Origin of the sequence: Psychrobacter sp. ANT_H3, from assembly GCF_027919975.1 — a bacterium.
Classification (GTDB): Bacteria; Pseudomonadota; Gammaproteobacteria; order Pseudomonadales; family Moraxellaceae; genus Psychrobacter; species Psychrobacter maritimus.
In genome coordinates this window covers 1-57671 of sequence record NZ_JAQISM010000019.1, presented here as the reverse complement: position 1 = coordinate 57671, position 57671 = coordinate 1, and the positions used below count along the sequence as shown (strand labels likewise).

Annotated in this window: 46 protein-coding genes and 1 tRNA gene; 20 read left to right on the top strand and 27 right to left on the bottom strand. The window is 43.9% G+C overall.

All coding sequences use genetic code 11. The annotated features are described in order from the left end of the window. Positions 1-76: 76 nt before the first annotated feature. The gene (gene trpB, locus PG901_RS10235) at positions 77-1351 is read right to left on the bottom strand and encodes a tryptophan synthase subunit beta (protein ID WP_227671025.1); all 1275 of its coding nucleotides are present in this window, start codon (positions 1349-1351) and stop codon (positions 77-79) included. 137 nt (positions 1352-1488) lie between these two features. Next, positions 1489-2160: a phosphoribosylanthranilate isomerase gene (locus PG901_RS10230; protein WP_271134359.1), complete on the bottom strand. Its 672-nt coding sequence runs from the start codon at positions 2158-2160 to the stop codon at positions 1489-1491. Positions 2161-2398: 238 nt separating this feature from the next. Between PG901_RS10230 and PG901_RS10225 the strand changes: the two genes are divergently transcribed. Continuing rightward, positions 2399-4036, top strand: coding sequence for a cryptochrome/photolyase family protein (locus PG901_RS10225; protein ID WP_271134358.1), 1638 nt, complete (start codon positions 2399-2401; stop codon positions 4034-4036). 105 nt (positions 4037-4141) lie between these two features. Here the strand turns inward: PG901_RS10225 and PG901_RS10220 are convergent, their stop codons facing one another. Both PG901_RS10220 and PG901_RS10215 read right to left on the bottom strand, forming a co-directional pair. Next, positions 4142-4360, bottom strand: a complete 219-nt coding sequence (locus tag PG901_RS10220) for a hypothetical protein (RefSeq protein ID WP_201562705.1) — start codon at positions 4358-4360, stop codon at positions 4142-4144. Between the two features lie 222 nt (positions 4361-4582). Beyond that, the gene (locus PG901_RS10215) at positions 4583-5332 is read right to left on the bottom strand and encodes a DUF4230 domain-containing protein (protein WP_271134357.1); all 750 of its coding nucleotides are present in this window, start codon (positions 5330-5332) and stop codon (positions 4583-4585) included. A 588-nt stretch (positions 5333-5920) separates the two neighbouring features. On the opposite strand from PG901_RS10215, the gene PG901_RS10210 reads away from it, so the two are divergent. Continuing rightward, a complete protein-coding gene (locus PG901_RS10210) occupies positions 5921-7639 on the top strand; it encodes a proline--tRNA ligase (protein WP_271134356.1) in 1719 nt (572 codons plus the stop codon). 111 nt (positions 7640-7750) lie between these two features. Here PG901_RS10210 and queF read toward each other — a convergent pair whose 3' ends face one another. The 4 genes from queF to PG901_RS10190 form a co-directional block, all read right to left on the bottom strand. Beyond that, entirely contained in the window at positions 7751-8629 is an 879-nt protein-coding gene (queF, locus tag PG901_RS10205) for an NADPH-dependent 7-cyano-7-deazaguanine reductase QueF (protein ID WP_271134355.1), read from the bottom strand. 99 nt (positions 8630-8728) lie between these two features. Further along, a complete protein-coding gene (locus PG901_RS10200; protein ID WP_201562788.1) occupies positions 8729-9541 on the bottom strand; it encodes an ABC transporter permease in 813 nt (270 codons plus the stop codon). A gap of 17 nt (positions 9542-9558) precedes the next feature. Further along, entirely contained in the window at positions 9559-10521 is a 963-nt protein-coding gene (locus tag PG901_RS10195; protein ID WP_201562712.1) for an ABC transporter ATP-binding protein, read from the bottom strand. A gap of 345 nt (positions 10522-10866) precedes the next feature. Then, positions 10867-11514 (bottom strand): c-type cytochrome, encoded by a 648-nt coding sequence (locus tag PG901_RS10190; RefSeq protein ID WP_271134354.1) that lies wholly within the window; start codon positions 11512-11514, stop codon positions 10867-10869. 372 nt (positions 11515-11886) lie between these two features. Between PG901_RS10190 and PG901_RS10185 the strand changes: the two genes are divergently transcribed. Continuing rightward, a tRNA-Arg gene (locus tag PG901_RS10185) sits at positions 11887-11963 on the top strand. Positions 11964-12126: 163 nt separating this feature from the next. Here PG901_RS10185 and PG901_RS10180 read toward each other — a convergent pair. Next, complete coding sequence (locus tag PG901_RS10180; RefSeq protein WP_271134353.1) at positions 12127-12492, bottom strand: hypothetical protein; 366 nt, start codon at positions 12490-12492, stop codon at positions 12127-12129. Positions 12493-12527: 35 nt separating this feature from the next. On the opposite strand from PG901_RS10180, the gene PG901_RS10175 reads away from it, so the two are divergent. After that, positions 12528-13328 (top strand): NAD-dependent deacylase, encoded by an 801-nt coding sequence (locus tag PG901_RS10175; protein ID WP_271134352.1) that lies wholly within the window; start codon positions 12528-12530, stop codon positions 13326-13328. A 131-nt stretch (positions 13329-13459) separates the two neighbouring features. Here PG901_RS10175 and PG901_RS10170 read toward each other — a convergent pair whose 3' ends face one another. The 4 genes from PG901_RS10170 to PG901_RS10155 form a co-directional block, all read right to left on the bottom strand. Beyond that, the gene (locus tag PG901_RS10170) at positions 13460-14458 is read right to left on the bottom strand and encodes an adenosine deaminase (RefSeq protein ID WP_201620379.1); all 999 of its coding nucleotides are present in this window, start codon (positions 14456-14458) and stop codon (positions 13460-13462) included. A 219-nt stretch (positions 14459-14677) separates the two neighbouring features. Further along, positions 14678-15202, bottom strand: a complete 525-nt coding sequence (locus PG901_RS10165) for a TPM domain-containing protein (RefSeq protein WP_201562721.1) — start codon at positions 15200-15202, stop codon at positions 14678-14680. 77 nt (positions 15203-15279) lie between these two features. Beyond that, positions 15280-16500, bottom strand: a complete 1221-nt coding sequence (locus PG901_RS10160; RefSeq protein ID WP_271134351.1) for a TPM domain-containing protein — start codon at positions 16498-16500, stop codon at positions 15280-15282. A 148-nt stretch (positions 16501-16648) separates the two neighbouring features. Continuing rightward, positions 16649-17281, bottom strand: coding sequence for a LemA family protein (locus tag PG901_RS10155; RefSeq protein WP_201562725.1), 633 nt, complete (start codon positions 17279-17281; stop codon positions 16649-16651). A gap of 1005 nt (positions 17282-18286) precedes the next feature. Here PG901_RS10155 and PG901_RS10150 point away from each other — a divergent pair. After that, positions 18287-19837: an alanine/glycine:cation symporter family protein gene (locus PG901_RS10150; RefSeq protein ID WP_201620377.1), complete on the top strand. Its 1551-nt coding sequence runs from the start codon at positions 18287-18289 to the stop codon at positions 19835-19837. Between the two features lie 288 nt (positions 19838-20125). Here PG901_RS10150 and PG901_RS10145 read toward each other — a convergent pair whose 3' ends face one another. Both PG901_RS10145 and PG901_RS10140 read right to left on the bottom strand, forming a co-directional pair. Continuing rightward, positions 20126-20734 (bottom strand): fasciclin domain-containing protein, encoded by a 609-nt coding sequence (locus PG901_RS10145; RefSeq protein WP_201562728.1) that lies wholly within the window; start codon positions 20732-20734, stop codon positions 20126-20128. A gap of 560 nt (positions 20735-21294) precedes the next feature. Beyond that, complete coding sequence (locus tag PG901_RS10140) at positions 21295-21849, bottom strand: fasciclin domain-containing protein (RefSeq protein ID WP_271134350.1); 555 nt, start codon at positions 21847-21849, stop codon at positions 21295-21297. 759 nt (positions 21850-22608) lie between these two features. On the opposite strand from PG901_RS10140, the gene metH reads away from it, so the two are divergent. Then, the gene (metH, locus tag PG901_RS10135) at positions 22609-26442 is read left to right on the top strand and encodes a methionine synthase (protein WP_271134349.1); all 3834 of its coding nucleotides are present in this window, start codon (positions 22609-22611) and stop codon (positions 26440-26442) included. Between the two features lie 99 nt (positions 26443-26541). On the opposite strand, the gene PG901_RS10130 is transcribed toward metH, so the two are convergent. The 7 genes from PG901_RS10130 to PG901_RS10100 all read right to left on the bottom strand — a co-directional run bounded on the left by PG901_RS10130 (position 26542) and on the right by PG901_RS10100 (position 31875). Then, positions 26542-27042: a hypothetical protein gene (locus tag PG901_RS10130; protein WP_271134348.1), complete on the bottom strand. Its 501-nt coding sequence runs from the start codon at positions 27040-27042 to the stop codon at positions 26542-26544. Between the two features lie 26 nt (positions 27043-27068). Further along, positions 27069-27209, bottom strand: coding sequence for a DUF2256 domain-containing protein (locus tag PG901_RS10125; RefSeq protein WP_271134347.1), 141 nt, complete (start codon positions 27207-27209; stop codon positions 27069-27071). A 45-nt stretch (positions 27210-27254) separates the two neighbouring features. After that, positions 27255-27425 (bottom strand): DUF2256 domain-containing protein, encoded by a 171-nt coding sequence (locus tag PG901_RS10120; protein WP_021813321.1) that lies wholly within the window; start codon positions 27423-27425, stop codon positions 27255-27257. A 30-nt stretch (positions 27426-27455) separates the two neighbouring features. Beyond that, a complete protein-coding gene (locus PG901_RS10115; protein WP_271134346.1) occupies positions 27456-28451 on the bottom strand; it encodes a Xaa-Pro aminopeptidase in 996 nt (331 codons plus the stop codon). A gap of 254 nt (positions 28452-28705) precedes the next feature. Continuing rightward, entirely contained in the window at positions 28706-29200 is a 495-nt protein-coding gene (locus tag PG901_RS10110) for an META domain-containing protein (RefSeq protein ID WP_201629486.1), read from the bottom strand. A gap of 287 nt (positions 29201-29487) precedes the next feature. Beyond that, positions 29488-30618, bottom strand: coding sequence for a lipase secretion chaperone (locus tag PG901_RS10105; protein WP_271134345.1), 1131 nt, complete (start codon positions 30616-30618; stop codon positions 29488-29490). Positions 30619-30777: 159 nt separating this feature from the next. Continuing rightward, positions 30778-31875 carry an esterase/lipase family protein gene (locus tag PG901_RS10100; protein ID WP_271134344.1) on the bottom strand — a complete coding sequence of 366 codons (1098 nt, stop codon included), beginning with the start codon at positions 31873-31875 and terminating at the stop codon, positions 30778-30780. A gap of 380 nt (positions 31876-32255) precedes the next feature. Here PG901_RS10100 and map point away from each other — a divergent pair, with 380 nt between their 5' ends. Together map and glnD are read left to right on the top strand one after the other, a co-directional pair. Beyond that, on the top strand, positions 32256-33047 hold the full coding sequence (map, locus tag PG901_RS10095) for a type I methionyl aminopeptidase (protein WP_372830273.1): 792 nt from the start codon (positions 32256-32258) through the stop codon (positions 33045-33047). Between the two features lie 219 nt (positions 33048-33266). Next, positions 33267-36026: a [protein-PII] uridylyltransferase gene (glnD, locus tag PG901_RS10090; protein ID WP_271134343.1), complete on the top strand. Its 2760-nt coding sequence runs from the start codon at positions 33267-33269 to the stop codon at positions 36024-36026. Positions 36027-36370: 344 nt separating this feature from the next. Here glnD and PG901_RS10085 read toward each other — a convergent pair whose 3' ends face one another. Further along, positions 36371-37039 carry a hypothetical protein gene (locus PG901_RS10085; protein ID WP_271134342.1) on the bottom strand — a complete coding sequence of 223 codons (669 nt, stop codon included), beginning with the start codon at positions 37037-37039 and terminating at the stop codon, positions 36371-36373. 333 nt (positions 37040-37372) lie between these two features. On the opposite strand from PG901_RS10085, the gene dapC reads away from it, so the two are divergent. The 6 genes from dapC to PG901_RS10055 all read left to right on the top strand — a co-directional run bounded on the left by dapC (position 37373) and on the right by PG901_RS10055 (position 45381). Beyond that, complete coding sequence (gene dapC, locus PG901_RS10080; protein ID WP_271134341.1) at positions 37373-38629, top strand: succinyldiaminopimelate transaminase; 1257 nt, start codon at positions 37373-37375, stop codon at positions 38627-38629. Between the two features lie 263 nt (positions 38630-38892). Then, positions 38893-40977 (top strand): DUF294 nucleotidyltransferase-like domain-containing protein, encoded by a 2085-nt coding sequence (locus PG901_RS10075; protein ID WP_271134340.1) that lies wholly within the window; start codon positions 38893-38895, stop codon positions 40975-40977. A gap of 95 nt (positions 40978-41072) precedes the next feature. Then, the gene (locus tag PG901_RS10070) at positions 41073-41678 is read left to right on the top strand and encodes a 3'-5' exonuclease (RefSeq protein ID WP_201629493.1); all 606 of its coding nucleotides are present in this window, start codon (positions 41073-41075) and stop codon (positions 41676-41678) included. A 218-nt stretch (positions 41679-41896) separates the two neighbouring features. Continuing rightward, complete coding sequence (locus tag PG901_RS10065; RefSeq protein WP_271134339.1) at positions 41897-44047, top strand: D-alanyl-D-alanine carboxypeptidase/D-alanyl-D-alanine-endopeptidase; 2151 nt, start codon at positions 41897-41899, stop codon at positions 44045-44047. Between the two features lie 79 nt (positions 44048-44126). Next, complete coding sequence (locus PG901_RS10060) at positions 44127-44657, top strand: ABZJ_00895 family protein (protein ID WP_271134338.1); 531 nt, start codon at positions 44127-44129, stop codon at positions 44655-44657. Between the two features lie 175 nt (positions 44658-44832). After that, positions 44833-45381 (top strand): DUF421 domain-containing protein, encoded by a 549-nt coding sequence (locus tag PG901_RS10055; protein ID WP_201562124.1) that lies wholly within the window; start codon positions 44833-44835, stop codon positions 45379-45381. A gap of 143 nt (positions 45382-45524) precedes the next feature. Here the strand turns inward: PG901_RS10055 and PG901_RS10050 are convergent, their stop codons facing one another. Then, the gene (locus PG901_RS10050) at positions 45525-45971 is read right to left on the bottom strand and encodes a DUF2147 domain-containing protein (protein WP_271134337.1); all 447 of its coding nucleotides are present in this window, start codon (positions 45969-45971) and stop codon (positions 45525-45527) included. Positions 45972-46295: 324 nt separating this feature from the next. Between PG901_RS10050 and rlmH the strand changes: the two genes are divergently transcribed. Continuing rightward, positions 46296-46784 carry a 23S rRNA (pseudouridine(1915)-N(3))-methyltransferase RlmH gene (gene rlmH / locus PG901_RS10045; RefSeq protein WP_201624147.1) on the top strand — a complete coding sequence of 163 codons (489 nt, stop codon included), beginning with the start codon at positions 46296-46298 and terminating at the stop codon, positions 46782-46784. Positions 46785-46915: 131 nt separating this feature from the next. Continuing rightward, positions 46916-47836: a DODA-type extradiol aromatic ring-opening family dioxygenase gene (locus tag PG901_RS10040; protein ID WP_271134336.1), complete on the top strand. Its 921-nt coding sequence runs from the start codon at positions 46916-46918 to the stop codon at positions 47834-47836. Positions 47837-47900: 64 nt separating this feature from the next. Here PG901_RS10040 and PG901_RS10035 read toward each other — a convergent pair whose 3' ends face one another. Together PG901_RS10035 and PG901_RS10030 are read right to left on the bottom strand one after the other, a co-directional pair. Next, positions 47901-49394 carry an amidase gene (locus tag PG901_RS10035; protein WP_271134335.1) on the bottom strand — a complete coding sequence of 498 codons (1494 nt, stop codon included), beginning with the start codon at positions 49392-49394 and terminating at the stop codon, positions 47901-47903. A gap of 417 nt (positions 49395-49811) precedes the next feature. Next, on the bottom strand, positions 49812-53174 hold the full coding sequence (locus PG901_RS10030) for a DNA translocase FtsK (protein WP_271134334.1): 3363 nt from the start codon (positions 53172-53174) through the stop codon (positions 49812-49814). Positions 53175-53828: 654 nt separating this feature from the next. Between PG901_RS10030 and trxB the strand changes: the two genes are divergently transcribed. From trxB to PG901_RS10015, 3 genes are all read left to right on the top strand, one after another. Then, positions 53829-54851, top strand: a complete 1023-nt coding sequence (trxB, locus tag PG901_RS10025; RefSeq protein ID WP_271134333.1) for a thioredoxin-disulfide reductase — start codon at positions 53829-53831, stop codon at positions 54849-54851. Next, positions 54852-55694 (top strand): leucyl/phenylalanyl-tRNA--protein transferase, encoded by an 843-nt coding sequence (gene aat, locus PG901_RS10020; protein ID WP_271134332.1) that lies wholly within the window; start codon positions 54852-54854, stop codon positions 55692-55694. 163 nt (positions 55695-55857) lie between these two features. After that, positions 55858-56295, top strand: coding sequence for a MerR family transcriptional regulator (locus PG901_RS10015; RefSeq protein WP_201562140.1), 438 nt, complete (start codon positions 55858-55860; stop codon positions 56293-56295). 64 nt (positions 56296-56359) lie between these two features. On the opposite strand, the gene rimI is transcribed toward PG901_RS10015, so the two are convergent. Continuing rightward, complete coding sequence (rimI, locus tag PG901_RS10010) at positions 56360-56848, bottom strand: ribosomal protein S18-alanine N-acetyltransferase (RefSeq protein WP_271134331.1); 489 nt, start codon at positions 56846-56848, stop codon at positions 56360-56362. Positions 56849-56963: 115 nt separating this feature from the next. On the opposite strand from rimI, the gene PG901_RS13705 reads away from it, so the two are divergent. Continuing rightward, positions 56964-57671 (top strand): IS256 family transposase, variant Zn-binding type (locus PG901_RS13705; protein ID WP_442966890.1); only part of this gene is annotated, 708 nt, incomplete at its 3' end.

Genomic DNA, 57671 nt, shown 5'->3' with positions numbered 1-57671 from the left:
CCCTCTACGATTTGATGAGAGAGCCAATCAATTTATTTTATAAAAGCGGATTTATAGTGCGCAATAAAATACGCGACTATAACTCAATCCCTTCTGCCTTCATTACCGAATGCAAATCTTTATCACCGCGACCTGACATATTAACGATAATGGTTTGCTCAGGGGTCATGGTTTTAGCCAGCTTAAGCGCATAGGCAACCGCATGGGCAGATTCGAGCGCAGGGATAATACCTTCTTTACGTGTCGCTTCATGAAAGGCTGCCAACGACTCTTTATCCGTACAGCCAACATATTCAACGCGCTTCATATCTTTTAAGAAGCTATGCTCAGGACCGACGCCAGGATAATCAAGTCCCGCTGAGATAGAATGCGTTTCTTGAATTTGACCCTCATCGTCTGCCATCAGATAAGTACGGTTGCCATGTAGCACGCCGATACGACCAGCAGCCAAAGGCGCTGAATGGCGACCGGTTTCAATGCCGTCACCTGTCGCTTCAACGCCATACATTTTGACTTCAGTATCGTTTAGGAAATCAAAAAATAGACCAATAGCATTTGAGCCACCGCCAACACAAGCAACCAATGCATCTGGTAATTTACCTGTTTTTTCTAAATGTTGGATACGCGCCTCTTTACCGATAATCGCTTGGAAATCACGCACCAATAGCGGATAAGGATGTGGGCCGGCAACCGTACCGATAATATAATACGTGCTGTCCACATTGGTTACCCAATCACGCATCGCTTCGTTCATCGCGTCCTTAAGCGTGCGCGAACCTGAAGTCACTGGCACAACGGTCGCCCCTAGCAAACGCATACGATAAACGTTCATCTTTTGGCGCTCGACATCATCAGCACCCATATAAACGATACATTCTAGACCTAGGCGCGCGGCAATCGTTGCCGTTGCCACACCATGTTGACCTGCGCCGGTTTCCGCAATAATACGTTTTTTACCACACATCTTGGCAAGCAGTGCCTGCCCAATGGTGTTGTTCACTTTATGTGCGCCAGTATGGTTCAAATCCTCACGCTTAAAGTAAATTTGCGCGCCACCAATCTCATCGCTTAAACGCTTAGCATGATACAGCGGCGTTGGACGACCGACATAATTGACCAAGTCATTATGATACTCTTCCCAAAATGCCGGGTCAGCTTTTACTTTGGTATATAACGCTTCTAACTCTTCTAATGCCGCCATCAGGGTTTCAGAGACAAAACGACCACCATGAACGCCGAAATGTCCGCGTGCGTCAGGGTATTGGTTAAAGTCTTGTACGTCTGTTGGATTGGTAAAGGTGTTGATAGATTGTGCAGTAGCAGATGGTGCTTTGTTCGTGGCATGACTCATGATAATTCCTACGATAAGTGGTATCTTTTAGTATAAGGATTGGTCGTATAAATATTAGGATAAAGAAAAATTAGATTTAATCAGGAAGTCGGAATAACGCTTAAATAAGAGTAAATAGCACAAATATAGCAGTTATCTTAGAGAGCGTCAGTGACCGTCTCGTTTTGCCATCGGTCACGCTTTACTGCTTTCATAAAGGCACGCATCTTATCAGCGTCTTTTTTGCCTTTATCAATCTCAATCCCACCGCTAACGTCGACGCCATAAATAGGCAAATCAAGAGTCGCAGCGACATTGTCGGCATCCAGTCCACCCGCTAAGATAATCGGCAGTGAGCTATTATCTGGAATCAGGCTCCAATCAAAGCGCGCACCCGTACCGCCATATTTATACTGATGATAAGCATCAAGCAAAATACTGCTCGCCCCTGCGGCGGCAAAACTATCAATCCGTGCGCTTACATTTTCCACAGTATCTTGCTCAGCATTAATACGCAGCGCTTTCATCCAGCGTTTATTGACGGCATTTGCCAGATACTGGCACTGTTCAGGCGTTTCATCACCGTGGAATTGAATGATATCAAAAGGGACATTATTTGCCAGTTCAATCAGCTCATTTTCAGGCATATTGACCACTAATGCCACGACACTGACAAAAGCAGGCAAGGCAGCGCTTAATATCTGCGCCTGCGCTAGCGTCACCGCACGAGGACTGGGGGGATAAAATACCAAGCCGACCGCATCAACACCCAACTGCACAGCGGTATTGACATCATCAAGCTGGGTAAAGCCGCAAAACTTAACGTGCATTATATGACCTTTTTTTTATAAGCTTGCTAAAATTTCGGTAAAGGCAGTAAATAATAGGCTAAAAATAAAAGCTTCTATAAATCCCACCAACAGCGATATTACGCCAAATGCTCATCATAAGGAATGATGCTGATTTGTTAAGCGCATAGCAAATCAATTGCATCCAAAAACTTATCCTAGCATACTTTTATTCGTAGTTTTGTTTATGATTGCGATTGACTAAAATAGGAATAATTGAATGTCTAACACGGCGTCAGCTAAGGGCGAAAATCATGATAATAAGAATGTCAGTATGCCGCATTACTTGATGTGGTTTCGTCGTGATTTGCGGCTGCATGATAATACAGCATTGGCGGCACTTTGTGAGCGGGCGAACGCAGACAAGGCGCAAGTCAGTGCTATGTTTTTCCTTACGCCTGAACAGTGGCAAGCGCACGATATGTCACTCACACAGCTCGACCACATCGCCCGCACCTTGCCAATCTTAGCAACATCTTTGCATAAACAATTGAATATCACATTGACCGTACAGGCTTGTCCAAGCTTTTCTGATTGTGTCGAGGCGCTAAGCACATTATGTGAGGCTAATAACATCAGCTGTGTGATGGCAAATCATGAGTACGAAGGCAATGAGATTGACCGCGATGAACAATTAACCAAACAACTGGCAAAAAACGATATCGAGTTTATTCGCTGGCATGACCAATGTATCTTGCCGCCGCACAGCATTACCACCAACGATGGCGACAGCATGTATAAAGTATTCACCCCATTTTATAAAAAATGGCGGCATACCTTAGATGTTAGCACCATGCAAATGCATGAAGCAGCAGCTATAAATAACAACAACAACGCCAAGCTAAAAATCTCGAAAGCTAGCGCTACGACTATCAAAGATATCGAAAAATTAAGTAAAGGAACTGTTGATGACTGTCAAAAGACATTACAAGATGGCTGTTCAGAAGGTATTGATTCATTAAAGCATATTGATATGGACGCACAGCTTGATTACGCTCGTGCAGCTTACCCTGCTGGTGAAGCTGCTGCTTGCCAGCGTTTAGAGGAGTTTATCGCCGAAGATATTGATAACTATGATATCAGCCGCGATGTGCCAAGCTTGCACGCGACTAGTCATTTATCAGCTTACCTGACTATTGGCTCAATCAGTCCGAGACTTTGCTATTTGCAAGCGAGCAAAGCCCAAGAAAAACTGCATAGTAATGATAGCGACACCTTTAATGACTCTGACAACAATGATATTAATCGCTGGATAAGCGAGCTTGCTTGGCGAGATTTTTATCGTCATGTAATCGTTGATAAGCCAACGCTCATCCGCCACAAGGCGTATAAAGAAGAGACAGACAGCAAGATTCATTGGTCATATAACGAGGATGATTTTGAGGCATGGTATACAGGCAAGACTGGCGTGCCCTTAGTCGATGCCGCGATGAGATGTCTGAATGCGACGGGCTTTATGCACAATCGCTTACGGATGGTCACCGCGATGTTTTTGACCAAGGACTTACTGATTGATTGGCGCTTAGGTGAGCGCTACTTTATGCAGCAGCTGATAGACGGTGATTTTGCTTCAAATAACGGCGGCTGGCAGTGGAGTGCATCAACAGGTACGGATGCTGCGCCCTACTTCCGTATTATGAACCCCTTTAGCCAAGCCAAAACTCATGATACTGATGGCGAATTTATCAAGACTTGGCTACCGGAATTAAAAGATATTCCTGCCAGCATTTTGCATAGCGAAGATAAAATGCGTAAAGAACTGGCCAAGGGTGGTAAGTTTGCTAATATTAACTATCCAATACCAATAGTTGAACACAAAGCTGCTCGGCAATTAGCGATTGCAGAATTTAAAAGATAAGACTGAGTGTAAACAGCTCTAAATTTAAAAACAGTTATGCACTAAAAATAGCCATGAACTAAAACTCAGTTATGAGTTAAAAAAACAGTCATGATTTTAAAAGCCTTAGCTGTCTATTTGCACCAAACTACTTTGTGGCGCACTCGCTCTATCAGTATCTGACTCTAATATCCGCGTCTTAATGGTGTAAATGGCATAAGCGAATAAGGTAAAACTAAGAATTAACAGTACCCAAGTCGCAAACGATAGCGACCCTTTTGCTTTAGGATGTTTGGTTAATTTGCGCTTCTCATGGGCAGACGGCTGATTATTAGAAGTTGTCATAGATGCCACCTCTTACATTATATGAGATATAGGCCTATTTGAACGACAGCATTTATAAGTCTGTCGTTAATCACAAATAAGTCCTGCTATATAATATAATAACCCTATTACTCATCATTTCAAGCAACAACTGTTAACTGGCGAAGATATTTATCAGAACACCGAAATCTCTCTCCTCGTCCTAACCCCTTACAATGCCAAAATCCAATCCATTTAAACCATTTAAGCATTAGTCACTGGCATCTGACATGCCCCTGCGCCCTGCGTCGTTACCGTTACTACTGCGCCAGTTAATGAAAATAACTGCTGCAACTGGGTTTGCGCATTTTCTAATGCCATATTCATCACATCACCGCGGCAAGCGCGTTCAAGCACTTCCTTTTTTGCCATACTTTGCGCTTGTTGCAAAATCTTTGGATCAACCTGCATCATGCCAAAAGCGCCCGTTTGCCAATCATAAATTTCGATATCGTCTAAATAAACCGAAAATATCTCTGATGGCGGTAAAGTAATATGAATTTGCGGCATGATAGAGACGGGATTATTGGCATCCACGCTTTCAGCATTTTTAATAGCAGCCTCAGCAGGCGCTATCACTTGTACCATCTCAGGCGTTAAAGCGCTCAAATCAATCCCCGCTTCTACGCGCCCACGAGCGATAAACAAGCCCTTTTGCTCATCTTGCCACAGCTTCATCCAACTGCCTGCTTTTTGACTGGTAATGATAGTATCAACACTAAACGCCACCGTCTCCAAGAGATTCAATTTCTGAATCTGCATCACCACCCCTTCACGGGTAATGGTCTCTATAGGCGCTTCTTTGCTACTTTTTTGCAGACTATAAATCGCAAAAATGAGCGCGGCAAGACCAATCATCAATACCAGCCACGACATCATAGCGATGGGTTTTTTCGCAGGCGGCTGATTGGCATTATTATTACTGATAGAAGAATGGTTCTCAGGATTGGTCATGTAAGCTACCTCAAAGTTTTTTTGTTTTTATAAGCGAGTTAAAAAGCTAAATATTTAGTATCGAAATCTAAGATATAAATGCTAGTTGCGCGCGTTAACTTCAAGTAATAACTACCAATACTCTACATAATTCTCAATAGTGCTATGGCGAGGTAGTCAGCTCATTATTTGCTATAAACATGCTTAAAACCGCTAAATAATCGAATTAATACCAACATATTTGGCTCTTTAAGTAATGTTGTGGCTGAAAAAACAAAAAGTCATTGCGTCTTAGGCGAACTTTACCTAACATAGTCAGATTGTATAAGCAAAATGTTGGCGTACACCTATTTTTCTGGCTTATATGTCTAAAATATGACGTTGCCAATATGGACGTTTAATACAAAATGAAAAGTTCCAGCCTTTTTGCAAGGCGTTTTATGAACGCACTTTCTACTGATGTACTGTTTGTCGCAGTACTTTTTAGCTAGGCATGTCCTAGACTATTACCAAGTGATAAAAGGTAAGCTTGCGTCGGCCATCAAAGCACACGCTCAATATCCTACTATTTCTTATTTATTTTATCGTTGATAAGGTTATGCTTTATTTATGAAAGCCAGTCAATTTTTGTTTGCCACGCTAAAAGAAACTCCCAGCGATGCTGATATCGCCTCAAGCCAATTAATGGTAAGAGCAGGTCTTATTCGTAAAATCGCTTCTGGATTATATATCTGGTTGCCGATGGGTTTGCGCGTGTTGCAAAAAGTCGAACGCATCGTTCGCGAAGAGATGCAAAACGTCGGCGCTCAAGAAGTGCTGATGCCAATGACCCAACCTGCCGAGCTTTGGCAGATGACCGGTCGATTTGACGATTATGGTCCTGAGCTATTACGCTTCAAAGACCGTCATGACCGCGATTTTGTCTTGGGCCCGACGCACGAAGAAGTCATCACTAACCTTGCCCAAGGCGAGCTGCGCAGTTATAAGCAGTTGCCGATTACCTTTTTCCAAATCCAAGGTAAGTTCCGTGATGAGATTCGTCCGCGTTTTGGCGTAATGCGTGCGCGTGAATTTACCATGAAAGACGCCTACTCGTTCCACGTTGACCAAGCGTCACTCGCTAAGACTTACCATGATATGTATGACGCTTATACGCGCATCTTTACCCGTTTGGGTTTGGATTTCCGTGCGGTACAAGCGGATACGGGTTCTATCGGCGGTTTTGCTTCGCATGAGTTCCATGTGTTGGCAGACAGCGGCGAAGACGATATCGCCTTCTCTGATTCTTCTGATTATGCGGCCAACGTCGAGCTTGCTGAATCGGTAAGCACCGCTGAGCGTCAGCCGCCGAAGATGGAGCGCGAAGACGTCTTAACGGAAAACATGACCAGCTGTAAAGTGGTTGCTGAACATTTGGGCGTACCGCTAGAGACGACGGTGAAAACCTTAATCGTTCATGGTCATACTGAAGATGGTGAACCGCAATTAATCGCTATCGTTTTACGTGGTGATCATCAGCTCAATACCATCAAAGCTGAAAAAATCGAAGAGGCCAATGTGCCGCTTATGATGGCCTCTGATGAAGAGCTCATAGCAGCGGGTCTGCATAAAGGCTTTATCGGTGTTGATTTGGATATGCCAGTATTTGTTGATCGCTCAGCCGCCACCTTGTCAGATTTTGTCACGGGCGCGAATGAAGTCAATAAACATACCATTGGTATGAACTGGGTACGTGATGCAAGTATTACTCGTATTGTTGATGTGCGCAACGTACAAGAAGGCGACCCTTCTCCTGATGGTAAAGGCACGCTAAAAATCAAACGTGGTATCGAAGTCGGTCATATCTTCCAGTTGGGTGATAAGTACTCGCAAGCGCTGAATGCTACCGTATCTGGTGAAGATGGCAAGCCTGTTACCCTAATGATGGGTTGTTATGGTATTGGCGTTAGCCGTATCATCGCTGCTGCTATCGAGCAAAACAACGACGAAAACGGCATCATGTGGCCAAAAACGCCAACCGTTGATGACTCGATTGCGCCTTTTGAAGTGGCTATCATTCCGATGAAGTCAAAAGAAGAGACCGTCATAGAGACGGCGACCGCTTTGTATGAAGAGCTAAAAGCGCAAGGCATCAATGTACTACTTGATGACCGTAATGAGCGTCCAGGCGTTAAGTTTGCCGATCTTGAATTGATTGGTATTCCACATCGTATCGTGGTTTCAGACCGTAACTTGGCTGAAGGCAAATACGAATACGTCAATCGCCGTGAGGCAGAAAAGCAAATGCTCAGCCGTGAAGAAGTCATGGCGAAAGTAAGCAGCAAATAGTTTTATTAATAAAACTTATGCCATAAAAAGCGCCTATCTTAGTGAATAAGATAGGCGCTTTTTTATGTCTACACTAATTGCTCAGTAACTGATGAAAAGCCAACCTTTTACCTACTGACGTATTAAACGGCTTGGTTTAGGTAATAAGCTCATATCACTGACACGGCAAGGGTTGATATCGATACCGCCGCGGCGAGTGTACCATGCGCGAACCATCAGTTCACTTGGCTGATAGTATTGACTCAAATCAGCAAATATCTGCTCAATACATTGCTCATGAAAACCATTATGCTGACGAAAGCTTAAGATATAACGCAGCATATTGGCGGTATTAACTGGCTTTTCACTGCTTATCGAAACGGCCAATGTGCCCCAATCTGGCTGATTGGTCACCGGACAATTACTACGCAGCAAGTTAGAATAAAAGCTGAAATTTTTGCCAACTTCTTTTTCAGAGTCTCTCAAATCGCTTTCATTTTTAGCTAATAATGACGCATCAGGATGTTCCGTTAGCGCTACTTTCTCGCTGCTATTTGCAAGCGCCTCATCGATGCAAACACCTTCAGGTTGTGCAATCAATAAGCCTGTTGCTTTATCGTTCAGGTCATCATTTAAATCAAATAGCTCAACGGTTACTTCTGCTTGTACGCAGGCTGATAAGTCTTTGGCTATCAGCGCTTGCACATCGTCCCAGCCAGAAAACTCAGTAAAGTTAATACTGTTTAAATATAGCTTAAGCGACTTTGACTCAACGATAAATGGCGAGCTTGCCGGAATACCAAAGCGAGCGATAGCCACTTGTGAAATACCTTGGGAATTTAACCAAGACATCTCAAACGCCTGCCACCAATCAACGCCCACTTTTAGTTTATCATCATGCCAACCAATCGCATCACGTCCCATACTACGAGCAATCGGATATAGCGTCTCTGGACTATACTCAGTCGGATAGTCGGTGGTTTGCTCACCCAAGATACCGTGAATACTCATTTATCTTCCTAATATTAAAGCGTTAAAATTTAACAAAATTAGTGACTTAACAATAAGCTCAAGCAGACAGTAAAAGCACGACCTGCTAAACTGCAAATACTACAAGCGTACGCGTGAACCATTACTGAGCAAGCGATAGGCGATGGTATAAAATATCGCACAGAATACAAAAATAGCCGCCATCGAATACCAAACATTGACGTCAGAATACCCTAAGATGCCATAACGGAACGAATTCACCATATAGACAATCGGGTTTAGTAACGAAACGTTTTGCCAAAATGGTGACAGATTTTCCATCGAGTAAAACACCCCGCCAAGATAGGTCAGTGGCGTTAGTACAAAGCTTGGAATGATGGAGATATCATCAAATGAGCGGGCAAATACTGCGTTAATAAAGCCGCCCAATGAAAACAAGATAGAGGTGCCAAGCACCGTAAATACCGTCACAAATAAATGCTCGATACCAAGGTCAGTAAAGAATAGCGCCACTATCGAGACGATGATACCAATCGCCAGTCCGCGAAAGATACCACCACTGATATAACCCATCAAAATCGCATGCTTAGACACCGGCGAGACCAAAAGCTCTTCGATACTGGCGGTAAATTTAGCACTAAAGAAGCTCGAGACCACGTTAGAGTAACTGTTGGTGATAATCGACATCATGATTAGACCGGGCACGATAAACTGCATATATGGCACGCCGCCCATTTCACCAACACGTGAGCCAATCATCTTACCAAAGATGACAAAGTATAAGCTCATGGTAATGACTGGCGGCAATAAAGTCTGCGGCCAAATACGTAAAATCCGGCGCACTTCTTTGACTAAGATAGTACGAAATGCAATCCACTTTTGGGCGATGGTTAAGCCGTCATGAGGGCGAGATACCTGTGCTGCTTTATTCATATCACTCATGTCCTGACTCATAGTCCTGCCTCCTTCATACTGTCTGCACTATCGATATTTTTGTCTACCAAGCGCATAAATAACTCTTCTAAGCGGTTGGCCTTGTTACGCATACTCGCCACAGTAATGCCTTGCTCTGATAATTGGTTAAAGACACCATTTAACGACTCGCCTTCTGTTAAAGTCACTTCCAGCGTCTGCTCATCTGGCTGCGACAATCCCGTTATCCCAGTCAAATCTAATTGACGCGTAAGCGGCGTCTCTAAATCAAAAACAAAAGTCTCAACCGACAATTGAGCAAGTAAATCTTTCATTTCTGTATTAATACGAATCTCACCATGATCCAAAATCGCGATACGCTTACACAGCTGCTCTGCTTCTTCTAGGTAGTGCGTGGTCAAGATAATAGTGGTGTTTTCTTCGATATTAATCTGCTGCATAAACTCCCACATAGAGCGGCGCAGCTCGATATCAACACCAGCCGTTGGCTCATCAAGAATCAACAGTTTTGGCTTATGAATCAATGCGCGAGCAATCATCAAGCGGCGTTTCATACCGCCTGATAATTCGCGTGATTTGCTATCACGCTTATCCCATAGGCCAAGTGCGGTCAGTAGGCGTTTTGCCCGTGGACGTGCTTCTTTGGCAGAAATACCAAAGTAACCCGCCTGAGTAATCAAGATGTCTTCCACTTTTTCGAACTGATTAAAGTTAAACTCCTGCGGTACAACCCCAAGGTATTGCTTAGCCACCGAAGGATTTTCTAATAAATCCGTGCCAAAAATCTTTACGCTACCGGCCGTCGGCTTAAACAGTGAGCTAATAATGCCAATCATCGTTGACTTACCAGCACCATTTGGCCCAAGCAGCGCAAAAAAACCACCCTGCGGGACGGTTAAACTGACATCTTTGAGTGCCGAAAACCCATTGCTATAGGTTTTGGATAAATTCTGAATAGCAAGTGCTGGTACTTCAGACATGAATACCTCTTTATTGTTTATAAATTTGTATGGACAGCGATTTTTAGCATACTGGTATTTTTTAGCATACTAATATCTAGAAGAGACGATGTAATGTCATAAAGTGAGGCTACTAGCAATGAATTTCAACTGTGCCCTATAAGAAGTATCATATTGATAATACTCATCATTAAAAAAGCGCCTACCTCATTAAATGAAATAGACGCTTTATCAATACAGGCGTTAAAAGGCTGAATAGACTTATTAGCAATAAATCATGCTTACACAGTTAAATCATCAGCCTAAAAACCATTTGGCTAAATGTAGCTTATTATCTAGCAACTAATAACTAGCAACTAATAAAAACTAGCTGGCTTCACCAATCATATAATCAACCGCGCTTTGTACTTCTTCATCAGGAATATCCGCGCCGCCTTTGGCAGGCATGGCGTTGAAGCCATTGATAGCATGGGTATACAAAGTCTCTGTACCTTTTGCGATACGAGGTCCCCAAGCACCAGCGTCACCTAACATAGGTGAGCCAAGTAAGCCTGACGCATGACAAGTTTGGCAGACAGCGTTATACACATCTTTACCATCACGAGGACCATCGCCTGCAGCTGGACCAGCAGAACGTGCGGTCACGTCACAGACTTCGTCGTCTTCAAAGCATACTTTAGCAACAGGTTGAATACGAGCAATCAAGTTAGGATACAAAGCAATCAGCTTTTGTACTTGCGGCGTGTCCTCTGGAATTGGCTCTTCAGCAGCAGGTGCTGCAGCGGCAGTTGCTTCAGCTGGCGCAGCGGCATCAGCAGGTGCAGCCCCATCGGTGGTATCTGCAGCCGCTTGGGTATCATCACCCAGTTTTTGCGGCGCATTTTCGACAACGTCTTGCCCTTCTGCAACATCAGAGATGGTTACAGGAGTGTCTACAACACTTTCAGCTTGGCTCACAGCGATACTAGCGATTCCTAGAATGGCAGCTGCCGATAACATAACTACTTTTCTCATTCGTCACGTTCTCTTATTGCGTATACAAGGGCCGACACGGCTTGGACATTCTGTCTGTCCTCCTTTGACAACCAAACCAGTTATCAATAGCAGACAGCCATCCCGCATGCAGGCGCGCTTGTAATCGGTGATTATAAATATGGATTCTCCCTGACATTATAAGGGAAAAGACAGGTAGATTGCCATGCCTGTTTGCTGACTATGGTGTTTTTTCTTAAAAAACCTCAATAGCGACCTTCATTCATTGGCTTTATGGCTTTTATTTGTTAGACTAAGCGGTCTTAATTTTTAGACGTCTCGCAGTATTAACGACAGCTAATCATCATCGTTTATACAGGGCGTTAATTAGTACGTTTTTAGTCAATAAATTATGCGCTCGTAGCTCAGTTGGATAGAGTATCGGTCTCCGAAGCCGAGGGTCGTGGGTTCGATTCCCGCCGAGCGCACCAATCACCATAATCAGTAGTATTTTACCTTTTCCTAGTCTCACCTATCATCTCTATAACCCTTTGACAGCAAGGCTTGGCGTTCTTAACTGCTGCCTATAACTGTGCGCTAACATCGATAAAATGTTGTACATAGAGTTGTTAAACCTATTCAATTTATATAAAACTACTCTGTATCTTGTAAATTTGCGGTTAATTGAGCGCGGCTGGGTACACGGTGATAATTAATCACGGGTACGTCACCTAAACGGCGCTGACCGGCGGCAATCTTTTTATCAATCGTAATCATGGCAATTTTTTTATCTTGCTTACTGATAAGCAAATGATTGGCTTTGCGGTTGACACGATAGTCAGGAAAATGCTGCTTTACCAACTCTGAGGTTTTTTGCAGCGCATCATTTATCGGTGTTTTCATACCTGTCGACTTTGGACTGTGCTTATCAGCGACTTTCGGTGCGCGTGATTTTGCCAAAAACCATAATCCAACGACGACCGCCAGCAATATGACAAGCCACCACATTCCATCTATCATAGAAGTCTATATCCATTGTTAATAAGGGTTAGGTCATGTTAGCAGAATTATCAGCAGCGTTAATAGCAGAAGTCGACCATGCGGCCAAACTACTTGGCGCAAAACAGCGCATTTGTATTTTAACAGGCGCAGGGATTTCAGCAGAAAGCGGTATTCCCACTTTTCGAGATAAGCAAACCGGCCTCTGGGAAAATTATGGCGCTGAAGATTTGGCGACGCCAGAGGCTTTTGCACGTGACCCAAAGCTAGTCTGGTCATGGTATCAGTGGCGCAGACAAGTGGTCGCCGATAAAAAACCAAATCCCGCCCATGACGCCTTAGCGCAGTGGCAGTATCATAGTCAATCATCTGGCCAGCACATAACGCTTATTACTCAAAATGTCGATGACTTGCATGAACAGGCTGGCAGTACAGTCACTCATCTGCATGGACATCTATGGCGTAATCGCTGTAGCCAATGTAAGACACCTTATCAGAAGCAATCTAGAGGCTCATACAGCAGCGCCGACACTATGGATTATAGTGAGGTACTGATTAACTGTCCGCATTGTGATGGTTATATTAGACCAGATATCGTTTGGTTTGGTGAAGCGTTGCCCGTACAAGCATGGGAGACGGCTGAACAAGCGGCGGCTGATTGTGAAGCTTTTATCAGTATTGGTACGTCAAGTCTCGTCTACCCTGCCGCTGGGCTGGCACAACTAGCAAAAGATAATGGTGCCAAAATCATCGAGATAAACCCAAATCCGACACCCAATGCCATCGTGGATATTACCTTAGCGGAAAAAGCAGGAATGGTGATGCCGTTATTAATCCAAAAAATCACTGCGTTATAATCGCTTGACCCTAAAATAATAGCAAATGACAAAACAAAAGGCTTAACGATTGATATCAACCGTTAAGCCTTTTTTATTAAAGATATATACAATCAATGCTTTATTCAGTCAGTGCCTTACTACATCAATGCTTATTGCAGCGCAAGATCAACTCTCGCTAGGTACGCTTCTTTTAATTCATCATCTATGAATGATGATCTAAAAGAATTTTTTACCAAAGTAATGATATCGTTTTCCGTTAGCGGCAGATTTTCACATAGATTGATAAAGTTTTGATTGATATAGCCTTTGAAATAAGCAGGATCGTCGGAGTTGACACTGACATTAAGACCATAATCTAACAGCGCCTTGATATTATGCGCTTGATAGCTATCAAAAACTTTAAGTTCGATATTAGAGTTTGGGCAAACCGTCAGCGGCATTTGCTCCTCTTTTAGGCGTTGCATCAATGCGGCACTTTTTATCGATTGCACCCCGTGGTCGATTCTACTGATACCCAGTAAATCTAACGCTTCATAAATATACGAAAAATCGGCTTCTTCGCCAGCATGAGCGACCAATGTAAAGCCTGCTTCTTTTGCCTTTTTAAAGACCTCTTTAAACTTGGCAGGAGGGTTACCCAGCTCCGAAGAGTCAAGACCGACACCGATAATATCGTCCTTAAACGCCATCGCTTCTTCTAAGGTCTCAAATGCCTCTTCTTGCGATAAATGGCGCAAAAAACACATGATGATACAAGAAGTGATGCCGTATTTTTCTTTAGCATCATCGAGTGCCTCTTTGATACCCGTAATAACGGCTGCAAAAGGCACGCCTCTTGCGGTATGGGTTTGCGGATCAAAAAATATCTCAGTATGAATGACATTGTCTTCCACACACTTAAGAATGTATTCCCACGTTAAATCGTAGAAATCGTCTTTGGTCATTAGGACGTTGGCGCCCGCATAATAGATATCTAAAAAGGTTTGTAGATTGGTAAAATTATAGGCGCGGCGTACATCTTCGATGTCATTATAAGGGATGTCTATATTATTTTTTTTCGCCAATCTGAACATCAGCTCCGGTTCTAATGAGCCTTCAATATGCAAATGCAGTTCTGCTTTGGGTAATTTCTTTATTAATTCAATCATAGTGTTCCAGTAGTGGCTTTTATTAAGCGCTGCGTTTGTCAGCGGGGTATATTTATAAAGGCTATTATATTTCAATTGGCCATAAAACCCCATAGACAAACAGCAAACCTTTGCATTCAGCTATAAACACGACTTTATAAGGATGACTTTATAATAAGGGTTGCTTCATAATAAGGGCTAATGCATAAAAGCCATTTCAAAAATACAGCATTAAAAACACTATTTTAAAAATACCACGGTATCAGACAGCTCATTACCGGCGGGATCATCGCCTAGATGATAATACTGACGCAATAACTGACCTACCTCATCTAATAGCTCCGCTAAGCTTTCTTCAGTTTTTTGATTGGCAATACCTGAGACCGCTTTTTCACACATGGCGCGCCACACAGTCGGGCTCACATGCGTGCTAATACCGCGATCCGCGACGATTTCAAGCTTATGCTCGCAGATATTGACGTAGATTAAAACACCCGTATTTTCTTCAGTATCCCAAACGCGATATTCACTAAACAAATCAATCGCCCGATCACGACAATCAAGACGATAGGCATCTTGGACAGGTAAGTGATTTTCTATAATTAAAAACACCTCACCGCGATGCCCACGCTCAGCCAACGTCACCTGCTCTGTCAGCCGCGCTTTAGCCGCTGGCGTTAGCCATTTGCTATGCAGCATAGGGACAAACAGTACTTGACGCCACCAACGAGCAAAACTTGCCTGCGACGAATTGCTTTTTACCATTATATTATTTCCTCAAGTACGCCATTGCTGGCAATCATCTAATGTCTGAACCTAACATGCCTTTATCAAAACCGCCTTTACCAAGAGCCGCCTGCCCCGCCGCCGCCAAAGCCGCCGCCACCTCCTCCGAAGCCGCCGCCGCCAAAACCACCACCGCCGAAGCCGCCGCCACTACTGCCGCCCATACCCGGTAAGAACACCATACCGCCGCCGCGTCCTCCACGACCACCGCGCCCGCCACCTGAGCCGCGCGAAATTAAAAACAGCCATAAAAATATCGCCATAATTAAGGTCATAAAGAAACCACCGCCCAAGGCAAGCGAGCCTACAAAGAAACCGCCAGCGGTCAGGATAGAACCAAAGATGCGCCCAAAGATACTGGTAATAAAGCTACCAAATATCATCGCCATCACGAATAAAAACACCGGTGATGGATTTTCACCAATATCACTTTGACTTTGGCTGCGTTCAGCAGCTTGCGCATCGGCACGCGCCAACACTTCAGGGTCAGCGGTCAGACGCGTTTGCAGGGCACCAACGCCGGCCAATATCCCAGCGCCATAGTTATTTTGCTTAAATAGCGGCGTAATATCTTCACGAATAATACGGTTGACCGCAGAATCGGGCAACACACCCTCTAACCCATAACCGGTTAAAATGTACATATCGCGGTCATTGACGGCAACGACCATCAGCAAGCCATCATCAATGTCTTTATTACCGAGCTGCCATTTTTCGGCAACCTGTAACGCATAGTCGAAGATTGGCATACCATTGGTCGTCGGTACAATGATAACCGCAGCTTGCGCCAAACCTTGCTGATAAATACCTCTTAGCTGCGCCTCTAAACGTTGTTTTTCTTGCGGGTTTAAGATATTGGCTTGATCAATAACGGGTGAATTCAGGATGAGCTTATCAGCATCGACACTTTCAGCACTCGACTGCACAGCTGGTTTAGTGGCTGTCGACGCGCCTGTCCCTTTTTCGCCCCTACCATTATTAGCGTTTGCCGCATTGGGATTAATAGCATCATTGCCAATGATGGCCTCATTAATCGCTTCGTTACCTAAGACGGCATCATTAAGGGCTTCATTAGATTCTGCGGCTTTGGCAATTGCTACCAAATCCTCGACACTACGATTTTGCATATCTGAGGCGCTATCGCTAGCGACAGCAATATTATCGTTAACACTGCCGTTGGTATTAGCATCGGTATTGGGCGCAGCATGCAGCACCGAGCCACTAGCGATGCTTAGGGTGAATAATAATGCGGATAAAAGTGCTTTTGAATTATTCATCTAATCTATACCACCTCAAATAACATCTGAACTAAATTAATGGCTGCAAAACCAAGCTAACGGCAAGGCGACGGATATAAAAGCGCTCAATAGAACAATTCACTATAAACACTTATTTTTATCCGCCACGATTTTACTTTACTGCACTTTATTGAGCGGTCTTCGTATCGTCATCACCAAAGTCTACACTGGGTGCAGTCGATATCTCTTTTTCATTGGCGACGCTAAAGTTTGGCTTTGGATCCATACCAAATACTTTGGCGGTAATATTGGTTGGGAACTGGCGCACTGTGGTGTTATAGCCTTGAACTTCTTGGATATAACGATTACGCGCCACAGCGATACGATTTTCCGTGCCTTCAAGCTGAGCTTGCAAGTCTTGGAACAGCGCATCTGACTTTAGATCAGGATAACGCTCAGAAACCGCCATTAAACGTGATAGCGCCCCAGTCATCTGGTCTTGGGCAGCGGCATAACGCTCCATCGCTTCAGGGTCATTGAGCAGCTCTGGGGTGATGGTGATACCACCAGCTTGTGAGCGCGCCGCAGCAACTTGGGTAAATACCTCTTGTTCTTGCTCAGCATATTGCTGCACAACTTTAACTAAGTTTGGCACCAAATCCGAGCGGCGCTGGTATTGGTTGACCACCTCCGACCACGACGCAGTGACTTGCTCATCTTGCGCTTGCAGATTGTTATAACCACAACCTGTTAAGCCAACGGTAGAAGTGGCCAATACGGCTGCTAGCAACATAGGTTTTACAATAGATTTACGCGTCATTTTTGACTCTCCTAAAAATGATAAATAACAAACAAGACGTTTTTTTAAGCACTTTTTTAATCATACACATTTATATAGGCGTATATCGCCTCCTCTACAAATGTGTCGCCTGCGATACATTGTGCTAATAATGGCGCTATCAGGTTACTTTTACAATTCATCGTTACCAAAACACAACCGCAAAGGCACGGCTCCTAGCAAGAGTTTGAGCGCTTTTTTCGACCTTTCTTAACTCATAAATCCTGACGATATTTTCAGCAACATTGAATAAGTCATGACAAAAGCGTGATAAACAAAGGATTTTATTACCCTATGGCATAAATTCACTGTGACTAGACGCTACTATATAAACGCCTTTATAAAGAAAATTCTAGTAATTGGCTAAAAAATATGGCAAATTGCAGTTACGTAGCCGTACGGTTTGAATACATTTGGTAGTGGACTTGTTACATTTTTGGTACTAGAGAATTGATAACAACCCCTTAAAAAAGGCTTGATAAGCAAACAGATGCTTGCCTATCAAGCTTAGCATAGAGATGTAAGCAACCGATATGACTCATAGAAAGTGGATTGCCATCACCTTGAGGATGGAGATTTAATATTATAACCGCCTGCTTTATCCGCTGATCTATTGATAACTGCTTAAGCATTTATGACGTGATAACAAAATATCGTCGTTATCAAAGCGCAAAAAGATAGATAAGAATAGCAACCGTCGCTCATTTATTGCCATTTATAAATAAGCAGTTAATAAGGGGTAAATTTGATTACTAGCTAGCGCCACTAAGCGCTTGCCTGCGATCAATATTGCTAATAGACCCAGCGGATAAAGACAGAAAACTACAGTCCATTCTTGGTGGCTAAGCGCGTATGAAACTTAATCGATAGGCTTAAGTAGATGCCGATTATTTGAGAAGTTGGTTTTAATAAGGAAATTAAATAGCAAACTTACTCTAAGCATCATCATATATAGCCACTTTGAGACAGTACTAGGAATATATACATATGGAAAGTTTAGTTAATGTAGTAAACGGAATTATCTGGAGCCCGGCATTAATTTATTTATGCTTGGGCGCAGGTTTATTTTATTCCATCATGACGCGCTTCGTACAAGTACGTTTATTCAGTGAAATGATCAGCTTACTATTTAAAGGTAAGTCGAGTGCACAGGGTATTTCATCATTTCAGGCACTTGCCGTATCCTTAGCAGGTCGTGTGGGTATGGGTAACATCGCAGGGGTAGCAGCAGCTATCGGCTTCGGTGGTCCTGGTGCGGTATTTTGGATGTGGGTTGTGGCATTCTTAGGCGCATCTACCGCTTATGTCGAATCAACCCTTGCGCAGATTTATAAAGAAAAAGACGTCGTCACTGGCGAATATCGTGGTGGTCCTGCTTATTACTTTGAGCGCGCGCTTGGTCAACGCTGGTACGGCATTATTTTTGCCATCGCGTCTATCTTAGCTTGTGGTATGTTCTTACCTGGTGTGCAAGCAAACGGCGTTATCAATGCCTTTGCACAGGTCATGGGTGAAGGCACCGTGATGAATATCGGTAGCTTAGAAGTGGGCTCTATGCGTCTTGTCGCATTGGGTATCATTCTAGTGGTGCTAGCGATTATTATCTTTGGTGGTATTAAACGTATCGCAACCTTTACTGAGTATGCGGTTCCTTTTATGGCACTGGGTTATATTGGCCTAGCACTAGTCATCATGTTTACAAACTACCAGATGATTCCAGAAGTATTTGGCTTAATCATTGGTGATGCCTTTACCGCTCAAGCCGGTTTTGGTGCGGCCATCGGTTGGGGTGTAAAACGTGGTATTTACTCTAACGAAGCCGGTCAAGGTACAGGTCCTCATGCTGCTGGTGCGGCTGAAGTTGAGCATCCATCACAGCAAGGTTTGGTACAGGCATTTTCAGTCTATGTTGATACCTTATTGGTTTGTTCGGCGACTGCCTTTATGATTTTGACCATGGGTACTTATAACATCCAAGGTACGCTACCTGACGGTCAATACATCGTACAAAACGTTGCAGCGGGCGTTGAGATTAACTCACCTGCCTTTACCCAAATGGCAATGGAATCAGTATACGGTCAATTTGGTAACACCTTTATCGCTATCGCCGTATTCTTCTTTGCCTTTACCACCATTTTGGCTTACTACTATATCGCTGAAGTAAACGTTGCGTACTTAACGCGCTTTATCAGCCGCGGTGCCAATAAAACCGGTCTATTCTTAGTTAAAGTACTAATCATGGTGATGGTTGCCTACGGTGGTCTGAACTCAGCCGGTTATATCTGGGCGATTGGTGATATCGGTGTTGGTCTTATGGCTTGGCTTAATATCGTTGGTATTTTGGTCATCTTCTTTGTGGCCCGTCCAACGCTTACCATGCTGAAAGACTATGAAGCACAGCGTAAAGCTGGCGTGAAGCACTATACGTTTGATCCAGCAAAATTCGGTATCAAAAACGCGCCTTATTGGGAAGAGCGTCATCTTAAGCAACAACAAAGAATGGCAGCCCAAGATCCACTACATAAAGAGCGTCTATAGTTCACTCTACTGTAGTGCTGTCTAAGCAGTATTCATAGTATCGATGGCATTGATAGTATTGCATTAATAGCATCGACAGTATTGACAGTATTGACAGCATCGATAAAAAAACAAAAGCCCGAGGCCATTGTCTCGGGCTTTTTTATGCGCGTAAGGTTGTTATAAAGACTGTGATATATTTTGCGATGAGTCATGAAATAAGTCATTAAATACAAAAAGCCCAGCTCGGTGGCTGGGCTTCTTAAACACTTAGATGCTTTTATTGTTGTTTATAGCGATGAAATCAGCTTATTTAGGTAGCAATACATTATCAATCACATGGACTACACCATTGGTCGCCATCATATCTGTGCCAACGATATTAGCCGTATTGCCGCTCGCATCAGTAATGACGTTGGCATCGCTGATAGAGAACGTTTGACCGTTTGCGGTTTCAATAGCATTGCCATAAGGGATATCAGCAGCTTTTACTACCATCGGTACGACATGATAAGTTAGGACGCTAGTGAGCATCTCTTTATCTGCCAACAACTGTTCTTTGGTGATGTTAAGCTTGGTTAATAAAGCAGCAAAGGCATCATCAGTTGGTGCAAATACTGTGTACTGACCTTCTGCCATCATCATGTCATCAAGGTCGGCGGCTTGTAGTGCTGCCGTTAAAATGGTTAGATTTTCATTACCGGCCGCCATCTCGCCAATGCTTTGGGTAGCCATATCTGCTGGCATTGCAGTCGCGTCTGCTTCAGCCATTGCTTCAGGAGCAACTTCTGGCTCAACGACGACGTCAGTAGTCGCTTCTGGCTCAACTGGCTCGGTAACGGCTTCTTTATCGTTACAAGCAGCTAGTGACAATGCAGCGGTAACGACGGCGATAGATAATAGGTTCTTCTTTAACATAGGGTATTCCTTTGGGGTAAATGGTTGGTGATTGGATGTTTATAAATGGGTAAAGGTTGGATAAGGGTTTGAGTGAATGGCTTATAAATAAGTAACTTAGTGAATAGGTAAAATTTTAATAATTAAACACTTAGTTAATTCATGAGTCCTAGAAATAAACCAACGATTTCAATGACTACCATATTAGCTGATTATTTTTTAATTGGTGCTTACTTAGGTAGCGACACTGTATCGATCACGTGTACAAAGCCCTTGTTAGGTTAATAACCCTTTTTAGCTTAAAAACCAATATTGGCTTATAGGCTATCAATATAGTCAGTTCAAAATAAAAGCGATACGTTATAGCTATGTGCGACTGGTATAAATTTTCCTTGCTTGCTGTTATCACAGAGGCTACGAAAAATTCATCCCAGTCGCACTGTATCGATTTTAAAGTAATTCTACTATAGCATTTGTAGTATATGAGCTTGTGTACTACCTAAATAAGCAGCTTATTAAATACTTGTTTGAATTTATACAACTTATATAAGAGCTTATTATTTAAGAACTTAGTTAATTACTTATTTAGGCATCAGTACTCTATCAATCACATGCACCACCCCATTACTCGCAGCGATATCAGTTTTTAGAATCTTGGTTATGCGACCATTTTCATCCATGAGTCTGCCTTGTGGTGTAATGACCAATGTATCCGTACTTAGCATGGTGTAATTACCGGGTCTGACGTGTTTTTGATAAACGGGCGTGTTACCTTTTAGCACATGGTAAGTCAAAATTTTAGTGAGCAATGGTTTGTTGGCAAACAGCTCAGCTTTGGTCATGCCCGTTTCTTGTAATGCTTGAACAAAGGCGGCATTGGTCGGTGCCAATACCGTATAGCTTGCACTGGTATCAGATAATGCGCCTGCTAAATCAGCAGCGACCACCGCTTCAACCAATAGCGAAAAATCTGGATTGCTTTGAGCGATTTGTACCACGTTCATACTGGTGGTAGCTTGGCTATGCATCGGTGCTTTCATAGTTGGGCTTTTGGTTGGCATCATATTATTACAAGCGCTAAGGCCGGCAATTGAAAGGGCTAAGGTACCAAGGGTAGCGATTTTGATCAGTTTCATAACATTGTCCTTAATGATTGAATGACTGCATGGTTTAATAAATGAATAGTTTACTGATTACAATTTATGGATTTTTATTACGTTCTTACGGTCAGATTGTCTTTCCTTAAAATCCTTGCCTATTCCGTTTTTAATTCTTAATTGCTAACCACTCTCAAATAAAAACCATTAACAGTTACTAATAAGCATTGCTTATGAAACGTCAATCCTTCTGAAATTAAATTAACATATCACAAAGTATTATAAACTTGCGTTTAGGCTAATTTTTGTAGCTTACGTGTAAACTAAAACAGTTTAATAAAACCTCGTATAAATAGCTGCTTTATAAATACAAATCAAGGCTTTAGGTAATCGTCTACTCAAATGATATTCATTTGTACCAAGCTGCGTTATGCAATAGGATTTGTTATAACTGTATTTTTAATTTGGTACTTTTAATGGCATTTTAACGCTTAATACGGGGCTCATTTCGTGCACCGATAGTTGGTCATAGTAATCCATTTTTGTTATTTTCAAATACGATGCCTCAGTGATAGTGCCGAAATGGAATAAGCGGAATAAGCACAATCCCGCGAGTAATAGCCGTTTCGTGCTAGAATAATCCAGATTTGCTTATCGATTTTTAAGCCAAATTTTTATCAATACTATTGTTTTGTACACCCTATTTTATAAGTAGCTAACTTAGTAAGCTCGCCCTAAAAATCTTGAACACTTTATCTTCTTTCTTTTCTTATCTTAACTCTAATAAGCAGCGCTCCTATGACTCAAACCACCACCCCACCGACCTGTTCTCATAATCATACTGGTGTCATCAATACCAATATAGCCAATGCCACCAATGTATCAAGCACGGCTAGTGACTTTATTTTGACGCCGCCTGCTGTATTTCCTTATAAAGCGCAGCAGTTAACCGCGCGCGCTCGTATTACTGAGCAGCTGGCGGCGCGGATTATGATGTTAGATGGCGCGATGGGCACCCATATTCAGACCTTTAAGTTAGAGGAAGCCGATTATCGCGGCGAGCGTTTTGCCGATATTGAGCAAGATGTACGCGGTAATAACGATTTGTTGGTGCTCACGCAGCCGCAGATGATTAAAGAGATTCATAGCGCGCACCTAAAAGCAGGTGCCGATATCATTGAAACCAATAGCTTTAACGGTACGCGCCTATCGATGGCCGACTACGACATGCAGCACCTCGTGCCTGAGCTCAATAAAACCGCTGCGAGAATTGCCCGCGAAGCCGCTGATGAATACACCGCTAAGACCCCAGAAAAGCCGCGCTTTGTGGCAGGCGTTATTGGGCCGACGTCGCGTACTTGTTCATTATCCCCTGACGTCAATGACCCCGCCTTTCGTAATATCACCTTTGATGAGTTGGTGCTTAATTACCGTGAGGCGACACTGGCTTTGATAGAAGGTGGCGTCGATATTCTATTAATCGAGACCATTTTTGATACGCTAAATGCTAAGGCAGCAATCTTTGCCGTCACGGGGGTGTTTGATGATATTGGCTTTGAATTACCGATTATGATTTCGGGGACAATTACCGATGCTTCAGGTCGGACGCTTTCAGGCCAAACGGCTGAGGCGTTTTATAACTCGATTCGCCATGCTAAGCCCTTATCGGTTGGCTTTAACTGTGCGCTTGGTGCTGATGCGCTGCGTCCGCATATTCAAACGCTGTCAAATATCGCCGATACTTATGTGTCAGCCCATCCAAACGCAGGTTTGCCCAATGAGTTTGGTGAGTACGATGAAACACCAGAGCAAACGGCGGCCCTGCTCGAAGGCTTTGCCAAAGCTGGCATTCTAAATATCGTCGGCGGCTGTTGCGGCACCACGCCTGAGCATATTCGCCTGATTGCGGAGATGGTCGCCAATTACCCACCGCGCGTGATACCTGAAATACCGCCTGCTTGCCGCTTATCGGGACTTGAGCCATTTACTATTACCCCCGAAAGCTTATTCGTCAACGTTGGTGAGCGTACCAACGTGACGGGTTCGAAGAAATTCCTGCGCTTGATTAAAACCGAAGCTTATACTGAAGCGCTCGATGTCGCCCGCGATCAAGTCGAAGGTGGCGCACAAATCGTCGATATCAATATGGACGAGGGCATGCTCGACTCCAAGCAAGCGATGATTCACTTCGTCAATTTGGTCTCTGGTGAGCCGGATATCAGCCGCGTGCCCTTGATGATTGACTCCTCTAAATGGGACATTATCGAAGAAGGACTTAAACGCATTCAAGGTAAATCCGTCGTCAACTCTATCTCATTAAAAGAAGGCTATGATGAGTTCGCCCTCCGCGCCAAGCTTTGTATGCGCTATGGCGCAGCGGTCATCGTCATGGCGTTTGATGAGGACGGTCAGGCCGATACCTATGAGCGCAAAATCGAGATTTGTCAGCGCAGTTATGATGTCTTGGTCAATGAAGTCGGCTTCCCTAGCGAGGATATCATCTTTGACCCGAATATCTTTGCGGTTGCAACCGGTATTACCGAGCATAATAATTACGGTGCTGACTTTATCAATGCCACCAAATGGATAACCGATAATTTACCAAACGCCATGGTATCGGGCGGCGTCTCTAACGTCTCGTTTAGCTTCCGTGGTAATCCGATTCGTGAGGCCATTAACTCGGTATTCCTTTATCATGCGATTCAAAATGGCTTGACCATGGGTATCGTCAATCCAGCGATGCTTGAGCTCTATGATGATATTCCAAAGGAAGCCCGCGACGCCATCGAAGATGTCATGCTCAATCGCAACCAAGGCGAGAGCGGTCAAGATGCTACCGAACGTCTGATGACCATCGCTGAAAGCTATCAAGATGGCGGTAAGAAAAAAGACAGCACCGTCGATATGTCATGGCGCGAAGGCACGGTCGAAGAACGTATTGCTCATGCGCTAGTAAAAGGTATCACGACCTTTATCGATGCTGATACCAAAGAGGCGTGGGAGAAATATCCCAAGCCGCTAGAAGTTATCGAAGGGCCGTTGATGGACGGTATGAATATCGTCGGTGACTTATTTGGTGCCGGTAAAATGTTCTTACCGCAAGTGGTGAAATCTGCTCGCGTCATGAAGCAGTCCGTTGCTTGGCTAAACCCGTATATCGAAGCGGAAAAAGTCGAGGGCGAAAAGAAAGGTAAAATCCTGATGGCGACGGTCAAAGGTGACGTCCATGATATCGGCAAAAATATCGTCGGCGTGGTACTTGGCTGTAATGGCTACGATATCGTCGATTTGGGCGTGATGGTACCTTGTGAGAAAATCCTTGATACGGCAATCGCAGAGGAAGTCGATATCATCGGGCTATCAGGTCTGATTACCCCAAGCCTCGATGAGATGGTCTATGTCGCTAAGCAAATGCAAGAGCGCGGCATGACCCTACCCTTGATGATTGGCGGGGCAACGACTTCTAAAGCCCATACGGCAGTTAAAGTCGAACCACAATATCAAAACGATGCCGTCATTTATGTATCGGACGCTTCACGCTCAGTTGGCGTAGTGACTAAGCTGCTATCCAAAGAGCACCGTCAAGGCTTAATCGATGAGACGCGCGAAGAATACATCAAAGTACGTGAGCGCCTTGCTAAGCGTCAACCAAAAGCGGCAAAAATATCCTATGCTGAATCGATAGAGCTTGGTTTTAAAGATGATTGGGACAATTACATACCGCCAGTTCCTAATAAGCTTGGACAAGTGATATTTGATGATTACCCCATCACTAACCTACTGCCTTATATCGACTGGACGCCGTTCTTTATCTCTTGGGGACTTGCTGGCAAATATCCAAAAATCTTGCAAGATGAGGTGGTTGGTGAAGCGGCGCGTGATTTGTTTGAGAATGCTAATGACTTGATGCAAAAAATGATTGATGAGAAGTTAATCGTTGCCAAAGGCGTCTTTAAACTTATGCCAGCCCGTCGTACCGGTGCCGATACCGTCACCGTCTATAACAAAGCACCGACTGAGGGCGGCACAGCAGAATATCAATTTGAGCATTTGCGTCAGCAGAGTGACAAGGCTAGCGGCAAGCCAAACTTTAGCTTGGCAGATTTTATCTCGCCATCGGAAGCTCATACCGATTATCTTGGCGGCTTTACGGTCTCAATCGTTGGGACAGAAGCATTAGCTGAAAAGTATAAAGCCGCTGGTGACGACTATAATGCCATCATGGTGCAGGCATTATCTGACCGCTTAGCCGAGGCATTTGCCGAGCATCTACATGAGCTGATTCGTAAAGAGTATTGGTGTTATCAGCCGACTGAGTCGCTCAGCAATGATGAGATGATTAAAGAAAAATACGTCGGTATCCGCCCAGCGCCTGGCTACCCTGCCTGCCCTGAACATACCGAAAAAGGTAAACTCTTTGACTGGCTGGGCACCGTTGATGCTATCGGTACGAGACTCACTGAAAGCTATGCGATGTGGCCTGCTTCATCGGTCAGTGGCTTTTATTATTCGCATCCTAACAGTGAATACTTTAACGTCGGTAAAATCAGCAGCGATCAGTTAGAGAGCTATGCTGAGCGTAAAGGTTGGGATATAAAGACTGCTGAGAAGTGGTTAAATCCGAATTTGTAGGTTAATAATTTGGTTATGTTCATTTTAGAATCAATAAACCACTATTTTTAAAAAACTATAGAGTATTCGATTCAGACCAAGGTTTGAATCGAATTACCTCTAATTCTGTGGAAAAAATAAAACTTTATATAGATCTTCAATACTATCGTATCGAGTAAACTGTCCTTTATTAAGTATACGTATATTGGGTCGTTCAGCTTTTAAACCATCCACATTAGCTTTAGTATGTTTTGCAACTTTAGCATTCTCTAGTCCAGTTAGTGGTCTTCCAGCCTCAGCACCAAAAAAATAAAACGAGCACAGCTCTAAAGTATTTTCATCAAATACTATCCAAACAATACATCCCGAAGGCTTAGTGGCTAAGCGAACATTCACTTTTTGGCCTGACGCTTTAGCACCTAATTTTGAAGTTTTTAGTTGAATATGGCGAATAATATTATTGTCTTCAAGAACAACGTCACAACCTGCGTTATCAACTTCAGGTTTCATGACTTCTAATTGACAATCGTCCTTTAGCCACGATAACTTAAGCATTTCACCGATAAATAAATGTTCAATAAGCTTTTCTCGGAAGCTTGAATGTTCAAAATGTTTGCTCATACTTTGCCTTAATATTTTGGAGTAACTTAGTTTACTTTCCCACGCCGACACCGATCAGAACAATAAATCACCTGCTCCCAATCCTTTTCCCACTTTTTACGCCATGTAAACGGTCGCTGGCAGACGGGGCAGATTTTTTGCGGTAAATTTACTTTTTTATGTGCCATTGTCTGCTCCCTTCTACCCTTATATCTTTACTTCACTATTGACGCCTATTTATCTTCTTTTTGATGATCTAGACCCTCATACTTTTTAATACGCCGACATTGGTCTGAGCAATAGACCATGCTCTCCCAGTTTTTATCCAATTTTTTAGTCCAACTAAACTCACGCTCGCAGACAGGACATTCTTTTTTGCGGACATTCTTTTTCTTGTGCGCCATGATATTTATTACCTTTAGATTAAAAAATTTTTAACGACCCCAAATGGGTGAGCGCACTACCCCGCCCGTTCTACTGCTAATCGCATAACTTGTATTACCGGATAATGAGTGAATAACTAAGCTACCGCCATTTTGACCGCTCACTTGTGGAAGCTTGGTAGGATAGACAGCATACTGTGCAGAAGGCGACAGTCGCGCGGGCTCGTCTAGTCCCGTTTCTGCTAGATTGATAACTTGTCCTGTGGCGAGCGTCATCACCGCCGCCTTACGACCATTGAGGTATGCCAAACGTTGACCATCTAAACTCAGTTGCGGACTGGCCGCATAGCCGGCTGTCGGTATAATACTCGCATGACCCGTGCCAAAGTTATAACGATAAATACTTGGGCGACCAGCGCGAACTTTATCACTGGTATAAACAAAGCTTTGCCCGTCGGCAGCGTAGCTTGGCTGCACCTCAGTACTTGGCAGCGTGGTCAGCTGTTTGGTATTGCCGTCACTTAGGCGCATCTCATAGATATCAGCATTACCACCAACCGTTGAGCTATAGAGCAGTTTTTGCCCATCAGGCGAAAATGAGGCTGATAAATTACTGCCCTCCGCATCTACGATTAGATGTTGCGCGTTGCTTTTGCGCTCATAAATATAAATTTTAGGATGCTGGCGCGCTGCTTGTTTGCTATAGGCCAGCATTTGACCATCTGCTGACCATGCTGGCGCATAGATATAGCCATTTAATTGATCTATCAATTGGCGGTCGCTGCCATCAGGACGAATGCTATAAAGTGTCGATATCTTTGCAGCGCCAAACCCTTGCTCTTCGACATAAGCGATGCGCCCTTGCCGATCTATCACTGGCATGCGCGCCGTCAGTGGATTGCTCGCACGCATATCAGCAGGTGTCTGAGTCATATTATTTGTTGTTAATGTTTGACAACCCGCTAACAAACTAAACGCCGTTATCGCCGTGATGCTACTCAGCGTACGTATATCGAAGAATGACTTTGATACAAAGATGTTAAACATAAGATGACGTCCAATAAAATGTTGATTATTGCGTACTGAGAATCTTAGTAAATCAGGTTAAAAATGAATAGCATAAAAACATCATTGCTGCCTGAATACTTTGCTACCTGAATACTTGGTTTAGCAGCTCATGACAGTGTAGCGTAAACCATGGCAAATTTTAGATAAAAAAATGCCCCACTGCTTAGTGAGGCATTATTTATATTAAATTTTATAGCATTTGTATTAAATAAATCAGTTATTTACAGACTGCTCTATTTAGCAACGGCTTTAAAATAAGCGACTTGATTGTCGTTTTTAATAGTCAAAACAGGTACATTATTAGCATTATTATTGATGCTGTATTTACCTTGTACCGTCGCCAATGTCGCGGTATCAAAGCTGGCTTGTGGCTCAGGGCATGCCATCATCGTCGACATGACATTACCTAATACAACATTACCATTTACGACGCTATAACTAGCGCCCATGTTATTACAAGTATTGGTAAAGGTTACACGGTTGGTGGTGCCATCTTTAAAGAATTTTAGCGTTAATGGTTTTGCTGGATCAAAGAATAATTGGCTTACTTTCTCGCCATTGGTGCGCTTAGCATCGACAAGCTGCCAGTTATGTGCTTGTAGGGCATCAGCAGTAATTGGCTGAGTCACAGGTGCGGTAACACTAGGGGTCGTGGTTTGGCAACCTGCTGCAGCAAGTGTACCAACAGCAAGGGTTGCAGCCATCATCATTTTAGTCATGTTTTTCATATTAGCTCCTGTAATGGTTAACATTCAAAATAAAAAAGTAGTCATTATCTTTTATTTTAAGTATGCATTTTTATTATGATTAATTTATTGTCTTCTTCATTAACCTAAACAATGGCGCTATTATGCACAAATGATAGCTGACTGTCATTATAGATTGGGTATCGATTACCGCGATATTTGTTCCACTGTATGGTTTTTTTGCTAACGCACCTTGTATGAATAAGTATTACCTGCTAACGCTTTAGCCAATAGTTCGTTTCGAAGCCAAGCCTTTATCGAGCATTAAATTAATTAGGATTGGAATTGACACTAGAATTTAAGGCAGCTGCCTTTTGCTTTTGCAAAGCCGCATATCCTGCTAAGCGTTTGCGTTCTGTCTCATTAAATAATTGCTGCTCTATTTGATTGATTTGAGTTTGGGCTTGTACTTTATCTGCATTTTGACTTAACAGCTGCTGTTTTTGTGTTTGATACTGCTTAAAACGTTGATCAAAGTCAGCATCTTGTTGATCGACCTGTGCAAGCCTTGCTGCTGCTGGCGCGCCGACCAAAGCACGGCGCATATTGTATAATTCTTCAGCCGTTGCGCCTTGCGCCTGCATCTGCTCTGTACGACTGATTAACTCCTCCAAATTGGCTTGCTGGGCGATATTGGTTTTAATCGCATTGTCTGGCATACGGCTAATATAATCCTGTCTGGCCGCTTCTTTTTGCGCGTCAGAGAGCTGCTTGTCTTGGTTGATTTTGACCATCGCAAGACTGTAATCATCATACTCATCTTCTGCCCCAAAGAAGGCTTTAATGGTCGCTTTATCAAAATGTTGCTGGCGCAATTTGGCGACGTCTTGTTTTTGCTGTGCTACCACGTTTAAATCCAGCTCGCCAGTTTTTGTCGCTTGTAATTGTAGGTTGCCATAACGGTTTTCTATAGCAGGAATCGCTTTAAGATAGGCCACGTATTGGTCAAATATCGTCACCGCTTGGCTTGCCGCTGGCTCTGGCGTGTGACTGCGGATATAGCTTTCCACCCGAGCATAAATGACGGCTTCCTCTTCTTCGCCTAGCGCCGATAAGAAATAATCAAATAAGCGCCTTAAGCCTTCAGTAACGACCAGCTGCTTATTTTCATCAATGATAATCTCACCATCTACATCCGTCCCTTGCAAGGAGCGCGGTAGACTCTCAAGACCTGTGGTAAATTGGCTACTGCTTTGCTGAGATAATGTGTCAATGCCATTATTAACATTTGCTTCGTCTGTAAAGCTGGCACTTGTTTGATTGTCCAGCGCTGTAGACTGCTCTTGAGAATAAGCATTACTATCATTATTCGGCTTAAACCACCAAATAATCGCTCCTACTAAAACGACTATGACAGCGATGATAACGGGCAAAAATGGTACACGGCGATTATGTGACATAACGACAATATCTTATTTAATCAAGCGGTTTATATAGGGAGTTACTATCCATAAAATGGGATAAAATAAAAGGGTCACTATTGAACTGACCCTTTTATTTAAAAGCGGTTAATTTGCTAACTTATATATAAGCTCTAAAACAAGCTTTAAAAACTAGCTTTATAAGTTGGCTTTTTTCAAGCGGTTAACCTGATCGCGATATAAAGTTTTAGGACTAGGCTGTCCCCATGCCGTCAAACCCAATACTTGATTTGACGAATCTAAATGGTTCATTTTATAGTCATCACGAATCACGTAGCCTAAACGGCTAGAGCAAGCAGAAACCAAACCATCATTGCTCTCGCCATCAAAGGTGGTCCCAGTCAATGCTAAGAGATAATCACTGGGATCTAAGCCATTGGTCACTTGACCGATACCGCTAAAAGAGTAGTACTTGATACCGTTGACTTCAGTATTGGTAGGTTGACCACAATAACTGCTAGGCATAGCGGCTGGAAACTTGGCGTTAAACTTCGCCGAAGACGCAGTAGATAGCGCCGTTACCGCCTCCCAGCCATCTTGCTCTTGTATCTCTTTAAAGCTGATACCCGAGCCGACGTCCATGAAGCCACCAACGAACTTAAAGAAGCCTAAAGCAATCTGAGAGCCTACGTTAAATTCACCTTCAGCATAGCCACTATTCGCGCTACCTTCCACGACTTGCTTAATGACCCAGTCGGCCATTTTTGAGCCTTGCTCGGGACTTGAAACAGCGGTCACAGAGGCAACGTAATTAGGCGCCACACCAGCGACATAACGAATATCGATACCGCCCATACTGTGACCAAATAAATTTACTTTGGGTTTACCTGAAATCGCTGTAATGGTTTTGATTTGTTGTAGTAATTGCTCACCGCGCACTTCACTGTTATTAACAGCGGAGGTCTTAGTGCTATAAACCTCGCTGCCACCTGCCATCAAAGTTTCAGGAATGCCATAAAAGTAGTCAAGCACGCCAAACAGCTTCGTCCAGCCGCCAAGCCCATGTGCCATTACGACAGGATATTTGGTATCGGTATGGCTTGAGGTAAAATACTTGCTACTGACCAGTTTACAGCCCGTTGGATTGGCGCAGTTATAATACTGTCCAGCTGCTTGGGCGGAGGTGGTTTGCAAGGTCATCAGCAGCACACCAGCGGCAATAGAGCCTGCGGCACCTAATGATGGTAAAAGTGCACGTGGCGTGAGCGGCGCGCGAAGACGGTCTTTGAGAGTCATAACAACATCCTTGTTATTGTAAAAACGGGGGTTTAAAAAGGTTTTTATCGTGCTTATTTTTTAACGCTTAGTGCTTATTTTTTAGCGCTCAATTATTGCATCCTGCACCAAGCGCTAAAAACCGTTGCCAATTCATTTAGCAAACAAAATTACAATACTTCTATAATCTGCAACATTCAACCGCTTTTTTACGTCTAAAGCCTATTTCAATGACTTTATAGTCACGTATATGCATATAAATGTGCTGAGACGATTGCTATCAGTATATTGCACTGATTTGGTAGATGCGTACAAACTCGCTAAGCACTTTGCAAAACAGTGCCTACTACATTTATGGTATAATTGACAACCCAAATTCTATAAATATAAGTACGACCATGATGACTAAAAAATCCCTTATCCAATCTCCTGAAGCCATAGAAAAAATGCGCGTGGCTGGTAAACTTGCCAGTGATGTCCTTGTAATGCTCGACGAACACGTCAGAGTGGGCATCAGCACCGAAGCATTAAACCAAATCGCCCATGATTATATTGTTAATGTACAAGAAGCGATTCCTGCGCCCCTTAACTATAACGGCTTCCCAAAATCTATCTGTACCTCGGTCAACCATGTGGTTTGTCACGGTATTCCAACCGACAACAAGCTGCTAAAAGATGGCGATATCATCAATATCGATGTCACGGTTATTAAAGACGGCTATTATGGCGATACCTCAAAAATGTGGATTGTCGGCAATGGCTCAATCATGGCGCAGCGTATTTGCAAAGTGGCGCAAGAAGCCCTTTATGCTGGTATGAGTGTGGTCAAAAACGGCGCACGCTTGGGCGATGTCGGCGCGGCTATCCAAGAAGTGGTCGAACCGGAACGCTTTAGTATTGTGCGCGAGTTCTGTGGACACGGTATCAGTAATGAATTCCACCACGAGCCACAAGTCATGCACTATGGTAAAAAAGGCACGGGTTTTGAGCTAAAAACTGGCATGACCTTTACCATTGAGCCGATGATTAACCAAGGTACGTGGCAGACCAAGATTTTACCGGACGAATGGACGGCCATCACCAAAGACCGTAAGCTGTCAGCGCAGTGGGAACATACCATGGTGGTGACGGACAATGGCTGTGAGGTATTTACCACTCGCCCCGAAGAAGACTTAAGCTTTTTGACCCAGTAATATCATAAAAGATCGCCTAGGCGGTCTTTTTTTTGCCTTATAATTCAGGCATATTGACCATGCTGCTTATTGATTTTCATTTTGATAATTTTAATGTCAGCTCTAGTGGTAGTTTTAATAATAACTTTAGTGCTAAGTTTGATGACAGTACTGTTAATACTCTCAGTAGCACGTTCGTTTTAGTACCCTCATTTGCAAATTTTTAACTGGATAACACTCATGTTTAATTGTGATGTCGCGGCCATTGATTTAACACCCATGCCTTTACTCTCAGCCGATAGCGTGGCAACTGTTTCACCGCTAGGAGATGACAGCGAGAGAAGCAACGCCGTTCATGCAACGGATATAGCAATAGCCGCACTTCCTGAATGGCTACTGCAAATCAATGACGATATCAGCCGCGCGCTCGAACGCGGCGTCAATATTCGCCAATTGGTCACGGCGCGCGCCTGCGTCATCGACGACTTACTGATTGCTTTATTTAACTGGTTTGAGCTTGATAAGACCGATTTGGCATTGTTTGCCACCGGCGGCTATGGTCGTGGTGAGCTGTCATTATATTCAGATGTCGATATTTTGCTGCTAACGCCAAATGAGATTACGGCTAATAGCAGTGAGAAAATTGACAACTTAGTCGCGCTACTATGGGATATTGGGCTTGAGCCTGCCCTATCCGTACGCAGCGTTAGTGAGTGCTTGGAAGCGGCACAAGACCATACTATTGCAAGCACCCTATTAGAAGCCCGGCTGTTAATCGGCAATGAGGAGCTGCAAGAAGTACCCCATAAAATCGTCAATACCCAATGGTCGCCACGTGATTTTTATGAGGTAAAAATCGCTGAAGCAAAAGCGCGTTACTTACAGCACAATGCCACCGAGTACAATCTTGAGCCCAATATCAAAACCGCGCCCGGCGGTCTGCGTGATATTCATATTATCGGTTGGGTGACCAAGCGCTACTTTCGGGTCAGTAAGCTTTATGACTTGGTACAACAAAACTTTTTAACGGAAAAAGAGTTTGATGAGTTAAATTTCGCCGAAGGCTATTTATGGCAAATACGTCACTATTTACATGAGCTGACCGGTCGCAATGAAAACAAGCTGTTGTTTGATTATCAGCGTGAAATTGCCCAGTTAATGGGTTATGAGACACAGCCGGATGATCAGCCTAATGCTGCCGTTGAGCGCTTTATGCGTGATTATTATCGCTGCGCCATGCAGATATCGACATTATCTGAGATGCTGACCAATCATTATTATGAGACGATTATAGAGCCGCAATTACCGGACGAAGAGCGGCCAAAAAAACACCCGATTAACGCCCGCTTCAATCAAGTCGGCGAACAAATCGCGATGTCGCATCATCGGGTATTTGCCCAGCACCCAGAATCGATTTTAGAGATGTTTTTACTCATGGGTCAATACGGCATCAAAAATGTCCGCACCCATACCCTGCGCGCGCTAAAAATAGCGGCGCGCGGTATCGATCAGGTTTACAGAGACAACCCGACGCATCAGGCGCTTTTTTTAGCCAATTTAAAAGAACAAAACTACCTATTTCATCGGCTGCGCACCATGAATCGTTATGGCGTTTTGGGCAGCTATATTCCTGCTTTTGCCCAAGTAACAGGGCTGATGCAGTACGACTTATTTCACCGCTATACGGTCGATGCCCATACTTTATTTTTAATTCGTATTTTGCATCGTTTTACCGATCCGCGCTTTTCTGAAGAATTTCCACTGGTCAGCTCTATCTTTCAGCGTATCGAGCGCAAAGAGATTTTGGTATTGGCGGCGATGTTCCATGATATCGCCAAAGGTCGTGGCGGCAACCATAGCTTACTTGGCGAAACAGAATCGATTGAATTTTGTCTTGCCCACGGTATGAGTACCGCGGACGCGCATTTGGTCGGCTGGCTGACCCGCTATCATCTATTGATGTCGATGACAGCACAGAAAAAGGACATCTCAGACCCCGAAGTGGTGACGCTGTTTGCAGATTTAGTCGGTAACGTTACCCATCTAAACCATCTGTATGTTCTGACAGTTGCTGATATGAATGCCACCAATCCACAGCTTTGGAACAGCTGGCGCGCGACCTTGATGAAACAGTTGTATTCACAAACTAGGCGCATCTTACGCGCCGATATCGACGCGCCGACCAACCGCCAAGATATGATTAGTGCCACGCGCAAACAAGCACTGGCCATGCTTGATAATGTTGACAATCAGCATATGAATCGCGATGAAGTCTTAAGGCTGTGGGATGACTTGGGTGATGAGTATTTCTTGCGCGAGATTGCAGAAGATATCTTATGGCATACCGAAGCTATCTTAAACCATCCACCCCTTGGTCGCGCCTCTGATGCCGATAGCACGCCACTGGTGGTATTGCGCGAGCATCGTGAGCTGGCACTGGATGCGGTGCAGGTGTTTGTTTATACTCAAGATCAGGTCAATTTATTTGCCGTTACTATGGCAGTCTTTGATCAGATGAATCTAGATGTATTGGATGCGCGTATTATTACCGCCACCCGTGATTTTGCCTTGGATTCCTACGTATTGCTCGATCGTAGCGGTACGCTATTGGTCGATATCGACAGCCAACAAGAACTTAAACAGCGCTTAATCGATGCTTTTAAAAATCCGACCGTTCCTAAGCTGACGCATCGCAAAATCCCGCGGCAGCTGCGACATTTCGATGTGGCAACGACGATTAACTTTGAGTTTAATGAAGCCTCAAATCAGCATATCATGAGTTTAGAAACCCTTGATCAACCAGGCTTACTTGCCCGCGTCGGACAAGTGTTTTTACAACAAAAGATTGAGGTGCATGCCGCCCGTATTACCACGTTAGGCGAGCGCGCCGAAGATATGTTTTATATCAGTGATCAAGACGATTTGGCATTATCGGCTGATAAGCTTGAGACGTTAAAAGCGACATTGATAGAAAGTCTTAGCATTCGCAACGAGGCTTAATGTATCTAGGATATTCATTTTAAAGCCGCGACAGTGCGACTGGGATGAATTTTTCGTAGCCTCTGTGATAACAACCAGCAAGGAAAATTTAACCAGTCGCACATCACTCTTTAGGTGTCGATTTTGTTTTGAAGCGCTTATATTTAGGTGCTTTATTTATGTTTCTTTGAGCTTAAATATTTATTGTTAAAAGAGTAAAAATCTAACCGTTAAACACTGACAAAAAACGCTTGATAGTTAATAGCTATCAAGCGTTTTTTTATAAGATAAAACCTGGTTCATATAAAGAGGGCATATATTTTAAAGCAGATTATCCAATCAACTATTTTATAAATAGCGTAACTCTATAATATACTTTTATAGATGATCTCACTGGCATTTTCTTTCAGCTCATCATCAGCCAGCTCTAACGGCAATGTCTGCGCTTTTAGCTGCTGTTGCCCAAGTATCAAGCGCCCAGCCTCCACTTCTTTTTGTAATAAGCGCTGCAAGCTTGCCAAACGAAACTTGCCATCGTAATATTCATAGATTTGCCGTAAAGAAATCGGCGCCTTGGCATGCACATCACGATATAGGCTATCTGCCGCCAAAATCGTCATCTCATTAAGCAATTCTTCGCGCAATACATCGGCTTGATTGATTTTGCTTTGTAGATGGTTGGCAAATCGACCTTTAAAATAAAGCATCCCGATAAAAATCAGCGTCTGTATGGCAAATAAGCCAATATACTGCCATAAAGGCAGCGAAATATCTAACAGCTTGCTTAGCAGCATCAGTACCATCGCCACAATAACATAGCTGACCAATTGCCAAAGCAGCCACATCATAAAGCTATTATCGCCAAACCAAAACATCTGCCTTTCTTTTAACAACGTCAGCTGCTGCCGCGCTTGCCACCAGACGTGCTCGCGTTGTTCTAATTGCGCGTACAGCTCGGCACGCTGATTCCCATCGAAATCTTTGTCATTGATATCTTTAGCGCTGCGCTCATCAGTTTGTAAAACACTAGACATATCAAAGTATCCTTAAAATAATCTGTCGTTGCTGCTGACAGTTATTTTTTGCTTGGTTAATAAGTTACACCTGCTCAATCTTATCGATGCTTAATAGCATGATGAAAATTCCCTAGACTCAAAACTCATTGTTAAAACTCATTGTTAAAACGCATTGTCATTACTCGCTGTCTTTCAAACATCGCCGATCTAAATCGCTTGAATAGGTTGCTTTTGATGGACAATGATAAGCATGAGAAGAAAAAGACAAAAAATAAGAGAAGTGCTACACTGCTCAAATGTAATTTTTCTTTATAACTTTATTATTAATTGTCCATTATAGTTAGCCTCCTTATGAATCACAACTTAACGACCCTGCATCCTTACCCGTTCGCTAAGATAGCGACTTTACTTGCCAACAGTACGCCAGCCCATAACCACAGTGAAATTAAGCTGGGTATTGGCGAGCCAAAACATGAGCCACCCGCCTTTGTGTTGGACGTACTACGCGAAAACTTGGACAAAATAGGCCAATATCCAACCACTAACGGGCTGTTCGAGCTGCGTCAAACCATCGCCCATTGGCTAGAGAAGCGCTTCTTTTTAAATCATCTCGATCCTCATAGCCAAGTATTGCCAGTCATGGGCACGCGCGAGGCGATTTTTAGCTTGGTGCAAGCGGTGATTGACCATACACCAACCGAGTTATCCGAAGGCATTTCTAATCAGTCAGCCAGTAAAAAAATGCCGGAATCTGCGCAACCACCTACGGTTGTGATGCCCAATCCGTTTTATCAGATATACGAGGGCGCGACGATACTGGCACAAGCGACGCCGTACTTTATGCCTTGCACCATTGATAATGATTTTAAAGGTAACTACCGCGCCGTACCAAAAGACGTCTGGACGCGCACGCAGTTATTGTTTGTCTGTAGTCCGAACAATCCAACTGGCTCAGTGATGACCATGGACGATTGGGAGTACCTATTGCGTTTATCGGACCAATACGGTTTTGTCATTGCCAGTGACGAGTGTTATAGCGAGCTGTATTTTGATAGCGCGCCGATTGGTCTATTGCAAGCTTGCGCAGCGCTTGGTCGTCATGACTTTAAAAATTGCGTGGTATTTCACTCTTTATCTAAGCGTTCAAACTTGCCCGGTCTGCGTTCAGGCTTTGTCGCGGGTGATGCCAGTATTTTGCAGCCTTATTTGCAATATCGCACTTATCAAGGCTGCGCGATGCCGATACCGCATCAGCTTGCTTCCATCGCCGCTTGGGAAGATGAAAAGCACGTGGCGCATAATCGAGCACTCTACCAAGAAAAATTTGCCTTATGGATGTCGGAGCTTGGTGAATTACTTGATTTACGCATGCCAGAAGCAGGTTTTTACTTCTGGATAAAAGTACCTGAGCAGTTTGATGGCGATGACGAAATCTTTGTCAAAGCCTTGTACGAGCAAGCGAATATTCACGCGCTGGCTGGGCGTTACTTGTCACGTGAGGTCAATGGGGAAAATCCAGGACAAGGTTATGTACGCATTGCCTTGGTTGCCAGCGTTGAAGAAAGCCGCGAGGCCATCAGTCGCATTCGTCGATTGCTTGGCGCTTAAAAGCTCATATTAAAAACAAGCTTAAAAGCTTGTTGAAAGACAATTTAAGCGCTAGAACCACTGATAATTATTAGCATACTACCAAGAAACCGCCAATAACCACAATATTATCATGGTTATTGGCGGTTTCTTGCTATGCTGTTTATCAAACAATGCTATAGTAAAAATAACGCGTCTCAGTTTCTCTATTTATTTAGTATCAGGAAAACTGTAAAACCTTTCTTATTAAATTTTTTGTTAAATATGCCATCAAGGATGATGCCATGCCCCATCTTGATTTTACCCAGCCGCCCTTTGATGTACTAAGCGCGGCTGAACGCCAAAGTATCAAAAAAAATACCCAAATTCGTTATCTTGCTAAAGATGAGTACTTGCCTGCCGACGATTTGCAATACTTTTATGTGGTACTCAAAGGACAAATCGAGCAGCTGCTTGATGGTGAGTTTGTCGCGTCCTATTTAGGTAGCAATCATACCGACCATCTTAATAGCAACGATTGGTTTGACAGTCGGCGGCTACCAAAATCACTTATAGAAGGTGATTTGCCAGAAAGCAGCGAGCCAACTAACGCACTCCTTAGCCGTGCTGAACCTCCAAGTAAAAACCCGATATCGCCCTACGAGTTTCGAGCTATCGAAGACACGCTGCTGCTACAAGTCAATGGCGCAACCATTGATAAAATAAGTGCGCAAAACCATCTGGTGCGTCAATTACTATCAGAGGATTTACCCGAACGCCTAAAAGCATTGCAGCAGCGGCGTAGCAGCCAGCGTTTAAGTACCGCTAGCTACCATGGCTATAATGAGCAGCAAGAAGTGCAGCAGATTATGATGCAGCCGGTGATTGATGTCCGCTTATTGCCGGTGCATATCATCGACGCCACCAGCAGCCTATACGACGCTGCGCATATTATGACTAAGGAGGGGCTCAAGCATGTGTTGGTGCGACCGCTCGACCAATTAAGCCCTATTCAAACACAAGCACACACGCAAACATTAGATAATGATTTAGATAGCGATTTAAATAGTAACTTAGACAGTGATAATGGCCGTTTGCAAACCCCTAAAACTTACTCTGGTCGTACGTTAGGCATTTTGACCGATACCGATATCTGCCGCGCGGTGAGCGACCAACAAAATCCGGCGACAACCCCTTGCCAGCGTTATGCGAGCTTCAATTTGCGTACTATCGATGCTCATGATGAGATTGGCGATGCGCTATTGACCATGACGCGCTACCGTATCCATAGGCTGCCTGTGATTGACGCTAATGGTGAAGTCGCAGGTGTACTTGGGCAAAGCGATATGCTCGCCCATATTGGTCATCATTCGCAGCTGATTAGTATTCAGATTGAAAAAGCAAAAGACTTGCCAAGCTTAGATACGGCGGTTGAGCTTATTGGGCGCTATATTCGCGCGCAGCATCAAAATGGGGTAAAAATCGGTAACGTCAGCCGCATGGTACAAACGCTTAACGCGCAAGTTTTTACCAAGCTGTGGCAACTTATCGTACCTGATGAAGTAATGAAAAATACTTGCGTTATCGTCATGGGTTCCGAGGGTCGCGGCGAGCAAATCATGCGTACCGACCAAGATAATGCGCTGATTATCCGTGATGGTTATACCCACCCTGATTTGGCCCAGTTCGCTGAAACCTTTAACAATCATTTAGCCGCATTAGGATATCCGCTTTGCGATGGCAATATCATGATGACCAATCCAATGTGGCGGCAGCCGCTTAAGCAGTTTGAAGCGCAGATTGGCTTATGGTTTAGAAATACCGACCCGATACACAGTATTTATCTGTCGGCGATATTAGATGGCGAGTATGTCTGCGGCGATGAGTCGCTGCTGACCCATGTCCGCGAACATTTAAAAATCGCCCACCGCCAATCAGACCTGATGTTTGTACGTCAGTTCGCCCGAGCTGCTCTACAATTTGGCGATGTCGGTCAATGGTGGCAAAAGTTTGTGCCGTTACTTAGCGGCAAACCTAGCTCTTATGATATCGACCTTAAAAAAGCCGGTATTTTCCCATTGGTGCATGGTATTCGTACTTTGGCATTAGAAAACGATATTTTTGATGCGCCCAGTAGTAAAGGACGGCTGAAAGCCTTGGTGCAAGCGCGTGCCTTGACCCAGCAGCGTGCTGATACTCTGCTTGAGGCGTTAGAGTTTTTTATGGCGCAGCGTTTATCCGTTGCCCTATTGACAGATGATAAGTATGCGCGGCACGTCGATCCGACAACTTTATCTGCCCTTGAGCGAGATTTATTAAAAGAGTGTTTGGCCGTGGTCAAAAGTTTTAAAGGTCAGCTCAGTCGGCATTATCAACTGGAATTTGGTTAGAAGTATGCCATGATTACTCAGGACCATTTAATTAGCACCATTACAATCAGAACCATTCAGTCAGCCAGTAAACAAAAAAAGGGAGTAAAAATAAAATGAGTTGGCTAAAACAATTATCTTCTCATTGGCAAAAGACACATTTGCAGCGCCCTGAGCTGGCATCAATGTTTGATAAACCTTTGGCTAATGAATGGGTAGCGATTGACTGCGAGATGACGGGGCTCAATCCAAAAAAGCATCACTTGCTGTCTGTCGCCGCGATTCATATCAATGGCAATAGCATCGATACGGGCAATGGTCTGCATCTGGTTTGCCGACCGCCTGTCATGCCTGACCGTGACACCATTGTGATTCATGGCTTGCGTACCGCTGATGTTGAGCACGGCATGAGCTATGATGAGATGCTCGCTTTACTGCTGCCCTTTATTGATAATCGACCGATAGTTGGGTTTTGCCCGCAGATAGATACAGGGTTTTTGAACCCTTTGATTAAGCGCTATATGGGTACGACATTGCCAAATAAGATCATTGATGTGCGGTTGTTATACAGTCGGCGCATGGGCAATCTTGCTCAGGGCGACCCCAATCAATCGCAGCATTTGACCAAAATATTAGCGCATTATGAGATTCCTGAGCTTGGCATTCATGATGCTTATAATGATGCTATTATGACCGCGATGGCGTTTTTGCATATGCGTTAAAATTGATGGCTAATAAACGATAAATACTAAAAAAATACATATTAAGCATTATCATTTATAATTTTTATAATTCTCCACTCAAAAACTTTTAAACCATTACCTTTAAGCCTGTTGACAGATTTTAGCCGTACGCTGCATTTATACAAATGCTGTACCTACGCGAAAATAGCAACTCATGTTACCATAGAGTGTTTTTGCCACCTGATGATAGACTGCTCATGCTACCCACTTCTAAAACTAATAATCGCCCTACTACTACTGCCAAATTGACGCCTTTTATTAAGCCGTTATGCTCGCTGAATCAGCCTGCCAAATACCTAGCCACGTTATCCACGTTAGCATTATTTGTCAGCGCTATGTTGACACCAATATATGCTCAAGCTGCCCTGCCAGAAGCGATTCAAACGGCGCTCACCCGAGCAAACTTAAGCGCTACCGATATCAGTATCGTCATTACCCCAGTGGGTGATAAAAACGCCAGTCGCTTGCCTGCGCCGATTCAGGTGATTAATAGTCCTAAACAAGGTATTAGCAACTCTCACATCGATAGCCAGCCAAAATCATTAAGTGTTGATAATGTTTCTGCTGACCCTAATAGCATCAAAAGACAAGTAACTCAAAACAATAAGCCTAAAGAAGTTACCGTGTATCAAAGCCCATTAGTGACTATCGAAAAACAGACGATTAAGCAACACGAAAAACAACTCCATGCTTATACCGATGACCCTTATACTTATCAAAGTTTAGAAAGTACTCCATCGCTACTGCCAAATGACGGCCAATCAACATCTTCAGTGCCTAATAAAAACAATCCTGACAAGAATAGCGCTAATAAAAGTAGTAAAGGAAATGCTAGCAACGCTACCGCTAACAATGCCACTATTAAAATCTCTTTCTCGCCGTTATTAAGACATCAAGCCGATATCGCGCGCACGCCTGCCAGCACCATGAAGCTGGTTCCAAGCTTTATTGCATTAGATACGTTGGGCGCTGACTTTGTCTGGCATACCCGCGTTTATCATACGGGCATTATCATCGGCGATAAGCTCTATGGCGACTTGATTATTCAAGGTAGTGGCGATCCGAAAATGACCCACGAGCGCTTACAGCAATTACTGTATAAAGTGCAAGCAGCTGGTATTCGCCATATTAACGGCGATATTATTGTCGATAGCGCAATCTTTAAAAATGTGAGCAAAGATCCTGCTGCCTTTGATAACTCACCACTACGACCTTATAACGCCAGCCCTGATGGTTTTTTAGTTAACTTTAGCAGTATCGGTATCCAAAGCTACCCGCTAGATAATACGCGCGCACAGCTGACCTATACGCCGCAATTGGCAAACTATCAATTGCCCAGTATGATAAATATACGCTCAGCTGCCTGCGGTCAAGCGCGCTATAGCCTAGCGCCGCAGTGGCAACCGACCCAGCTGACGCTCAATGCCAATCTGCCCGATAGCTGCGGTGAGCATGCTTTTTATGTCGCCTATCCTGATGCCAAAGATTTCGCCGCCCGCGTCATTGCTTCTAAATGGCAAACGCTTGGTAATACATTAACTGGTAAAGTCATCAGCCAAGGAAAACCTTACCTTTCTAATAAAAACATTAAAGAAGGAAAGTCGCCACGTGGTCTGGCCGCTATCGCGATATCGCCGTTACCTATTGTCAGTTATCCCTCTTTAAACCTTACCCAGCAGATTTATGATATCAATCACTTCTCTAATAATGTGATGACTGAGCAAGTGGCGCTCTCTATTGGCGCTTATGATAAAGCCAGCATTAATAGCACTAGCATTAATAAAGCTGGCAGCGATAAAGTAAATACTGATAAAGCGGGCGTTAATAAAGTAGACGTTAATCAAGAAAGCACTGATACGGATAAAGTCATTCATCAGCAAGCAACGAGCTTATATCAATTTGGTCAGCCACCAGCGACCGATTATTCACAAGCGCTACAAGCGATTAATCATTGGTGGCAAACCAAGCTGACTAGCCCGCCGCCGCATTTAACCAATGGCTCAGGACTTTGCCGCGACTGCACCATCAGTGCCGAAAATTTAAGTGAGCTATTAACCTACGCTTATGCGCAACCAAGCTTTGATGCTTACGTAAGCTCATTAGGTATCGCTGGCGTCAGTGGTACGATTAGCGCCCATAGCGAGCGCTTGCCTGAGTCGCAAGCCATCGGTCGCGCTTGGATAAAAACCGGCACGTTAAATAACGTCACCTCGATGGCAGGCTATGTTAAAGGCTTATCTGGACAGGATTATGTAGTGGTCGGATTGATTAATAGCGACCAAGCGCTCAACGCTTATACTGCCAGACCCGTATTAGATGCGATGCTTGATTGGACGGCGCAGCATTGATAATGGTGTATTAGCTGCTATTTTTCTAGCGCTATTTGTTTTAAAAACCCTATGCTCACCCCTTTATAAAGGTCATTTTATGTCACGTAAACCAACGCAGCTTAGCAAGTCTCCGAGTAGGTCAGGAGCTAGTCAGTCGGGAAGCAAGACACCGCTATCAAACCCAAAAGCCACTCAACCTAAAATGACGCAATATGTTGGTTTTTTTGCCGTTGGTTATATTTTAGCTAGCGCCATATTCATGATGATTCAAACCAAACTTGCCTTAAACTCGCAGCTGGTCACAGTCATCTCTATCGTCATCGGCGCTTATATTGCCGTGCATAAATTTATCAAACATCAGCAGCGCGCGCTAGATAGAGGCGAGATTAACCGCTTAATGTTTGGCGGCGTTGCAGTGGTTTGGCTACTGACGATTATTTATTTCTTGGGTATCTGGTTTTTCTTATTTGATGCGGTGAGCCGTGAAGTGTTGATGGAGATGAGCATGCAGCAGCCACTACCCCTGCTTTCAGCATTGGTCATGATACTGGTGCTGAGCTTAGTCAGTGCGCGCATTAGCATTTGGGCCGTCAATCACTTACTTGACCCTAAGCGCAAAACCATTTAATTATTATTGAAATACTTAGCGCTTTTAAACAGCCGATAGCTTTACCTATTTATCACTATCCAAGCGCATACAAAGTTTTTGTCCTACGCATGAGTAAATTACGGTACGCTGTTTCTATAAGGTTTCATGTTAAGTAGTATTTAAGTGACATAAATAATCAATAGGAGCTCAAGCAATGGACATGCTTTTTTTCGACAATATAGACAAGCTCGGACGTATCGTGCTGACGGCGGTAACGGTTTACGTTTTGATTGTTATCATCACTAAAGTCTCTGGAAAACGCTCCACTTCGCAGCTTAATAACTTTGATTGGATTGTCACCGTGATGATTGGCTCACTCGGTGCCAGCACCATTTTGCTTAAAGACATTCCACTTATCGAAGGTATCTCTTCTATCTTGGTGCTGTATGTCATGCAGTTTTTGGTCACCAAATACGCCTCTATTTCACCGCAATTTAGCAGCTTTATTTTATCCGAGCCGCGTATTGTCTTTTATCAAGGGCAGTTTTTACCTGATGCGATGCGTGCTGAGCGCTTGACCCGTCAAGAGCTTGAATGTGCCATGCGTTCTGAAGGGGTGAATAGCTTCGATGATGTCGAGGCGATCGTTTTTGAATCGGATGCTCAGCTGACCATTATTCCAAAACCTACCTCTTCTGATAACAATGACAATCATCAAAGCGAAGAAAACACGGTATCAGAAACCATCGCCCCACTTATGTAAAATAATTGGCAAAATTTAAAGATTGCTGAAACTGAAAGTATAAAAAAGGATAGCCGCTATAAACCGACTATCCTTTTCTTTTAACTTCAATTCTTACTAACCGCTATAATCGTTATTTATCAATAACAATCCTAGTGCGGAAACTACTTAATACGCTGCCACGTTTGCGAACGACCAAAGACTGGGGTACCGACAAAGCCGCGGAGCTTTAAACTTTGACCATTATCACTTAGGGTCAATTTGCCAGAATAGGTTTTACCGGATTCAGGGTCGACCAGCTTGCCATCACTCCATTGGTTATTACCATCCGCTTTTAAGCCTGAGAGTATCTGTAAGCCTTCAACCGGTTTGTTTTTTAGGCTACCAGGACATTTGGTACAAAGCGCATCCGCCTTTTCTTTATTCAGCACTTTAATGATTTTCCCTGACACTTTACCGCCGCTTTCCGTTAACTGAATGACGGCCTTTTTTTCGCCGGTTTTATCATCGATGGTTTGCCATTGCGTGCCATTTAACGAAACAGCAAACACAGAAGTAGAGAGCAGCGCGCCTGCGCTAAGGACAATTAGACTTGATATAGTGCGTTTCATGAACGACTCCTTTCGTTTAAAAAAATGTTTCAAACTGTCTTTTGGTTTATCATAAAGACCTCACAGTGTTGCTCGTTATTTTATGACTGGTTTTATAGCTTGGGTCATTACTCGTTCATTTACTTTATTGCTTTTAACGTTCTGCCACTATTTTATAGCGCAGTGTTTAATAATGATAAGCGAAAACCAGCAAAATAAAGAACAACTGTTTGTCGAATGCTAGTAAAGCACAAAATTATGCGTTGTAAAAGGTCTGTTTGTTACAATAACTTAAGCGCAGAATTCTTTTGTTACATTTACTCAATGATCAAAGTGGTATGTATTATGAAAGTAAGAATATTAACCGTCGGTAATAAAATGCCCAAGTGGGTACAAACCGGTTTTGATGAATACTTCAAACGTATTCAGCCGATGCTTAGCACCGAAATTGTAGAAATTGCGGCGGCAAAACGTGCCAAAAATCCGTCAGATGCCAATTTGGCGCAATACCGCGAGCAAGAGGGTCAGGCGATATTAGCCGCCCATGCGGCAGGAGGGCGTGAGCAACTTTGGGTGCTGGATGTCAAAGGTAAAATGCTCTCTACCGAACAGTTGGCCGATAAATTGGCCGATGGCATGCAGCAAGGCGACGATATTGCCCTAGTCATCGGCGGTGCTGACGGCGTATCGCCAGAAGTATTGGCAAAAGCCGATGTAAAATGGTCGTTATCCGCGCTGACCCTACCGCATCCGCTGGTGCGCGTGGTGCTGATGGAGCAGCTTTATCGGGCGATGAGTATCAATCACAATCACCCTTATCATCGCGGTAATTAAAAGTAGTAATTAAAACGCTTACAAAGATTGTTTATTTGCTATAGAAGAGTAACTGCGTTACCTAAAAAACAATGAGTAATCGTAATCGCAAAACAGATTGAAATATAGGCGCGCGCCCTAATACATGCTACATGAAACATCCTAAACCTGCAGTACCTAAAGCATTCAGCGCTCATCCGAATATTGATGCCAAACGCCAACATCTAACGAACTCAAAGCCGACGCCTATCACGGCAGCGGCTGCTTGGGCAGATGGACCTGCGATATCGAGGGCAGCGACAGTATCGAAGCGACCAAAATTGCCCGCACTATTTATCTCGCATGGGGCGCCGACGCTTGCAATCGAGCAGTCAGCGACAACCAGCGCGCTAGCACGTATCGGGCAAAATTTACCTAAGCCGCGCGCTATTATCATTATGTCGGCGCATTGGCAGTCGGCAAAGCTTGAAATCAGTAGCAATCCGCAACCTAAAACTTGGCATGATTTTTCCGGCTTTACACCTGAGCTGTATGAGTTGCAATACCCTGCCGCCGGACAACCAGCGCTTGCTGAAACTTTAGCACAGCAGTTGACGGCGCGCGGTATCACCTGCCGCGTAAACCCTTTGCGTGTTAGTGACCATGGGGTCTGGGCACCGCTTTTGCATCTGTATCCAGAAGCTGATATCCCTATCGTGCAAATATCGCTACCACGGCATTATAACAGTGTCGCTTGTTATCAATTGGGCGCGCAACTGGCGCAATTGCGGGATGAGCAAATTCTCTTGATTGGCTCAGGAAGTATCACCCATAATTTGCAAGCACTACGCTGGCAAGCAGAAAGTATCGATAAAACCGCTAGAGACTTTAAAGTTTGGCTATTACAACAGCTCAAAACAGACATTCCGAGCGCCTTAGACTGGCAGCAGTATCCTAATTATCAAAACGTACACCCAAGCGATGAGCACCTATTGCCGCTATTTTTCGCTTTAGGTGCGGGTCAACGCGTCTCTGTGGTACACCAAAGCATGGCGCACCATAGCTTGGGTATGGATATTTATCGTTTTGATTAAGCTGTCTTAATCAAAACGCTTTTTATAAAATACATTTATTAGAAATTATTGCGAGCATATAAGACTATTTCTCAAAGGCAGGTTTGGTAAATAACCCCGCGCGCTCCATCTCGCCAGCAATACTAAATAGTGTCGTTTCATCATTCATACGCCCAATCAGCTGCATACCAATTGGCAAGCCTTTTTTGCTCATCCCAACAGGCAATGACATTGCTGGCAGCCCTGTAATATTACCTAATAAAGTAAAGGCCATTTTACCGAGTACGGGTGAGCTGAGTTTTTCAATCACGCCTGAGCTAAAGGCATATTTACCCATATCAATGCCTTTATTTAGTAAACCTGCGCTACGCATGAGCATCTCATCCATACGGCTTGGCGGCAGTACGCCGTGTTTAACGGCAGGGGTCGGTACGGTTGGGCACAAAATCATATCGTAGGTTTCAAGCAATAAACCGGTTTGATATTGGCTATGATGCCAGCCATGCTTAGCATGCGCCAAATCAACGGCGGATAATGAGCGTCCGAGCATCGCCATATTATAGGTTTGTGGCTCAAGGTTTTGGATATGCTGCGCGCCATAACAACGCTCGACATAATCGATGGTAAAGGCGGTATGGGCGCAGACTACCACTAAAAAATCATGCCAAAACTGCTCAATATTGATATTAGGCTCAGCCGGTATCACGCGATGTCCCATGGCTTCTAGCTGCTTAGCGGTCTGCTCTAATACAGCGAGTACCTCTTTATCAACCACGGTATTGGCCACCAATGGCTGTTGATGCAGGGCAATGGTTAATTGCCGTGGTGCGCGCATCGCTGCTTGCAAAAATGTCCCATTGGGCGGGGCAATGATAAAAGGCGCACCGATTTCCGCACCGCTAGTCGCATCTAGCATCGCTGCGCTATCCCGTACTGAGCGCGTAATTACATGGTCAGCGACCGCCCCTTCCCAGCCTTCACCAATGGCTGGACCCATCGGATTACGACCACGGCTAGGTTTGAGTCCAAACGCGCCGCACCATGCAGCAGGAAAGCGTATCGAACCGCCGCCATCACCCGCGCCTGCCATCGGTACGATACCACTTGCCACAGCCGCCGCACTACCGCCCGATGAACCACCAGAGCTATAGCCTTTTTTAAATGGATTATGGGTGGCGCCATGCGCTTTTGGTTCAGTGGTGATAATCAAACCAAACTCAGGCGTATTGGTTTTACCAAAAGTATTTACGCCGCTGGCTTTCATGCGTTTAACGATTTCACTGTCAGCATCAGGCACGATATTGACGCTACGGCTACCCATGGTGATTGGCTCATCCGCAAAATAAAAGGATAAGTCTTTGAGCAAATAAGGTACGCCGTTAAATACGCCTGCTGGTAAGCCTTTTTGCGCCGCCGCATAAGCGCGCTCATCAAAACGATGGATAATAGCGTTTAATTTAGGATTAAGCTGATTGGCTTGCTCAACTGCTGCATCGAGCAGTTCTTTGGCGCTGACTTCCCCTGCGTTAACCAATGCTGCCAACGCTATCGCATCATATTGGGTATATTCTTTAAACATAACTGACCTTCCTTGGAGAGTAATTGCGTTAAGGTGTATTCTTAGAATTTATGCCTATCTATCTGATAAACCATCACCAGTTTAGTATAAAAAGCCGCTGTTTATAATCGATAAACAAACTCATTAGTCATTTGGGTATTAGGGCGTGTCCTCAATTCAATCGATGGACATCTAAATGGGCTAAAAATGGCTAAATGAAATAAGTACAAATATTATAACGCGCTACTGGTATTAATTTCCCTTGCTTGCTGTGCCTACGCAGACAGAGGCTGCGCAAAATGAATACCAGTAGCTCTGCGTTCATTTTATAGCGGATCGCCTATATCATCTTTTCCCAATAAAAAAGACGAGCCACTTTCGTCACTCGTCCTTTTTGCTATCTAATGCTATCTAATGCTATCTAATGCTATCTAAGTGCTACATTAACAACTCACGCTTACCGCTTTTTCCCATTGAGCTGACCAGTCCCGCCTCTTCCATTGAGTCAACGATACGCGCGGCGCGGTTATAGCCGATACTAAATTTACGCTGAATACTAGACGCCGATACTTTACGCGTTTCCATGATAAATGCCACGGCATCATTATAAAGGTCGTCGTCTTCGCCAGAAGCATTGGCCGCACTAGCACCACCGCCAGGACTCATTAATTCAAAATTACCCGCCATATTATCAATATAATCGGGCGCACCGCGTTCACGCCACGCGTCACAAACACGGTTGACTTCTTCATCACTGACATACGCACCATGCACACGGTCAGGCTCAATTTGCCCTGGTCCTAAAAACAGCATATCGCCATTACCAAGCATATCTTCGGCACCACCGCTGTCTAGAATAGTGCGTGAATCTACTTTTGAGTTCACCCGTAACGCTGCACGCACCGGAATATTGGCTTTAATCAAACCAGTAATGACATCGACCGACGGACGCTGGGTGGCAAGCATTAAATGAATCCCTGCTGCCCGCGATTTTTGTGCAAGACGAGTGATAAGCTCTTCGGCTTGCTTACCGACTTGCATAATCATATCGGCAAACTCATCGGCGACAATGACAATCATTGGCAAGGTTTTTAGCTTTGGCGCTTGGCTAATACTGACGCTATCATTGGGACGCCATAAGGGATCTAGCATTGGATTGCCCGATTTTTCAGCAGCGATGACTTTTTTATTAAACTCGTTAAGTTTACGCACCTTTAATAAACTCATCAGCTGATAACGACGCTCCATCTCCGCCACACACCATGACAAGGCACTAGCGGCTTCGGTCATATCAGTGACCACTGGCGTTAGCAGATGCGGAATATCATTATAGTTGGCAAGCTCAAGCTGCTTTGGATCAATCAAAATAAGGCGCAGCTCATTCGGCGTATATTTTAGCAGCATCGACAGTAGCATCGAGTTGACCAATACAGATTTACCAGAGCCTGTGGTACCAGCGACCAACATATGCGGCGCACGAGCAAGGTCAGTAATAATCGGATTACCGCCGATGTCTTTACCCATCGCCATGCTGATTTGGGCTTTAGGGTCGTTAAATTTTTCCGTATTTAACAGCTCAATCAAACGTACCATTTCGCGCTGCTTGTTCGGTACTTCAATACCAATATACGGCTTACCCGGAATAACCTCGACCACACGCAAGGACGCCATCGATAACGAACGCGCCAAATCGCGTGAAATACCCGTCACTTTACTGGCTTTTACCCCAGCAGCAAGCTCTACTTCAAAGCGCGTTACTACAGGACCTGGGATGGCATTAACCACCGCAGCCTTGACATTAAACTCTTGCAATTTGATTTCTAATAGCTCGGACAACTGCTCAAGCTCGGCCAATGTATAGCTCGGCTTACGGTCAGGATCTGGCTTATCTAAAATAGAAATCTCAGGGATAGGTGTAAGGCTACTGCGATAAGCAGCCGTTTGCATCGAGCGTGATTTTTGACTGAAGGCGGCATCATCGCTAATATGCGGCATCACAGGCAGGTCAGTGTCGTCAGCTCGACTGTCATCTTCTGGCATCATGTCAGCAATATGATTACTGCTATCGCCTTCTGGCACCGCAAAGCTTACCGTAGGTTTAGTGGCGGTGACCGGCGAAGCATTTGTTTGTGCAACACTAGCTGTCGCTGCAGTGCCCGTTGTTTCTGTAATACCCGTTGCTGCAATGCCAGTTGCTGCTGTCGGCGCGAGTTTAGGATTGGCAGGCGGCGTATTGGTCGGTGTCATATCAGTAACTTTAGCAACGTCACCAACTGCATCCACTGGCGCAGCAAAATCTACTGCCGATGTACTGACTGTTTCATGCTTAGCTAAAGGCTCAGTATCATAAGAAGAATCGGGTTGTTCGATAGACCAAGTTTCAGAAAGGTCATCTATTGAGTCATCAATCACATTATTTAATGAATTAACATTTAATGAGTGATCAGCTTTCTGTTCCTGTGCTGCGGTATCAAACGAGGTGTCTAATACAGGCGTTTCAATCAAGGTTTTATCTTCTTCTAACTTAGGCGCTACTGGGACCGCCGCATGTTCTGCTAGCCAAGCATCAACTAAGCTATCAACTGCTGAGCTATCGACTGCTAAACTATCAACGCTTTCTGTCATTTCATCTTGATCAGCAGCATCATTAACAATGTTATCAGAAGTATTAGGCGCAGCAGCAGATTTATCGAAACCTTGGACGTTCGTGTTTGAAGCAGCAGCTGCATCATAAACAAACGTATCTTGACCCGCAATGGCCTCACTTGCCAACAAATCATCGACCGTATCGGCATCATTCCAAGCAAAACTTGGTTCAACTTTGCGCGCAGGCGCCATCACAGGATTTGCGGTAGGCGCTGACACTTGCTGTTGGTTAACATGATTAAAACTGCTTGCATTAGCTGAAGCCGTTTGTAGTTGCTCATCCTGCGCTGTGCTGCTGGTTGCAGTTTGTGCCACTGCTGCCGCAGCCGACATGGACGCTTTGACGCTAGCACCTAGACCCGACGTCGCTAAAAAATCTTTCAACACGTTATTAAAACGACCACTTTTATCCGCTGTTTGAGCATGATTTGCATGGTCAGCAGTTGGCAAATCTAATGGTAACTGCTCAAATGCTGCCGCCGCTTTTTCATCGCTCACACTTGCATCATTTTGCTGTTGTTCAGACGCTGTCTGCGCGGCTTGTCTCTTATCGCGTTCACTATCATTATCTTGGAGCGCAGCATCACGCCATGACCATGTTTTGATTTTTTGATAAATCGCTAGCCAATGAATATTAAAGGCAAAAGTGGCGGTAATTATCACAAATACCGTTAAAAAGGTCACACTGCCCCACTGCGATAATAGCTGTGCCAAACGTGCTTGTAGCTCAAGGCCAATAATACCACCAGCAACGCCTTTAAGGCCGGACACCATTGGATCTGCCACTTGCTGTACCAGCGCTACCAATTGCGCAAACAAGGCACTGGCACTTAATAGCAAAAACACATAGGCAACTAAGCGTAATAACCAAAACGTTGGTTTGTTATCCCACCAAATCAGCACCGACTCATAAACCAAAAACGCCAGCAACCACCAAGCTCCAAAACCAAAGAAGCTATAGAGCAAATCAGACAGCCACGCGCCCATCTCGCCGCCCATATTATTCACGGCAGTCATATCACTACTGATGTGCGACCAGCTCGGATCATTACCGGTATAAGTCATCAAAATGACGAATAAATAAACCGCCAGTATTAACCCAAGCAGGGTAAATATGCCCTTTTTTAAATACTCAATAAGTGGTGCTGATATCACGTAAGATCTGCCTTGTTGTTAATACTCGTTATTAATATTAAATGGTCGCCAGTTTATGAATAAAGCTAGTTATGCTTACTATACTGAAATGGTTTTATGCTGATAAGTGACAATATACCAATATAAGTAAATCACTTACTCTAGCTACTACTACCCCTTGCATAACTTCTTATAATAACAAATACATAGGCGTAGTGGCGACTACGTTATCAAGAAAGAGGGTAAGAAAATAAATTCATCAGTGGTTTAGCAAAAAATGCGCTCATTAACCGAACATTCGCTACACCTTTGCGTAATAAATGGCTGAGCGCTAAAAGAAATACGATTATTTTTGGGCATTGTTTTTTCAGGCATTATATTTTTAGAGTCAGTATTTGTAGATGCCGTATTTTTAGCTGGCATGTTTTCAGGCCTATTTTTCAAGCTCATGATGCTTTAATTCTAATGATACCCATATTCGTTTTAGCAAACTTGCACTTTTTGCTATCTGCCCTTATGTTATTATCACATAGCAATGAGAAAAACCATATTCATCGCTACTTTTAGCGACTATCTTTTATAATATTTGTCGTTTATATGACGCACTTTTATCATTCTACTTTTTATATCTTTCATTCTAATCGCTTTTATTCTGATAGCTAGCAAGGAAATTTTATGGCAACTGATAATACGGCTCCACGCCACGAAAAATTGATTATTTTAGGTTCAGGTCCTGCCGGTTACGCCGCGGCCGTTTATGCTGCACGTGCCAACCTAAAGCCTGTGATGGTGACTGGTATGGAAGTGGGCGGTCAGCTGACCACCACCACTGAGGTCGATAACTGGCCGGGCGATGCTCATGATTTAACCGGTCCTGCGCTTATGGATCGTATGAAAGCCCATGCTGAGCGCTTTGGTACTGAATTGGTTTATGACCATATCAATGAGGTTAATCTTAATGAGCGTCCTTTTTCCTTGACTGGTAACAATGGTAGCTATACTTGTGACGCCCTAATTATCTCAACGGGTGCCTCTGCGCAGTATTTAGGCTTAGAGTCAGAAACCAAATTCCGTGGTTTAGGTGTATCAGCTTGTGCCACCTGTGATGGCTTCTTTTATAAAGACCAAAAAGTCGCCGTCATTGGCGGTGGTAATACCGCCGTTGAAGAAGCTTTATATTTATCAAACATCGCTTCTGAAGTTACTCTAGTCCATCGCCGCGACAGTTTACGCTCTGAGAAAATCCTACAAGATAAGCTGTTTGAGAAAGCCAGAAACGGTAACGTCAAAATCGAATGGAACCATAAAGTCAAAGAAGTGGTCGGCGATGATATGGGCGTCAATGGTCTGATCATTGAATCTATGATTGATGGCAGCACCAAGCAATTAGATACCATGGGTATGTTTGTCGCCATTGGTCATAAGCCAAATACAGAGTTGTTCAAAGGCCAGTTGGACATGAAAGACGGCTATCTTGTTGTTAATAGTGGCCTAAATGGTAATGCTACTCAAACCAGTATCGAAGGCGTATTTGCCGCCGGTGACGTGGCCGACCACGTGTATCGTCAGGCCATTACGTCTGCGGGCACTGGCTGTATGGCAGCGCTTGATGCCGAGAAATACTTGGATGCTATCGGTGAGACGGTTGCAACCGATCATACGTATGCGTCGACATTGACTGCTGATAAAGAAGCATAAATGAGCAACTTTGCTAAAGACGACGGCCGCATTGATATCGATATTAATGCGACTGATATAACGCCTGAGACCTTCCGTAAACACATCAGAAGTCTTGGGCGTTACAACTTCCCTGACCCTACGATGGTTGATCCTGATGGCATTGGTATCGTTGCCGTTGGCGGAGATTTAGCGCCTAAAACGCTGATTTCTGCTTACGCACGGGGATTATTTCCGTGGTTTAATGACGATGAACCTATCACGTGGTGGTGTCCAGAGCCGCGCTGTATTATGCTGCCCACTGACTATAAGCCCAGTAAATCGCTGCGCAAGCAAGCGGGTCGCGAGCGTTGGCAATTAACCCTGAATCAAGCGTTCGATGACGTTATTCATGCTTGTAGTCTACCGCGTAGCGACGGTAACAATGACACGCTGCCCGAGGGCGAACATACTTGGATTCATAGCGAGATGATTGAAGCTTATACCGAGCTGCATGCTCAAGGGTTTGCGCATAGCATTGAAGTTTGGAATGATCAGCAGCAGTTGATTGGCGGTTTATATGGCTTAAAGATAGGCGGTATTTATTTTGGTGAATCGATGTTTCATATCGCATCGAACGCGTCAAAGCTCGCCTTTTGGGGCTTGATGCGTTTATGTGCCCAAAGCAAGGTCGAGTTGGTAGACTGTCAGTTGCCAAATGAGCATCTGTTGAGCTTGGGCGCTGAAACCTTGCCACGTGCTGAATTTTTAGCGCAGTTAGATACCCTTATTGGCAGCCGTTCAGTCAAATGGCAAAAGGACTCTCATCAACCTCTAGCCGTATCATTACTTGATAAACCACAGCCGTGGCAATTAAAAATATAATGCAAATTAACAAGGCAAAATTGCTTGGTTTAAAAATGAGCGTATTTATCGCTTTCCAATATAACTTTAAACAAGCTATCTTTAAACAAACATAGCTTTAAACAACGCTTCCAATCATCATTTATACAATAAGTAAGTTAAATATTTTACTTACGAGGTTAGCATGGCACCTGATACCGCATTTTTATTGATTGGTACACTGGCGACCGAGGCCAATACCACCAAAGATACCATTCGTCATTACGACCAACTGGGGCTACTAAAATCTCGCAAACGCCAAGCAGGGTCACGGCTTTATACCGAGTTTCATCCAGAGTGTGTTGAGCGTATTGAGCTGATTAAAAGCGCCCAAGCCATCGGTTTTACGCTGACTGAAATCAAAGATAGCCTCAATGATTATTATGATGGCCAGCTCGATATTGATTTACAGCTAAGTCTTACCCAGCAGAAACTTGCCCAAGTTAAAAAACAGCAAGCGACCATTGGCTTAATGATAGAGATGTTGGCTGAACGTATTGAGGTTCTTGAGCGCATGAAAGCAGACAGTGACTATAAGCTCAATGTTGAAATCTGTAAAAAGAAAATACCCTCACAACCCTAGTCAAGTTACCGGCAAACATATTGACTTTATCTTCAAGCAGAATCATCAGCGTTAATTATAACTATTAAACATAAACGCGCTGCATAATTAACGCATCAACTGCTGGCTGATGTGGCACTTGATAATAGTTTTTACGCGTATGAATCACGGCAAACGCTTGCTGCTCATATAAAGCAATCGCAGGCGCATTATCTGCGCGCACCTCTAATAATAAGCTCTCTACCTGATTGCTCATTAACTCTTGATTTAATTGTGCAAAAATTTGCGAGGCGATACCCTGACGCTGATAGTCAGGATGGGTGCCGATACGCAATATTTCTGCTTGCTCAAAAATAACTTGATAGAGGCAGTAGCCAATTACTTTATTATTATCGGCTTTATCTTCTTGTTTATATACCGTCAGCATATGCATACTGTCTTGCGCAAGCATCTCAACTAGCGTCTGATACGTCCATGCGTCGTGTGGCTGTACTAGCAATTCGATATCTGCGACCGCTTCTATTGTTTGTTGCAGCCGTGCTGTATGGGTTGCTAGCTTCTCGATAATAAACACAGTGGTTCCTTTTATTATTTTTATTCAAGTTTACTTAAACTCAGTTACAGCTATTTTAGCTTAAATATTTAGGTGTAATGGACATTATTCATGCTGGCGTAGGGTCTAACGCTATATACTGTCTATATTTGCAAGGAATCAACGCCATGAATCAAAAAACTGCCCTTTTTGTCGTGATAAACACATCAAAAAGAATGGACGCAAGCTAGGCAAACAACAGTATCAATGTCTAGTTTGCAGACGGCAGTTTTTAGGTGGCAAAAGACTCAATAACCAGACCCTTTGGACTGAATATACCCAAGGAAAACAGACCTACAAACAACTGGCTGACAAGTATAGCTGTAGTCTTAAAACCATTCAAAGACGCTTAGACACCGTCAGGATTGAGTATCAAGTTAAGCGACCGAATACTGCTAACATCATCATGGACACCACTTACTTCGGTCGTAAGTTTAGTTTAATGGTTTTTATGGACAATACCACTAAAGCCGTTCTTTACTACGCGATAGTCAGTCATGAAACCAACAGTGCCTACAAACAAGGAATTGATCATCTAGCATCGTTAGGCGTTGATATACAAAGCATTACCTGTGATGGTAGACGAGGACTGCGTGCGTTATTTACCCACACCCCTTGCCAGATGTGCCAGTTTCATCAGGTGCAAATAGTAACTCGCTATCTCACTCGTCGACCTAAGAATATCGCAAGTATTGAGCTTAGACGGCTCACTTTAAACTTAACACAGCTTAATAAAGCTGACTTCATAGAGCACTTAGATTATTGGTTGTTAACTCATGAAAACTATCTGAGTGAGCGTAGTACC

Excerpts from the sequence above, each read along its gene's own strand:
- PG901_RS10230 (WP_271134359.1), bottom strand. The coding sequence starts at position 2,160 with ATGCACGTTAAGTTTTGCGGCTTTACCCAGCTTGATGATGTCAATACC.
- map (WP_372830273.1), top strand. The coding sequence starts at position 32,256 with ATGACTAAAAAATCCCTTATCCAATCTCCTGAAGCCATAGAAAAAATG.
- PG901_RS10070 (WP_201629493.1), top strand. The coding sequence starts at position 41,073 with ATGAGTTGGCTAAAACAATTATCTTCTCATTGGCAAAAGACACATTTG.
- PG901_RS10120 (WP_021813321.1), bottom strand. The coding sequence starts at position 27,425 with ATGGCGCACAAGAAAAAGAATGTCCGCAAAAAAGAATGTCCTGTCTGC.
- PG901_RS10180 (WP_271134353.1), bottom strand. The coding sequence starts at position 12,492 with ATGATAGATGGAATGTGGTGGCTTGTCATATTGCTGGCGGTCGTCGTT.
- PG901_RS10085 (WP_271134342.1), bottom strand. The coding sequence starts at position 37,039 with ATGTCTAGTGTTTTACAAACTGATGAGCGCAGCGCTAAAGATATCAAT.
- PG901_RS10195 (WP_201562712.1), bottom strand. The coding sequence starts at position 10,521 with ATGTCTGAAGTACCAGCACTTGCTATTCAGAATTTATCCAAAACCTAT.
- PG901_RS10190 (WP_271134354.1), bottom strand. The coding sequence starts at position 11,514 with ATGAGAAAAGTAGTTATGTTATCGGCAGCTGCCATTCTAGGAATCGCT.
- PG901_RS10015 (WP_201562140.1), top strand. The coding sequence starts at position 55,858 with ATGGCACCTGATACCGCATTTTTATTGATTGGTACACTGGCGACCGAG.
- PG901_RS10110 (WP_201629486.1), bottom strand. The coding sequence starts at position 29,200 with ATGAAAAACATGACTAAAATGATGATGGCTGCAACCCTTGCTGTTGGT.
- PG901_RS10150 (WP_201620377.1), top strand. The coding sequence starts at position 18,287 with ATGGAAAGTTTAGTTAATGTAGTAAACGGAATTATCTGGAGCCCGGCA.
- PG901_RS10075 (WP_271134340.1), top strand. The coding sequence starts at position 38,893 with ATGCCCCATCTTGATTTTACCCAGCCGCCCTTTGATGTACTAAGCGCG.
- PG901_RS10165 (WP_201562721.1), bottom strand. The coding sequence starts at position 15,202 with ATGGTAAAAAGCAATTCGTCGCAGGCAAGTTTTGCTCGTTGGTGGCGT.
- trxB (WP_271134333.1), top strand. The coding sequence starts at position 53,829 with ATGGCAACTGATAATACGGCTCCACGCCACGAAAAATTGATTATTTTA.
- PG901_RS10215 (WP_271134357.1), bottom strand. The coding sequence starts at position 5,332 with ATGACCAATCCTGAGAACCATTCTTCTATCAGTAATAATAATGCCAAT.
- PG901_RS10040 (WP_271134336.1), top strand. The coding sequence starts at position 46,916 with ATGAAACATCCTAAACCTGCAGTACCTAAAGCATTCAGCGCTCATCCG.
- PG901_RS10210 (WP_271134356.1), top strand. The coding sequence starts at position 5,921 with ATGAAAGCCAGTCAATTTTTGTTTGCCACGCTAAAAGAAACTCCCAGC.
- aat (WP_271134332.1), top strand. The coding sequence starts at position 54,852 with ATGAGCAACTTTGCTAAAGACGACGGCCGCATTGATATCGATATTAAT.
- PG901_RS10035 (WP_271134335.1), bottom strand. The coding sequence starts at position 49,394 with ATGTTTAAAGAATATACCCAATATGATGCGATAGCGTTGGCAGCATTG.
- PG901_RS10200 (WP_201562788.1), bottom strand. The coding sequence starts at position 9,541 with ATGAATAAAGCAGCACAGGTATCTCGCCCTCATGACGGCTTAACCATC.
- PG901_RS10220 (WP_201562705.1), bottom strand. The coding sequence starts at position 4,360 with ATGACAACTTCTAATAATCAGCCGTCTGCCCATGAGAAGCGCAAATTA.
- PG901_RS10065 (WP_271134339.1), top strand. The coding sequence starts at position 41,897 with ATGCTACCCACTTCTAAAACTAATAATCGCCCTACTACTACTGCCAAA.
- PG901_RS10175 (WP_271134352.1), top strand. The coding sequence starts at position 12,528 with ATGTTAGCAGAATTATCAGCAGCGTTAATAGCAGAAGTCGACCATGCG.
- PG901_RS10125 (WP_271134347.1), bottom strand. The coding sequence starts at position 27,209 with ATGGCACATAAAAAAGTAAATTTACCGCAAAAAATCTGCCCCGTCTGC.
- PG901_RS10100 (WP_271134344.1), bottom strand. The coding sequence starts at position 31,875 with ATGACTCTCAAAGACCGTCTTCGCGCGCCGCTCACGCCACGTGCACTT.
- PG901_RS10140 (WP_271134350.1), bottom strand. The coding sequence starts at position 21,849 with ATGAAACTGATCAAAATCGCTACCCTTGGTACCTTAGCCCTTTCAATT.
- PG901_RS10060 (WP_271134338.1), top strand. The coding sequence starts at position 44,127 with ATGTCACGTAAACCAACGCAGCTTAGCAAGTCTCCGAGTAGGTCAGGA.
- PG901_RS10145 (WP_201562728.1), bottom strand. The coding sequence starts at position 20,734 with ATGTTAAAGAAGAACCTATTATCTATCGCCGTCGTTACCGCTGCATTG.
- PG901_RS10225 (WP_271134358.1), top strand. The coding sequence starts at position 2,399 with ATGTCTAACACGGCGTCAGCTAAGGGCGAAAATCATGATAATAAGAAT.
- PG901_RS10050 (WP_271134337.1), bottom strand. The coding sequence starts at position 45,971 with ATGAAACGCACTATATCAAGTCTAATTGTCCTTAGCGCAGGCGCGCTG.
- trpB (WP_227671025.1), bottom strand. The coding sequence starts at position 1,351 with ATGAGTCATGCCACGAACAAAGCACCATCTGCTACTGCACAATCTATC.
- PG901_RS10105 (WP_271134345.1), bottom strand. The coding sequence starts at position 30,618 with ATGTCACATAATCGCCGTGTACCATTTTTGCCCGTTATCATCGCTGTC.
- PG901_RS10115 (WP_271134346.1), bottom strand. The coding sequence starts at position 28,451 with ATGTTTAACATCTTTGTATCAAAGTCATTCTTCGATATACGTACGCTG.
- dapC (WP_271134341.1), top strand. The coding sequence starts at position 37,373 with ATGAATCACAACTTAACGACCCTGCATCCTTACCCGTTCGCTAAGATA.
- rlmH (WP_201624147.1), top strand. The coding sequence starts at position 46,296 with ATGAAAGTAAGAATATTAACCGTCGGTAATAAAATGCCCAAGTGGGTA.
- PG901_RS10155 (WP_201562725.1), bottom strand. The coding sequence starts at position 17,281 with ATGACGCGTAAATCTATTGTAAAACCTATGTTGCTAGCAGCCGTATTG.
- PG901_RS10130 (WP_271134348.1), bottom strand. The coding sequence starts at position 27,042 with ATGAGCAAACATTTTGAACATTCAAGCTTCCGAGAAAAGCTTATTGAA.
- PG901_RS10160 (WP_271134351.1), bottom strand. The coding sequence starts at position 16,500 with ATGAATAATTCAAAAGCACTTTTATCCGCATTATTATTCACCCTAAGC.
- metH (WP_271134349.1), top strand. The coding sequence starts at position 22,609 with ATGACTCAAACCACCACCCCACCGACCTGTTCTCATAATCATACTGGT.
- queF (WP_271134355.1), bottom strand. The coding sequence starts at position 8,629 with ATGAGTATTCACGGTATCTTGGGTGAGCAAACCACCGACTATCCGACT.
- glnD (WP_271134343.1), top strand. The coding sequence starts at position 33,267 with ATGTTTAATTGTGATGTCGCGGCCATTGATTTAACACCCATGCCTTTA.
- PG901_RS10055 (WP_201562124.1), top strand. The coding sequence starts at position 44,833 with ATGGACATGCTTTTTTTCGACAATATAGACAAGCTCGGACGTATCGTG.
- PG901_RS10170 (WP_201620379.1), bottom strand. The coding sequence starts at position 14,458 with ATGATTGAATTAATAAAGAAATTACCCAAAGCAGAACTGCATTTGCAT.